Here is a 48335-nt window from a genome sequence, read left to right as displayed (position 1 = left end):
CCCCCCGGCCGGGCCCCCCCCCCGGGGGGGGGGGCCCCGGCACGGGAGGCGGGGGCGGGAAACACTTGCGACGGTGGAGCCGGGTCCGGCACGGGGGTTTTAACCCGCCCGGACCCGGCTCCGCGTGCCGACTAGCTCGAGGGCCAGCCGTTCTCGATCTGGCTGAGCACCGTCTCGGAATCCGAGCCGTTGATCCAGTCGACCATGCCCTTGAAGAAGGTGCCGGTGCCCACGGAACCGGGCATCAGGTCGGAGGCGTCAAAGCGGAACGTCGTCGCCGGGTCCTGCAGGATCTTCACCGCTTCCTCAAGCAGCGGGTCCGCGGCGTTCGCCGGGTCCAGTCCCTTGTTGGCCGAGAGCACCCCGCCCAGCTTCACCCGGGAGTTGGCCCAATCGGGGCTGGAGAGGTACTCCTGCACCTTCACCACCGACGGGTCGTCGTTGAAGGCGCCGACGATCTCGCCGCCGCCGGTGACGGCGTTGCCCGTCCCGTCGATGGACGGGGTGACGAAGCCCCAGACATCGGCATCCGGTCCGACCTCGCCGCCGGCGTCGGTGATGAATCCGCTGAAGAAGGACGCCTGGTGCGTCAGCGAGCAGTCGCCGCTGACCATCACGTCCGCCAGGTCGCCGAATGCCGTCGCGTTGATCGAGGAGACGTCGCCGTAGCCGGCGTTGACGTACTTCTTGTTCTTCAGGATCTTTCCGACCTCATCGAGTGCGGACTTGATCTGCGGATCGGTGAACTTCACCTCGTTGGCCACCCACTGGTCGTATACGTCCTTGCCGGACTGGCGCAGCACCAGGTCCTCGACCCAGTCGGTTCCGGGCCAGCCGGTGGCATCGCCCGAGCCGAAGCCGGCGCACCAAGGCGCCTCGCCCTTGTCCTTCTCGATCTGCGCGGTCAAATCCAACAAGCCCTGCCAGGTGGTGGGGACCTCCCAGCCTTTTTCCTTGAACTCGGCCGGTGAATACCAGACCCAGCCCTTGACACTGGCCATCAGCGGCGCCCCGTACAGGGTTCCGTCGACGGTTCCGTAGTTGGCCCAGTCCTCGGACCAGCCCGAGGCGACGTTCGCCTTGACGCCCTCGGATGCCGGCTTGAGGAAGCCTCGGGTGGCCAGGTCGGCCAACAGCCCCGGCTGCGGGAAGATCGCCAGGTCCGGGGCGTTGCCACCCTGGGCGCGCACGGCGATCTGGGTCTCAAATTCCTTGGACGACTCGTATTTGATCTTGATGTTGTTTTCCTTGGACCAATCGGCCCAGGACTGCTCGAGCAACTTGGCCTCGGCGTCGGCGATGGTGCCGTACAAGGTGACCTCCGCCTTGCCGGCCGCCGTGGTGCCCCCGGTGCCGGCCGGACTGGTTTCCGGTGCGCCCGGGCCCCCGCCGCAGCTGGTGAGAACCAGGGCCGCTACGCCAAGGGACGCCAGAGAGGCGTACGCCTTTCCCCGTCGTGATGTTTTCATCATTCCTCCTGCTCGGTCGGGCGGCATTCGCCGCCCGCTACATATTGGGACGGGGAAGGGCTTGATCCACCGGCCGCGAGCTCCGCGGCGGCACCTGCGGGCGAGACATGCGTCCCGACCCGGCAGAATCACCGTGAAGTCCCCCGTGAAGGTAAAGCGCCCCGCAGTCATGAAGGTTTCGAGGCTCTTCTACTGCTCATCTTGTAGAGCCGGAGGGTGGTTTTCAAGGGTTGGGAGCATAAAACCTGCGTAACAATTGCGAATTGACTAGAAGTTTTGGACCGAAACGCCGCGGTGCCGGCTTTGTCCAACCCAAGTCCCGCACGATGCCGGTCGCGGCGGGGCCGCCGTGCCCTGCGGAAGCGGGCAACCCGCGGCGCGCGCGGCGGGTTCGACACGTCCTAATTGCCCTGCCCGCTTCACGCGCGAGTTGATCGGTGACTAGGCTGGGCAGTGCAGGGCCCGCCGGCGCGACACGGGGGCGCACGTATGCCCCCCGATGCGTGGCCGCGGGAAAAGCCGTTGAGGCGGTTCCGCACCCGAACGCCCGCGATGTTCCGCGGGTCCGGGAGCCGCCGCGAGACAGAGATGGGAATTCAACACCATGCGTGAAGCCCTCCCCGCCAGCGCCACCTATCGGCGCCGCGATTTCAAGGCCGTGCTTTTTGACCTCGACGGGGTGCTGACCCCCACCGCAGAGGTCCACCGGGACGCCTGGACCCAGCTTTTCGAAGGGTTCTTCGCCGAGGCCGGGATCGAGAAACCCTACACCGAGGACGACTACTTTGCCCTGGTCGACGGCCGGCCCCGCTACGAAGGGGTCGCGGCGGTGTTGGCCGACCGCGGGATCGAGCTGCCATGGGGCTCCGGCTCGGATGCGCCCGGCACCACGAGCGTATGCGCCCTGGGAAACCGCAAGAACGTCGTCTTCCGTTCAATCCTGCACGAGACGGGCATCAAGCCCTACCCCGGCTCGCTGGCCTACCTGCGCCAGCTCCAGGCCGCCGGGCTTGAAGTGGCCGTTGTCTCCTCCTCGCGCAACGCCGAGGAGGTGCTGGAGGCCGCCGGGCTGCGCGGCGAATTCTCCGTCGTGATCGGCGGGCTGCAGGCCGCCGCGCGAAACCTGCAGGGCAAGCCGGCCCCCGACACCTTCCTGGCCGCGGCCAGCGACCTGGGCTGGTCGGTCAACGAGTGCATTGTCATCGAGGACGCGATCTCCGGGATCCAGGCCGCCGCTGCCGGGGAATTCGGCCTGGTGGTGGGCGTGGCCCGTGACCAGCCGGAGGAGGCGCTGCGGGCGGCCGGGGCCGACATCGTGGTCGCCGACCTGGACGACCTGGTCAACCAACAGGCCCGCGACGACTGGGAACTGGACACCTGGTCCTACACCCGGGGGCACCCACGTCCGATCGACCCCGGCGTGGAACAGACGATCTTCTCCCTGGGCAACGGCTTCCTGGGGCTGCGCGGGGACTCGCTGGGCATCGGGGAATGCACCGAGGGGATGTTCATCAACGGGTTGCACGAGACCTGGAAGATCCGGCACGCCGAATCGGCCTTCGGGCTCGCGGAAGCCGGCCAGACCATGGTCGCCGCCCCGGACGCCCGCACCGTGCGCGTCTACATCAACGACGAAGCCCTGGAGATCGGGCGCACCGAGATCCTCAAGGACGAGCTGCGGCTGGACTTCAAGGACGGAACCCTGATCTCCGACACCCTGTGGCGCACCGCCGAGGGGCACCGCGTGATGGTGCGGACCCGGTCCATGGTCTCCTTCTCCGAACGCCACCTGGCCCTGTTCCGCGTCACCGTGCGGCTGCTCGATGCCCCAGCGCACGTCTTCGTGCAGTCGGCGCTGATCGGCCAGTCGCGCGCCCGCCCCGTCCCCACCCCGGCCGAGTCCGATGCCGGAGAGGTGCCCTTCGACCCGCGCAAGTCCGAGGGCAGCGGCGAGGAGTCAATGATTCCGGGCGGGACCCTGGAGCAGGACGGGATCAGCGCGCTGAGCTACTACGTGCGCGGTTCCAACATGTCGGTTGCCGCCGCCATCAAGCATGTCACCCGCATCGCCGGGGAGACCAGCGACTTCGTCGAGCAGTCAACGATCACGCCCGAGCGCGTCGAGCACACCGTGTCCGCCTACCTGGAGAAGGACGAGGCGCTGCACATCGACAAGTTCGCCTCCTTCCACTCCTCGCGGCGGCACGACACCGCGGAGATGACCAGCCGTTGCGTGCGCGCGCTGAACCACCTGGTGCCGCGTGGCGCCGACGCGCTGTTCTGGGCCCAGCGCGAGTTCCTGACCGAGTTCTGGGGACACTCGGATGTGCGGGTGCAATCCCACCCGCTGCTGCAGCGGTCGATCCGCTGGAACCTCTACGCCCTGGCGCAGGCCTCGGCCCGATCCGACGGGCTGGGGATCTCCGCCAAGGGCGTCTCCGGGAACGGGTACTCCGGGCACTACTTCTGGGACACCGAGATCTACGTCCTGCCGTTCCTGACCTATACCAACCCGCAGTGGGCCCGCAATGCGCTGCGCGCGCGCGTGTCCATGGTCCCGGCCGCCAGGCGCCGGGCGGCGACGCTGAACGAGCACGGCATCCTCTTCCCGTGGCGCACCATCAACGGCGAGGAGGCCAGCGCCTACTACCCGGCCGGCACCGCGCAGTACCACATCAACGCGGACGTGGTGTATTCGCTGGCCCGCTACGTGGGCGCCAGCGGGGACACCGGGCTGCTGCTCGGCGGCGGTGCGGAGGTCGTGGTGGAGACCGCCAGGCTCTGGAACTCGCTGGGCTTCTGGCGCGAGACCAAGACCGGGCGCAGCTTCCACATCCACGGGGTCACCGGCCCGGACGAGTACACCGCGGTGGTGAACGACAACACCTTCACCAACGTGATGGCGCGCTTCAACCTGAACTACGCGGTGAACCTCATGGGTTACCTGGCCGAGGAATTCCCCGAGGAGCACGCGCGCATCGTCGAGGAGCTGGCCATCGGGCCGCGGGAGGTCCGCGACTGGAGGGACGCCGCCCTGGCGATGTACATCCCGTTCTCCGAGAAGGTGGGGATCCACCCGCAGGACGCCGGCTTCCTGAACCGGGAGGTGTGGGACATGCGTGGCACCGGCCCGGAGAACCGCCCGCTGCTGCTGCACTACCACCCGCTGGTGATCTACCGCTTCCAGGTGCTCAAGCAGGCCGACACGGTGCTGGCGCTGTGGCTGCGGTCCTCGGACTTCTCCCCGGAACAAAAACGTGCCGACTTCGACTACTACGACCCGCTGACCACCGGGGACTCCACGCTCTCGGCCACGGTGCAGGCGATCCTCGCCGCGGAGGTCGGCTACCAGGACCTGGCCTACGACTACTTCGAGCATGCGCTGAACGTGGATTTGCTGAACCTGCACGGAAATGCCGCGGACGGCGTGCACGTGGCCTCCACCGGCGGGGTGTGGGCGGCGCTGGTGTACGGCTTTGCCGGGTTGCGCGACGACACCGGGGAGTGGCTCTTCGACCCGCGGCTGCCGGCGGAGTGGGAGGGGCTGGAGTTCAACCTGCGCCGCAACGACTCCTCGGTGCACTTCCGCCTCGAGGCGCAGTCGTTGACCGCATCGCTGGCCGAGGGCGAGGACGAGGTGTCGTTCGGCGTGCGCGGGGTGCAATACACGTTGTCCCCGGCAAACCCCGAGGTCTCCGTCGAGCTTCACGGGCAGGGCCCGGTGCTTGAGGGCGAGCCGTCCATCGACGCGGTCTTTGCGCTGCAGCGCGAGGACGGCTCCCCGCTGACCTCCAGCATGAAGAAGCTCACGCGCGAGGAGGAGCTGGTGGCCGAGCCGCCGATCACCATTATCGGATAGCGGCAGGGGTCCGCCCGGCACGGGCAGTTGCCCGGTTACGAGAGTCCCCTGAAGGAGCAGGCGGATCAACCTCTCGCCCTGGACAATGCGGCCCCGAAGCCAGTACTTCTTTCTGCGGGCACTTTTCGGATTCGCGGGGTGACCTCATGACTGAAACCAGGCCCGGGCTGCCGCCGGACCTCAGTGGGTGGGGGCCCCGCGGATTCCATACCGGCCCCCAAGGCCAAAAGCCGCAGTGCCCATGTCGAATCCCACTGCAACGGCAACCGGAGGGGAGGAAGGCTGATGCCGCCTTCTACTTTCCGGGTGGGGAGATGGACTATTTCTTGTAGTTCCGCTCACGCGTCAAAAACTTGTCGGCACGTTCAAGAACCCGTGCCCGTGCTGGATCCGAAACATAGATGATTCGTCCTCCATCGGAGGCCAGCGTTACCTTGATGTTCCGTACCGGGCTGGGCTCCTCAAGGGCCTTGTTGCGCTCCGACTTAGCTTGCCTGGCCGTCCTGGCCTCGCCTTTGGACATCACTGTCGCCTCCTTCCGTTCCATTCTCGCCCCCGGATCGCCGGCAGTGGCCAGATCGTATTCCTGGTCCAGCTTCTCTTCCAGGACGGAAAGGGCCACCTCGCTGAAAAGGGCGGCGTCCTCGCGCGTGGCCAAGCCGCTGCGGTCCAGGTTGTCCAGGACAATCACCCCGACTTCCTGCCGGGCGGGGTCGTTGGACAGCGCACTTTCGATCCCCCATTGGGCGCGCTTCCACCATTGGTCGCGCTTGTCGGCCCTGGCTCTCTGCAAATAGGCCAGGTAGGCCACCAGAACCACCAGCAGGGTGATGATGGGAGCCAATGCCGCGATGACCACTGCCCAGTCGAGAGCCCACGCGGGTGGTCCTTGCATCGGTAAGCGCAAAATCACGGGTCCTCCAGTGCAGCTCGTTGGTCGCCAGCTTATCCGCCCGAGCGTGGACTATCGAGCTAGTTCCGCGCTGGGGAACCCAGGCCCATTCGATGAGTGCGGTGTGGCGAATGACCTTGCACCACTTGGGGTCGGCGCAGGTGGCGTGCTCCTGGCCCAGCCTGGAGCGCGGATTTCCCGGGCCCGGCCTTCCCGTTCCCGCAGGGTGGGCCGGGCAGGGCTCATCCGAGAATTCCTTCCCCTGCGCGTCTGACTTTCTGTGTACCGGCAGCGACTGTCCAGGACGCCGTCCGCTGCGCGGGCGAGGCGGCATCCGTACGGTCAGTCAACCGATACCAGTCCATCCGAACTTCGGCCGGCGTCACCTCGAGTACCGAGAAGCCGTGCGAATCAAAATCCAGGTACTTGATGTGGGGGTTCAGCGCCTTGATGGCGGATTCGACGGCCAGGGAGGCCGTGCGCTCCGGAACCCGGAGGATGTCGTCCATGTTGTCGCTGGTGACGGAAGTGCACACCAGTTCCGTGCCGAGGGAACGGCCGTTGAGCGGGTAGGTCAGCGGGTCGGCCGGCAGATCGCAGGCCCAGCCCGAGTGGATGTCACCCGTCAGGAAGACGGTGTCTGTCACCGCGTTGTCCCGCAAATGCCTCAGGACCCGGTTCCGGTCTGCGACATAGCCGTCCCATTGGTCCACGTTGTAGGGAACGCCGTCGATATTGCCGTCCCCCATCAGTTCGCCCAAGGCATGCAGCTCCTGCGCGTTCAGGGTGGACGGAATGCGGACCGGGGTCATCATGACCGGGTTGCCTACCAGCTTCCATTGCTGCTGGTCATTGCCGAGACCGGCCAGCAGCCAGTCCATCTGCTCCGCGCCCGTCATGGTCCGGTCGGGATCGTCGATGGCGGGCTCTGCCTGGCTGTCGACCTGCTTGCTCCGGTACGAGCGCAGGTCCAGCATCGATAGGCTCGCCAACGCCCCGAACTCCAGCCTGCGGTATAGCTGCCCGTCGGTTTCGTAGCGAACCGGCATCCACTCCGCGTAAGCCTGCCTTGCGTGCCCCGAACGCGCTGCCCAGCTTCCTTCGGCACCCTCGGTGTGGTTCGCGGCGCCTGACGAGAACGCATCGTCGGCGAATTCATGGTCGTCCCAGGTCACCACGAACGGCGCCGCGGCATGCAGCGCCTGCAATTGAAGGTCCGTCTTGTACTGGGCGTGGCGCCGGCGGTAGTGCTCCAACGTGGTCATCTCCACGGCCGGGTCGTGGGGACGGACAACGATGTCACGCGCCTGGTATTCGCCGGGCGCGTACTCGTAGACGTAATCGCCCAGATGGAGCACCAGGTCCAGGTCGCCGCGGTCTGCCAGGTGCCGGTAGGCGGCGAAATGGCCGGCCTGGTAATTGGCGCACGAGACCACGCCCATCCGGAGCCGGTCCACGGCCGCACCGGCCGCCGGAGCGGTGCGTGTCCGGCCCACCGGGGAATAGTCCTGGCCGAACTTGAACCGATACCAGTAGGTCGTTCCCGGTGACAGCCCGGCAGCCACAACCTTGAGGGTGTGGTCGCGCCAGGCACCCGTCTGTGCCCATCCGCCTGCCACCACCCGCCGGAAATCGGAATCGGCGGCTACCTCCCAGCGGATCCGGGCATCGCCGCCGAGTCCCGAGCCGGGCGTCGCGTCTGCCTCCGGAGTCAGCCGCGTCCACAGCAGCACCGAATCCTCAAAGGGATCGCCCGAGGCAATCCCGTGCCGGAAGAAGCCACCGGCGCCATGCGCCGGCGGAGAGGTGGAAAGAATGCCTGTGAAGGTGGCGGCGGCGGCAATAATGCCGGCCGACCGAAGCACTTGACGGCGCGGAAGCACCTTGGCTGCTGACTGGGACGGCACGAAGGATCCGGTGGATGAAGTCACCTTGCCCATTCAACCTCATCGCTGCGCCCATGGGTACGGATCGCGGGCCGGTCCTGGGCTCGGGGGTGCCATGCCGCCGCGTGGTCCACGCCGCCCAGGCAGCCGGCCACCGGACGATCGACGTACGGCACCCGGCGGGCGTCGCCCCCGAAGATGGAGGCAGCCCTCCGCCTCGCCGGTCCTGGGGACGCGGCGATGCGAAGGGCTGCCTCCGTGACGTCCTCCGGCTCGGCCCGAACGCCCCTGGCGGTCATGCCCACGGACATGAAATCAACAGGATGACGCGCCGGTTGAAGGAGTCCGACCGAAAACGTCCTTAGCCAAGCTTGGAGTGCGTGGCCCCGCTGATTTCCCCGGCGTCGGTCGGCTCGGTGCCCCGCGCCCGGGCAATGTTGCGCATCAGGTGGAAGATCACCAAGGTCGCGATGGTGCCCAGGGCAATGCCGCCGAGCTTCACCTCGCCGAAGGCCAGGTCCTCGGTGACCGCAATGGCGATGATCAGTCCGGTGCCGGCGGTCATCAGGTTGATCGGGTTGGCGAAGTCGACCTTGTTCTGCACCCACAGGCGTGCGCCGATGATCCCGATCATGCCGTAGAGCACGATGCCCGCGCCCCCGGAGACCCCGGCGGGGATGGTGTTGATGACGGCGCCGAACTTCGGGAAGAACGCCACCAGGATCGCCACGATGCCCGCGATCCAGTAGGCGGCGGTGGAATACACGCGCGAGGAGGCCATCACGCCGATGTTCTCCGCGTAGGTGGTGGTGCCCGAGCCTCCGCCGAAGCCGGCCAGCAGCGTCGCGGCGCCGTCGGCCATCAGCGCGCGGCCGTTGACCGCGTCCAGGTCCCGTCCGGTCATCAGGCCCACGGTCTTCACATGTCCGATGTTCTCGGCGATCAGCACGAACACCACCGGCAGGAACACCAGCATGGTGTCCAGGTGGAAGGTGGGGGCGGTGAATGCCGGCAGCCCCAGCCATGCCGCCTTCTCGATGGGCTCGAAATTGACCTGCCCCTGCGCGAGCGCCACCAGGTAACCGGCAACCAGGCCCAGCAGGATCGACAAGCGGCCCAGCAGGCCCTTGAACAGCACCGCGGACACCACGATGGCCAGCACCGTGGCGAAGGTGGTCAGCGGGAAGTCCTGCATCGGCTTCAGCGTCGCCGAGGCCAGATTGAGCCCGATCAGCGCGACGATGGTGCCCATGACCACCGGCGGCATCAGCGCGTGGATCCACCCGGTGCCCGATTTCTGCACGATCAGCCCGACGACGAACAGCGCCGCACCGGAGACCACGATGCCGCCCAGCGCGCCGGCCATCCCGTGCCCGGCCATGGCCGCGGAAACCGGGGCGATGAACGCGAAGGAGGAACCCAGGTAGCTGGGCACCCGGCCCGCGGTGATCAGCAGGAACAACAGGGTCCCCACGCCGGAGAAGAACAGGGTGGTGGTGGCCGGGAACCCGGTGATCGCCGGGACCAGCACCGTGGCCCCGAACATCGCCATGACGTGCTGCACGCCGATGGAGATGGTCTGCGGCCAGTGCAGGCGCTCGTTCGGGGCCACCACCGTTCCGGGGGAGATGGACTTGCCGTCGCCGTGCAGGTTCCAGCCAATGCCGAATCGGTTGCTCATGGGTGCCTTCCGGGCGCAGGGTGGGAAAAATGCCGGGGGAGCGCACGCGCGGCGCGCCAAACCCCCTGTGGCATTTTACTCACCCCACGGGCAGTGCGACACCTCGGGTGATGCGGCCCACCCCGTCCCCGGCGCCGGGCGCATCGGCGGCGGTCTGCGCGAAGAAGTCCAGCTCGTGCACGGACGAGGCCTCGAACGCGCGCCACATGGCCGCCCGCGTGGCTTCGTCGGCCCGTGCGTGAACGCCCCGGACCAGCTCGATGGCCCGCGCCGTGACGTCGTCGAACTCCTGGGAGGAGTAGGTGGCGAGCCAGTCCGCGTAGGGGTGCGCCAGGTGGTTGGCCGCCGCCAGCCGCTTGCCCACGTCCTGGTAGATCCAGAAGCAGGGCAGCAGCGCGGCGGCGAGCACCGGGTAGTCGTCGCTGCCGGACCGCAGGTGGTTGAGGTACGCGGTGGTGGCGTTCGAGGGCTCCGGGACCTGATCGGCGAGCCGGCCGCGGTGCAGCGTCATTTCCTCCTCCAGGCAGCTGGCGGCGCTTCCCGCCCAGAAGCGCTGCTCCTGAGTGGTGGGGGCGAGTTCCGAGGCCCGCGACATGACCCGAGCATAGCTGCGCAGGTACAGGGCGTCCTGGCCCAGGTACTCCTCGAAGTCGCTCGTCTGAAGGGACCCGTTCTTGAGCTGGCGGATGAACGCGAGCTCGTCGATGCCTGCGCGGATGCCGGCGATCGCCTCCCACCAGTGCGCCAGCGGGTCCCGGGCCGGCGCGGGGCGCACCCCGTCCCAGAGCGCTGCCAGGTGGTTGACCGGGCCGTGTCCGCCGCCGACCGCCAGCTCGTCGGCCCGGGCAATCGCCTCGGACAGCCAGGCCTTGGCGTGGCGCAGCGCCTGGGCCCAGTCACCGCCGCGGGCGTAGAAGGTCGCCAGGGCGGAGGAGAGCGAGCAGCCGGTGCCGTGCGTGTTGGCCGTGGCCAGCCGCGGCGAGGCGACCTCGAAGAGCACACCGTCGGGACCGATGAGCGCGTCCCGGCAGGTTTCCCCTTCCAGGTGCCCGCCCTTGGCCAGCACCAGGACCTGGTACTCGGCGGCGACGGCGCGCGCCTGGGCCACCGCCTGTTCCCAGTTCCCGGCGACCTCGGCGCGCGCCAGCACGGCAAGTTCCGGGATGTTGGGGGTGATGACGTCGACGTGGGCAAAGAGGCGCCGCAGCGCGGTGGTTGCCTCGGCATCCAGCAGCGAATCCCCGCTGGTGGCGACCATGACCGGGTCCAGCACCACCGCCGGGGCGTCGGAGCCCGCGGCGGTCCGGATCCCGGCCAGCCAGCAGCCGAGCTCGTCGATGACCGCCGCGTTGGCGAGCATCCCGATCTTGATCGCGTCGATGGCGATGTCCTCGGAAACGGCGCGCAGCTGCGCCAGCAGGAAGCCTGCCGGCGGCACGTGCACGGCACTGACGCCGCGGGTGTTCTGCGCGGTCAGCGCGCTGATGGCGGCCATGCCGTAGCCGCCGGCCGCGGCAATGGACTTGAGGTCGGCCTGGATGCCGGCCCCTCCGGAGGGGTCGGATCCGGCGATGGACAGGATGTTCTTCACGGTGCTGGTGTTGGGGGTGTTCATGGCTTCGTGCCCTCCCAGAGGTTCAGTAGGTTCGTGGCCGCGGCGCGCGGATCCCCGGCGGCGCAGATGGCGCGGACCACCGCGACGCCGGCGGCACCGGAGCGGGCCAGCGGGGCCACGTCGTCCGCGTCGATGCCGCCGATGGCGATGACGGGCAGGTCGCTGAGCCCCACGGCGCGCGCCAGGCCCGCATGGCCCAGCGGCTCGGGGTGGTCCCTCTTGGTGGGGGTGGCATGCACGGCGCCGACCCCCAGGTAGTCGATGGTGCCCGGGGAGCGGAGCTGCAGCTTGTTTGCGGCGTCGATCTGCGCATCGCTGGCGGCGCTGAGGCCCAGCACGGCGTCGGGGCCGATAAGTTCGCGCACCAGGGCCGCGGGCAGGTCGGACTGGCCGATGTGCACCCCCTGCACGTCGGCGCCGGAGGCGCGGGCGGCCAGGAACACGTCGACGCGGTCGTTGACCAGCAGTGCCGCGCGCCCGGCGGTGTGGTGGGCGCATTCCATCACGACGTCCGCGAATTCGCCGGCCGGCATGTCCTTGCAGCGCAACTGCACCGTCCTGATCCCTCCGTCCACCGCGGCCTTCACGATGTCGGCCAGCGGACGTCCGGCGGTGGAGGCGGAGTCCGCGACCAGGTACACGCCGTAGACGCTCATGAGAGCACCGCCGTGGCGCCCAGCTCCGCGGGGGAGACAGCGGCCAGCGCGTCGAGGAAGAGCGGGGCGAAGGTGCCTGGGCCCGCGGCCGTGGCGGCCGCGCGTTCGGCCGCCGCCGAGTAGAAGGCGTGCGCGGCAACCGTGGCGACCAGCGGGTCCCCGCCGGTGGACAGGAAGGCGGCGCAGAGAGCGCCCAGCGCGCACCCGCCGCCGGTGATGCGGGTCAGCAGCGCGCTGCCGCCGTGCACGAACACGGTGCGCACCCCGTCGGTGACGAGGTCCGCTTCCCCGGAGACGGCGACGACGGCGCCGCTTTCCCTGGCCAGCGTCCCGGCGGCGTCGGTCGCGGCGGCAACCGAGTCGGTGGACTCGACCCCGCGCCCGCCGACGGCCTGACCGGCCAGCGCCAGGATCTCCGAGGCGTTGCCGCGGATCACCGTGGGCCGCGCGGCCACGAGCTCGCGGGCGAGCGCGGTGCGCACGCGCAGCGAACCGACGGCCACAGGGTCCAGCACCCAGGGGGTCGAGGCCGCTGAGGCGCCGGCAACCGCCTCGCGCATGGCGGCCGCCTGCTCGGAGTTCGGGGTGCCCAGGTTCACCAGCAGGGCTGCCGCCACCGCGGCGAAGTCGCCGGCCTCCCCGGGCACGTCCACCATGGCAGGGGACCCGCCGGAGGCCAGCAGCACGTTGGCGGTGAAGTTGGTGACCACGGTGTTGGTCAGGCACTGGACCAGGGGCGTGGAGGAGCGCAGTGCGCCCAGGGCATCGGCGAGCTCGCCGGGTGTTACGAGTTTTGAAGGCGCCATGGATTCCATGAGCAACATCCCTCCGCTAGTACGAACTAGATCAGGTTCTACGGGTTTCATCTCAGCCGGCCGCAAGTGCCGACACCCCGTGTCACTATGCGCGAGCCTATCCCACCGGGCGCCGGGTCCGGCACTCCATGTCACCGCGCACCGAGCACGCCAAGCGTGGCGGCCTGTTGCCGATGCCACAGTGGCCGTAGGCTCAAGAGATGGGCACTTCCGACACCTCACACAAATCCGCAACGCCACGCGAAGCGACGGCGCTGAACGAGCTCGAGCTGCCCGAAGTGGTGCCCGAACTGCCGGAGAACATCGTGGAGATCGTCGCCTCGATGCACGACGTGGTGTCCACCCGGCTGGCGCACCCGCGCCGATTCCGGGCCTCGCAGCTCAAGGCCCTCGAGCGCATGCTGGAGGCGCACGAACAGGACTTCATCGACGCGCTGGCCGACGACCTGGGCAAGGGCGCGGTCGAGGCGAAGATGACCGAGATCGACATGGTGCGCGCGGAAATAGACCACGCGCAACTGCACCTTTCCGAGTGGATGGAATCCAAGCCGGTGAAGATCCCGCTGGTCCTGCATCCGGCGGCGGCCAAGATCGAGCCGCAGCCGCTGGGGGTGGTGCTGGTCATCGGCGCCTGGAACTACCCGCTGCAGCTGATCCTCGCCCCGCTGGTCGCCTCCATCGCCGCGGGCAACGTCACCGTGCTCAAGCCCTCGGAGCTGGCCCCGACCACCTCCACGCTGCTGGGCCGGCTGATCCCGAAGTTCCTGGACCACCGGGCGTGCGCCGTGGTCCAGGGCGGGGCCTCAACCAGCAAGATCCTGCTCGAACAGCACTTTGACCACATCTTTTACACCGGCGGAGAGCGTGTGGGAAAGATCGTGGCCCGCGCCGCGGCCGAGCACCTGACACCCGTGACCCTGGAGCTGGGCGGGAAGTCCCCGGCCGTGGTGATGGACGGGTCCTCCGCCACGGTGGCGCGCCGGCTGGCCTTCGGGAAGTTCATGAACGCCGGACAGACCTGCGTGGCGCCGGACTACGTGCTGGCCGTGGGCGACGCCGCCATGAACCTGGAAAAGCAGCTGGCCAAGGCGATCACCGGGTTCTACGGCAAGAACCCGCTGGCCAGCCGCGACTACGGCCGCATCGTCAACAAGGCCCACTTCGACAGGCTGGTTTCCTACCTGGAGCACGGCGAGGTCCTCATCGGCGGCGGGTACGACGCGGACACCCTGAAGATCGAGCCGACAGTGATGGCCAACGTTGATCCGGGCTCGGAGCTGATGCGCGAGGAGATCTTCGGCCCGATCCTGCCGATCGTCGCGGTGGAAAGCTTCGACGCGGCGGTGCGCTTCATCAACGCGCGCCCCAACCCGCTGGTCGCCTACCTCTTCAGCGAGAACCCGCGGCTGCAATCTGCCTTCGGGGACCAGGTGCGGGCCGGGGCCATCGTGCACAACGCGCCAAGCCTGCACCTGGCCGTCCCGGGCCTGCCCTTCGGAGGCGTGGGCGCCTCCGGCATGGGTTCATACCACGGGCGGCATGGCTTCGAGCGGCTCTCGCAGATGCGCTCCGTGATGGGCAAGACCACCGTGGTGGACACGCTCAAGGCGATCTACCCGCCCTACACCTGGGCGAAGTCCAAGCTCATCGACAGGCTCATGTAGAAATTCCCGGCCCGGCATATACCCATGCAGGAGTTGGATATTACGGCTTGCCCGCGGAATGGCCGAAGGCCGGGTGGTTCCCGCATGCGGGGACCCACCCGGCCTTCGGCCAAGGCGTGCGCCTACGCGAGCACAGCGGAGACGATGTCCTTCGCCTCGTCCTGCACCCGGACCAGGTGCTCCTCGCCGAGGAAGGACTCGGCGTAGATCTTGTACTTGTCCTCGGTTCCCGAGGGGCGTGCGGCAAACCAGGCGTTGGCCGTGGTGACCTTCAGCCCGCCGATCTTCGCCCCGTTTCCCGGCGCCTCGGTCAGCCGTGCGGTGATCTTCTCGCCCGCGAGCACCTCGGCGGCCACGTCCGAAGCCGCCAGGTTCCCCAGCCGGGCCCGCTGCTCGCGGTCGGCCGGGGCATCGATGCGTGCATAGCTCGGTGAGCCGTGCTCCGCGGCCAGCGCGGCATAGTGCTTCGAGGGGGAGGAGCCGGTGACGGCGGTGATCTCGCTGGCCAGCAGCGCCATCAGGATCCCGTCCTTGTCGGTGGTCCAGGTGCGCCCGTCGCGGCGCAGGAAGGAGGCGCCGGCGGATTCCTCGCCGCCGAAGGCGCCGGAGCCGTCCAGCAGGCCGGGCACGAACCACTTGAAGCCCACCGGAACTTCGACCAGGGTGCGGCCCAGCGAGGCCGCGACCCGGTCGATCATCGAGGAAGAGACCAGCGTCTTGCCGATCCCGGCGTCCTTGGACCAGCCGGTGCGGTGGGTGTACAGGTAGTCGATGGCCACGGCCAGGTAGTGGTTGGGGTTCATCAGCCCGGCATCGGGGGTGACGATGCCGTGGCGGTCGGCGTCCGCGTCGTTGCCCGTGGCGATGTCATAGGTGTTGCGGGCGGCGATCAGCGAGGCCATCGCATCGGCCGAGGAGCAGTCCATGCGGATCTTCCCGTCGGTGTCCAGGGACATGAACGCAAAGCGCGGGTCAACCCCCGGGTTCACCACGGTGAGGTCCAGCTTGTGCTTCTCGGCGATCGCGCCCCAATAGTCCACCGCGGCCCCGCCCATGGGGTCGGCGCCGATGCGCAGCCCGGCGGAGCGGATGGCGTCGAGGTCCAGCACCGAGGGCAGGTCGTCGACGTAGGAGGACAGGAAGTCGAAGGCGCCGATCTTCCCGCCCAGGCGCGCGGCACCCAGCGGGATCCGCTTGACCCCGGCCAGCTTGGCCTCGAGCAGTTCATTGGCGCGGTTGGCGATCCATGAGGTGGCGTCGGTGTCCGCGGGGCCGCCGTGCGGCGGGTTGTACTTCAGGCCGCCGTCGGCCGGCGGGTTGTGCGACGGGGTGATGATGATGCCGTCGGCGCGCGGTGCGTCCCCGTTCGCGTTGTGCGCCAGGATGGCGTGGCTCAGGGCCGGGGTCGGGGTCCACCCGGTGCGGGCATCGGCCAGGATCGACACGTCGTTGCCGGCCAGCACCTCCAGCACGGTGTCCTGTGCCGGGTCCGAAAGCGCGTGGGTGTCCTTGCCGACGAAGAGCGGCCCGGTGATGCCCTGCCCGCGCCGGTATTCGACGATGCCCTGGGTGATGGCGGCGATGTGGTCCTCGTTGAAGGAGCCGTTCAGCGAGGTGCCGCGGTGCCCGGAGGTGCCGAAGGCCACGCGCTGGGCGGGGTCGGCCGGGTCCGGGTGGATGTCAAAGTACGCGTCGCGCACCGCGGAGAGATCGATCAGGTCTTGGGACTGTGCCGGGGTGCCGGCGCGTGGGTGGGCCATGGGACCAGTTTCTCATTGATTGCACTCGCGCGGCCGGAGAAGTCGCCCCGCGTGGCCCAGGGCTCCGCAGCGCGGTCCGGGCGTGGTGGACGGGTCCTCGGAAGATGCCATGGAACCGGACGCCGCGGGGCTATTGCCCCGCGGTGTCCAGGACACGCGGTTCCACGCCGACGGCGTCCCAGGCCTTGGCCAGGGCGAGCTCCACGTCTGAGCCGGCGCCGTGGTCGCGGCGGGCCTGGAGCAGGGTCTGCTCGGCAAAGGTGCCGAAGTCCGCGTCCTCGGGCAGCGCGCGGGTGGCGATGACGTTGAACCACAGGTCCCCGGCGGTTTCCCAGGCGTTGCCGCCCAGGGCCGTGGCAAATAGGTAGAAGGCATGGTTGGGGATGCCGGAGTTCAGGTGCACCCCGCCGTTGTCCTCTTCCGTGTCCACATAGCCGGCCATGGTCGCCGGTTGCGGGTCCTTGCCCAGGATGGGGTCGTCGTAGGCGGTGCCCGGGGCGGCCAGTGAGCGCATGGCCCGGCCGCGGACCTTGTCGGTGAACAGCCCCTCGCCGATCAGCCAGCTGGCGTCCGCCGCGTCCTGCCCGGCCACGAACTGCTCCACCAGCACGCCCAGGATGTCGGCCATTGATTCGTTCAGGGCCCCTGACTGGCCTCGGTATTCCAGGTTGGTGGTGAACTGCAACAGGCCGTGGCCCAACTCGTGGGCGATCACGGACAGCGAGGAGGCGAAGGACCCGAAAATCTCACCGTCTCCGTCGCCCATCACCATCTGCGTGCCGTCCCAGAAGGCGTTGGCATAGTGCAGCCCGTAGTGCACGGTGCCGCCCAGGTCCAGGCCGGCCCCGTCGAGCGCATTGCGCCCGAGCATCGCGACCAGGAACCGGTGGACCGCGCCCAGACCCGCGTAGGCGCGGTTCGCGTCCTCGTCTTCCACGGGTTCCCGGCCCTCGGTGCGTGCGACGGCTCCGGGCGTGGTCTCTACGCCCTGCGCGTCGGAGATGGTCCGAGTCAGCCTGCCGGCGGGCCCGACCAGTCGGCCGATGTCCCTGGGCACGGTGGCCCGCCCGTGGAGCAGGGCCTGGTCCAGCAACAGGGTCCGGCGTGCCCGGGTGGCGATGCGGGTACGGGCCTCGGGTCCGGGGCTGGGGGACTCGCGCCCGCCGCGGTCGGACGGCCGCGCCATGAAGTCGCGCATGCCCACGGGTGCTTCCCAGGCGCCGTCGCAGGCAGCCATCGACATCAGCAGGTACGGGGGAACGGCATGGTGCCGGGGGTGGGGTTCCGCCGTCGGCGGGTGTGTTGCCTTGCGCATGGTGCCAACTCTCCCACCGGTTCCTGAGCAGTGAATGTGAGCACGCTGTGCCCGAGGATCGTGGCTAAACTGGGGGCCAGAGATGCTGCCGCGCAGGCGCATGAGCGTGCCCGTACTGCCGGGCACAGGTGAGGAAAAGGAATCATGGGGAATCCAGAAGACAAGGCGCACGAGCCCGAGAACGGACCGTCGTTTGACGATCCGAAGGACCCGCGCTGGTCGCATAATCCGCAGGCGGCCCCGCCGCGCAACCCCTATCTGGATATGCCGCTGGATGCCCCGCCCGTCGGCCTGGGCAACGGCGGTGCCGGCCAGTCGGGACAAAACCCCTACCCGCGGCCCGGATACCCGCAACAAGGCCAAGCGCAGGCCGGCTACCCGCAGACCGGCTACCCGCAACCCGGCTACCCGGTACAGGCCCAGCGCCCGAGCGGAGTGTTGTCCATCGTGTCGCTGGTGACCGGAATCATCGGGTTGTTCAGCATCGGGCTGTTGTTCTTTCCCCAACTGGCGGCGATCATCTGCGGACACCTGGCCTTGCGCCGCGAACCGCACATGCGCGGCGTCGCCATTGCCGGGCTCGTCACCGGCTACCTGGGAGCAGTGGCCTTCGTGCTGTGGATGGTCGCGGTCATCATCCTGGGCAGCACCATGGCATCGTACGACTACTAGCGCAGGATCCACGGGCGCAAAGACAGCGGCCACACCCGGCAAGGATGCCGGGTGTGGCCGCTGTCTTCGTACGGGCCAAACGGGAAGGCGCCTAGCGGACCTCGCCCATCAGCTTCTTCAGGGAAGGGGCGGCCAGCAGCAGGGCAACGCCCAGCACGATGGCGGTGCCGCCGAGGGCCAGGAAGTAGGTGACCTCGTTGCCCTCGGTGTAGAAGCCGGCGAGGATGCCGGCCAGCGTGGTGCCCAGTGACACCGAGAGGAAGAACAGGGCGATCATCTGCGTGCCGAAGGCGGCCGGGGCCAGCTTGGTGGTGACCGACTGCCCGATGGGGCTGAGCAGCAACTCGGCGAGGGTGCACAGCAACAGGATGCCGACCAGCACCAGCAGCGGGGTCTTCTCCAGGGAGTTCATCGGGATGAAGACCAGGAATGCCAGGCCCACAAGGACCAGCGACGCGGAGAACTTGACCACGGTGCCCGGCTGGCGGGTGCCCAGCCTGGTCCACAGGGCGGCGAAGACGCCGGCCAGGACGATGATGAAGACCGGGTTGATCGACTGGACCCACGAGGCGGGCATCTCCCAGCCGAAGAGCGAGCGGTCCAGGCGTTCCTCCGAGTACACGGCGATGAACGTGAACTGCTGCTGGAACAGTGCCCAGAACGCGGCCGAGGCGATGTACAGCGGGATGAAGGCGAGCACGTGCTTGCGCTCCACTGCGGTCACGCGCTTGGAACGCAGCATCAGGGTGAAGTAGATGACCGAGGCCAGGATGACCGCGTACGCAATGGTGCGGGCCAGGGACTCGGCGGTGACGAGCTTCAACGCGAAGGCCGCCACGACCACGGCGACGAAGGCCAGGAAGCCGATCAGGTACTTCTTGCGCTCGCCGGCGGGCAAGGGGTTGCCGACCACCTTGACCGAATCGGGAAGGTTCTTCCGTCCGCTGAGGTAGATCCCGACGCCGATGGCCATGCCGATCGCGGCGGCGGCGAAGCCGACGTGGAAGCCCCAGCGCTGCTGCAGGAAGCCGGTGAGCAGCGGCCCCAGCAGGCCGCCGATGTTCACACCCATGTAGAAGATGGAGAAGCCGGCGTCGCGGCGGGTGTCTTCCTTGGAATACAGCGAACCGACCAGGGCGGTGGCGTTGGCCTTCAGGCCGCCGGAACCCACGGCAACCAGGACCAGGCCGACGGCCAGGCCGGTGGCGCCGGGCAGCGCGGCCAGGGCAATGTGTCCGCCCATGATCAGGAAGGCCGAGCAGAGCAGGACCTTCTCGGATCCGAGCAGGCGGTCGGCGAGCCAGGCACCGAGGATGGTGCTCAGGTAGACGGCGCCGCCGTAGGCGCCGACCAGCGAGAGCGCCAGGTCCTTCGGGATCCCGAGTCCGCCCTCGGCGACGGAGAAGTACATGTAGTACGCGAGGATCGCTTGCATCCCGTAGAACGAGAAGCGTTCCCACATCTCGATGCTGAACAGGTTCGAAAGCGTTTTGGGGTGGCCAAAGAAACCGGTCGAGGACTGATCCTTCAGCGAGGTGGATATAGACATGTCATCAATTTTTCGCCCGTGACGCGCGTCATGCCCACTTTGTAGACCAATCTCACATTTCGGACAACTGCCCCGCCAGTGCCAGGAGCTGGATTTCCGAACCGGCCCGGCCGATCAATTGCACGCCCATCGACAGGCCGTCGGCGGTGGTCAACGTCGGAACCGTGACCGCCGGCAGGCCGGAGACGTTCACCATTGAGGTGTACGGGGTGTACTGGCACTGGCGCATGTAGTCGGTGTCGGCGTCCTGCGAGGTGTAGAAGCCGATTTCCGGGGGAGCGAACGCCATCGCCGGGGTCAGCACCACGTCGTAGCGGCCCCACTGCGTGCGGAAGTCCGCGGCGATTTCCGTCAGGCGGCGGGCAGCATCCACGGAGGTCTTCAGGTCGCGGGCGGTGGCGCGCGCGCGGAAGGAACGTGCCAGGGTGCCGAGCCTTGCCTCGTTGCCGGCCGGGATGGGGGCGGCGGCCAGGCCGCTGGTCCATACCGTGGAGAACGTCTCGGGATAGGCGGCGTCGTAGAAGATCTCGGCCTCCTCGACATGGTGGCCACGGGCGACGAGCCCCTTGATCCCCCGGTTGAGCGCCGCATGGGCCTGGGCCGCGAGCGTGATCTCGTAGACCGAGGCAAAGGGGCTGGCCGTGCTGACCCCGATCCGCAGGCCGCGCAGGGCATCGACCGCACCGTCGCGCAGGGCGTCAAGGTAGGTCTCGCGGGTCCGGTCGACCATGGCATCCATGAGCAGGGCGGCATCCAGGGCGGTGCGGGCCAGCGGGCCGGAGACCGTGAGCCGCGGTGCCCCGAAACCGTCGAGCGTGCCGTCAAGGACGTCGCTGGGGATGGTTCCCAGGCCGGGCTTGAGCCCGATCAGGCCGCAGGCCGAGGCGGGGATACGGACCGAGCCGCCGCCGTCGTTGCCCGGTCCGAAGGGCAGCATCCCGGCCGCTACGGCCGCCGCCTCCCCTCCGCTGGAACCGCCGGCGGACAATGCCGGGTTCAGCGGGTTCCGGGCCGGGGGAGCCACATCGTTTTCCGAGTGGCAGCTCAGCCCGAATTCCGGCACCGAGGTCTTGCCCAGCGAAATCGCACCTGCCCGCGACAGTGTGGCCACCAGGGGTGAATCCTTCTCGGCGACAACGGGTTCGAAGGCGGCGGTCCCGTAGCCGGTCGGCACGCCCGCCACGTCCAGCAGGTCCTTGTAGGCCAGTGGCATGCCGTGGAGCATGCCCGGCGCGTCTCCGGCGGCCAGCCGCTCATCGGCGCGCGCGGCCGCTGCCATCGCCAGCTCGGCGGTGACGGTGATGAACGAGCCCAGGGTGGGGTTGAGCTCCTCGATCCGCCCCAGGAAGTGCCCGGCGGCCTCGCGTGCGCCCAGTTCCCCGCGGCGCAGCGCATCGCGAAGTTCCAGCGCGGTCAACCTGGCTATTTCGGACATCGACGACTCCTTCTGTTGTGACGGGGGTACGCAGCCTGTCGGCAGCGATCCCCACCCCTCGAGCGTAGTACGGGTCGCCCCTCCGCCGGCCCCAGGCTGCGCCCGCGGGATTCGCTCCCCAAGCGCAGGTGCGGGCGCAACATCCGCTTCACCGACCCCACGGCCAAACACCCCCGGGGACTAGGCTGGTGGGCAACAGAACAATTGGTGAGCCAAAGGAGAGCCATGAGTGATTTTGAAACGGTTTCGGTCGACCAGGTTCCCGCCGGCGCGCTGATCCTGGACGTCCGCGAGGAATACGAATGGGTCGAGGGGCACGCCGCCGGCGCCGTCCACATCCCCCTGGCCGAGCTGCCGCTGCGCCTCGAGGAACTCGACCCGGACACCGACGCCTACATCATTTGCCGCACCGGCGGCCGTTCGGCCCAGGCCGCGGCATGGCTGGTCGCCCAGGGATACAGCGCCTTCAACATCGCGGGCGGATCCGGGGCCTGGCTTGAAGCCGGGCTGAAGCTCGAGAGCGAAAACGGGCAGGAGCCCAACGTCCGATGATCTACACCTATTTGGGCCCCGCGGGCACGTTCACCGAGGCCGCCCTTCTGCAGGTGCCCGACGCCCGGGACTCCGAACGCATCCCTGCGGCCAATGTCAACGCCGCCCTGGAAATGGTTCGCACCGGCGAAGCCGACGCGGCCATGGTCCCGATCGAGAACTCCGTCGAGGGTGGGGTCACCACCACGCTCGATGCCATTGCCACCGGCGACGCGCTGCAGATCATGCGCGAGGCGCTGGTGACGATCACCTTCGTGCTGGCCGTGCGCCAGAACATCGACTCGATCGACCAGATCCGCACCGTTTCCACCCACGGCCACGCCTGGGCGCAATGCCGCGGCTGGGCCGAATCGAATATTCCCGCGGCGGAATTCATCCCCGCTTCCTCCACGGCGGCCGGCGCGCTGGGGCTGTTGGACGACGAGACCACCCACGACGCGGCCATTTGCTCGCCGTTGGTCGCCGAGGAGCGTGGGTTGAAGATCCTGCGCACGGGCATCGAGGACAACGCCGGCGCCGTGACCCGGTTTGTGCTGGTCACCCGCCCGGGCCCGATCCCGGCGCCCACCGGAGTCGACAAAAGCACCGTCATCCTGCCGCTGGCCGAGGACCGCCCCGGCGCCCTGATGGACATCCTGGAGCAATTCGTGGTGCGCGGGGTCAACCTCAGCCGCATCGAGTCGCGTCCCACCGGCGAGGGCATGGGCAAGTACTTCTTCTCCGTGGACGTCGACGGGCACCTGGCCCAGGAACGCGTTGCCGACGCCCTGGCCGGCCTGCACCGGGTCTGCCCCGACCTGCGCTTCCTGGGGTCCTATCCGGCGGCCGAGGGCCTTTCCTCGTCCGTGGATGCACACAACTCCGACGACGCGTTTTCCAAGGCGCACGACTGGGTCAACGGACTCAAGACCCGCCTGGCCTGAGCGGCTTCGACGGCTGCCGGGCCGGGCGATGCCCGCCCCGGCAGCCGCGGACGCCTAGCCCAGGCGGATCTTCAGCGAGGCGGGCTTCACCGATACCTGGAGCCCGTTCACCAGCCCGGTGCCGTCGCCATCGATCTGGGTGTTCATGGGTTCATGGCACCGGATGCTCAAGGTTGCGCTCGGGTAGAAGCCCATCACCGGGATCGCCCCTCGGGCCCGGAACGCGGTCTTGAGGAAGATCCAGCCCCAGCCGGCGGCGCTGCGCGGGCTGAGCACCACCACATCCAGCACGCCGTCGTCGATCTTTGCCTCCGGAACCAGGTCCAGTCCCTGCAGCTTCCCGCAATTGGCGAAGAGCACCGAGCGCACGCTGCGGGTCTGCTCGTTTCCGCCGTCCAGGGCGATCGAGATCTTCTTGCGCTTGCCCGGCAGGTGCCGGAAGCCTGCCTCCGAATAGGCCAGCCAGCCGACCTTGGCCTTGAGTTCCTCGTTGGTGTCGTCCATGACGTCGGCATCCGTGCCCACCCCGGCGATCACCAGGAATGCGTGTTCGCTGGAGCTTCCGTCGACGTGGTCCAGCGTGATCGACCCGGTGTCGATGGTGCGCACCGGGCCGCGGACGGCCCCGAATGCGGCCGTGGAAATGTCCTCGAGCGGCACATCGATGTTGCGGGCCAGCAGGTTCCCGGTGCCCAGCGGGACCAATCCGAGGGTGGCATCGGTGTCGCGCAGGACCTCGGCCACGGCGCGCACGGTGCCGTCGCCGCCTGCCGCAATGACCACGTCGCAGCCGGCCTCCAGCGCCTTTCGGGCCGCGCCCTGTCCCGGATCCTCAACCGTGGATTCCAGGACCAACGGCTCCACCAGGCCCGCCTCGGCACACACATGCTTCACCGCGGATATCGCTTCATCCGTTCCTGACTTGGACGGATTCACCACCAGCGCCACCTTGAGGGCGGACGTGGAAGTGCCCACGACGGGAGTCCGCGAGGTCGGGCGATTGCGGTCCACGAGGCGGCGCACGGAGAGCCAGCTAATCGTTGCCGCCGTGCCCGCGGCACCCGCGCTGATAAGGGCAATGAGTCGGTTGCGTTGCATAGTCCCCCCAGACTAACGGGGATTGCTAGGCTTAGGACGTGATCGACGTAAAAGTACTCAGTGAAAATCCAGATACCTTCCGCGCTTCGCAGCGCGCCCGCGGGGCGGATGAGTCCCTGATTGATGCGATCCTGGCCGCCGATTCGGCGCGCCGCGAGTCGATTTCATCCTTTGAGGCGCTGCGTGCCCAACAGAACGCCTTCAGCAAGAAGGTCGGTGCGGCCAAGGGCGAGGAAAAGCAGGCCCTGCTCGCCGAGGTCAAGGAGCTCTCGCAGAACGTCAAGGCCGCGCAAGCCGCCTCCGACGCCGCGTCCGAGGCCTACACGAAGCTGCAGCGCTCCATTCCGAACCTGATCCTGGACGGGGTGCCCTCCGGCGGCGAGGACGACTTCACGGTCGTCAAGCACGTGGGAACCCCCCGTGACTTCGCCGCCGAGGGCTTCGAGCCACGCGACCACCTCGAACTCGGCGAGCTGCTCGGCGCAATCGACATGGAACGCGGCGCGAAGGTCTCCGGTTCCCGCTTCTACTTCCTCAAGGGCATCGGCGCCCGCCTGGAAATCGCGCTCATGAACATGGCGCTGGACCAGGCCGTGCAAAACGGCTTCATCCCGATGATCACCCCGACGCTGGTGCGCCCCGAGACCATGCAAGGCACCGGCTTCGACGTCGAGCACGACGACGAGATCTACAAGCTCGAACGCGACGACCTTTACCTGGTGGGCACCTCCGAGGTCGCCCTGGCCGGGTACCACGCCAACGAGATCCTTGACCTGTCCGACGGTCCGACGCGCTACGCCGGCTGGTCCTCCTGCTACCGCCGCGAGGCGGGCTCGGCGGGCAAGGACACCCGTGGCATCATCCGCGTGCACCAGTTCAACAAGCTGGAAATGTTCGTCTACTGCTCCCCGGAGCAGTCCGAGGCCGAGCACGCCAAGCTCCTGGCCTGGGAAGAGGAAATGCTGGCCAAGGTCGAGCTGCCCTACCGCGTCATCGACACCGCGGCCGGGGACCTGGGCATGAGCGCGGCCCGGAAGTTCGACTGCGAGGCCTGGGTCCCGACCCAGGACGCCTACCGCGAGCTGACCTCCACCTCGAACTGCACCACTTTCCAGGCCCGCCGCCTGAACATCCGCGAACGCGAGATCGGCGCCGACGGCAAGCCGGGCAAGACCCGCGCGGTCTCGACGCTCAACGGCACCCTGGCGACCACCCGCTGGATCGTGGCCATCCTGGAGCACCACCAGAACGCCGACGGCTCGGTCAACGTGCCGGTGGCGCTGCGCCCGTACCTCGGTGGCATGGAAGTACTTCCCGTCCTGTAGCTTGCGGGACCGCACGGGGACAGCACCAAGCGCTGGGAGGAGGCATGTGCCTCCTCCCAGCGGCGCTTAACCACCGGCTTCCTGGTGCGGAAAGTCGACGGTTCGGGAGACATTCACCCATCGTTCATGACACATTGTGGGTTGGGTCATGCCCAGAAAGCGGATTTGGTGCTTCACTGGATAAATGACAGTTATGACAAGAACCGGCATCGAAGACCGGTCAGAAGCAACCGATACCCACATGATCTGCCTTGACGTCGACGGCACACTGGTCAACCACGTCGGCGAAATGAGCCCGGCGGTCAAGGACGCGGCGCGCGCCATCGTCGCGGCCGGTCACGAGGTCGTCATTTCCACCGGGCGCTCGCTCGGTGCAACACTGCCGGTCATCCAGACGCTCGGCATCGAGAACGGCTATGCCGTCTGCTGCAACGGCGGCGTCACCGTGCGCATCGACACAACCCTCGAGGACGGCTACGAAGTCATCGAGCGCAAGACCTTCGACCCGGCTCCCGCCCTGCGCGCACTTCTCAAGGCGCTGCCCACCGCGAAGTACGCGCTGGAAGACGACAAGGGCCAGTTCCTTTCCACCGAGCGATTCGAGGACGCCAGCTTCGGCGTCGTCGCCACCCCGGTGACGCTGGACAAGATGCTCGAGGCCACGGCCGTTCGCCTGGTGGTCTTCTCCACCGACGCCACCGCCGAGGAATTCGGCGAGGCGGTCGGCACCCTGGGCCTGTCCGGAGTCACCTACTCGGTGGGCTGGACGGCCTGGCTGGACATCGCCGCCGAGGGCGTCACCAAGGCCAGCGGCCTGGAGTCGTTGCGCGCGGGTCTCGGATTCGACATCGAGCAGACCCTCGCCGTGGGCGATGGCCGCAACGACATCGAAATGCTGTCCTGGGCAGGGCGCGGCGTGGCCATGGGCCAGGCGCCCGACGAGGTCAAGGCCGTGGCGGACGAGATCGCCGCGGGTGTTGACGACGACGGACTGGCGGTGGTCCTGCAGGACCTCCTGCTGCGCAAGGCTGCCTGAGCCGCGCACACACGACCCTGAATGTCCGCCACGGCACCAATGCCGTGGCGGACCTTCGTCTTGGGCCGCAGGAATGCCGCGGGCGTGGCGGCACAGGCCATCCGCGCGGATTCCCGGTCCCCGGGGCTCGGCCCTTCGGCCGGGTCCCGAGCGCGTGCCGTCGATTCGCTGGCCTATGCTTAAAACCATGAAACGCGCCGGAATCCTTGCCCTGTCCTTGTTCGGCGCCGGCGTGCTGGTGACCGGGTGCACGTCCCCGGACGTCATCTGCAACACCGGCGAGCCCGGCATTGAACAGGCCATGGACCACTTGGTGGAATCGACGCTCGCCGGGGACCAGGTCGAGGTGTGCAGGGTGACCACCACGGGCGGGACCGACACCGTGGGGGAACAATTCGACAGGTTGTCTGCCGAGTTCAACCGGCTCGGCGTCGCCGCCGGGTTCACGGTGGAACCCGTGAAGGATTCGACCATGGGCCACTGGTCCCAACTGGAACTGAGCACCCCCAGCCACCCCGAGGGCGAGCGCTTCGACGTGTTCGAGCGCGGCGGGAAGTACACGATCGGGTGGCTCGAGTTCGAGCAGGAACCGCTGCCGTCCCCGTCCCCGGCCAAGTAGGGCCGCAACCCGGGGTGCCGGCTAGACCCCGAACAACCCGATGACCAGGCCCATCACCATGAATGTCACCAGCTCGTGGAGGCAGTTCAGCGCGGTGAGTCCGAGCGGGCGGCCCTCGAAGGCGTCGTGCGTGATGAAACGTGCCGCCGTGAAACCGCCCCACAGGATCAGGGCCGTCAACAGCGCGTTGGTGAGGTAGGAACCGCCGTAGAAGTCGAAGGACAGGTACGTCGCACCGGCCAGGACCCAGGCGCTGATGAAGCTGACAACGAGGGTCACCAGGATCGGCACGACGGCGTCCTTGGCCTCGCCCGGGGTCACCTTGGCCACCCGCATCCAGTAGTTGCCAAACACCTTCGGGGTGTACCAGAGACTGCCGACGACCATGGTCGAAAGCGTGGCGACCACAACCGCGATCCAATTGATTTCCGGAACCATCGTTTGCTCCTCGTGTCATCGTGCGGGGCTGACTCCCGGTCCCCGGGAACGGGGGACGGTAACGCCGATACTACGGACAAAACCGCAGGTTGACTAGGGAACCGGAACTTTTTGACGCGGCCTAGAGGTCGGACGCGGCGTGGGGGGATTCGATCCAGCGCAGGAGCCTGGCGGCCGCCGGGCGCGCGGCCCATTCCTCGACCCATGCGGAGCGGACCACGGCCTTGGAGACGGCCTGGGCGCTGATTCCCAGCTCCGCCGCGACGTGCTTTTGCTGTCCGCGCACCCCCGGGGTGAGCAGATCGAGCACTGCCCACTCGGCGGCGCTGCGGGTGCTGACAATCTGCCCGAGCAGGCGCAGCACCGCCTCGGCTTCCCCGGCGACGGCGGAATCGGGGCCGATGACACTCAGCGGTATGCGTTCCCCGGTGTGCTCGGAGCGCTCGACGGCGGTGTGGGCGTAGCCCAGCGCGGTGCCCTGGAGGAATTGCGCCTCCCGCGGCACCGGTTCGTACAGGGTGCCGACGCCGAGGCCGACCAGCCAATGGTGGCTGCGCAGCGCGCGGAGCGTCGCGTCGACGGCGTCTTCGGCCCGCTCGGGGACACCGATCAGCAGGGACGGCCCGGAGCGCTGGAACGGGGCCAGCGTGGCAATGCCGGAGAGGGAGCGAAGCATTTCGTCGCCGAGGTCGCCGTCGCCGCGCCGATCACGTTGTTTGAGGGTTACGAGGTACACATTCCCAATTATGCAGCGAAACGCCGACTTCGTCTGGCTAAACGCCGGCTTGGAGTTCCGTTGCCGGAGGGCGGCCGGACCCTACGGGGCGGTCGCGGGCGCTTCCTCGGGGTTTCGCGCGGGCCGGAGCTCGATGATGCAGAAGCGCAGGAACAGCTGGGTGACCGGGCCGATGGCCAGCGCGTACAGGATGGTGCCGAAGCCGACGATGCCGCCCAGGAACCAGCCGATCGCCAGCACGAGGACCTCCACGCCCGTGCGTGCCAGGCGCAGGCTGATTCCGGTGCGTGCATGCAGCCCGGTCATCAGGCCGTCGCGCGGGCCCGGGCCCAGCTGGCTGCCGATGTAGAGTCCGCCGCCGAGTCCGTTCACCAGCAGGGAGCCGGCGAACAGGGCCAGCTGCGCCGGCAGGCCGTTCGCTTCGGGGATGATGACCAATCCGATGTCCGCGGCCACGCCGATCCAGATGACGTTGGCAATGGTGCCTAGTCCGGGCATTTGCCGCAGGGGGATCCAGAGCAACAGGACCAGGAAGCCGAAGATGATAACCACGGTGCCGAGGCTGAGCCCGGTGTGCAGGGTGACGCCGTAGTGGAGCACGTCCCACGGGGCCAGCCCGAGGCCCGAACGGACAAAGCCGGCCATGGCCAGGCCAAAGAGGCTCAGGCCCACGAACAATTGCACGATGCGGAGGGGAAAGCGGCCGGCCCGCAATTGCGCGAGCGGTGTCAGGCGGGCCAATTCGGGGGAGCGGGACTTTGTCATGGATCAATCATCCCGGTAAATGGCCTTCAAAAAAAGTGCCAATTGGTGCACACTGGACTCATGCCAGTGATCCAGCGCCATCTTCCCGCCCGCCGACTCAGCGGGATGCTGGGCAAACGCGCGGGGGAACAGCGCGCGTACACCTGGCTTTCGGAGGGAATCCGGCAGCTCGTGGCCAACGGACGGGTGCTGCACGGAACCATGCTGCCCAGCGAAAGGGAACTGGTGGCCGAGCTCGGAATGAGCCGCACCACCGTCACGCGGGCCTACCAGGAGCTGCGCGAACGCGGCTTTGCGGAGGCCAGGCAGGGCTCCGGGACAAGGATCCGGATTCCCGGCGGGGAAATCGGGGGCGGGACCGAGCCGCTGGCCGTGGGGGTCCAGGAAACGCTTCCGCCCGGCGGAATCGACCTCACCTGCGGTGCACCCACGGCCCCGTTGGGCCTGGCCAGCTACTACGAGCGCGCCCTTGACCAGCTGCCCGGCTACATCGGCGGGATGGGCTACTACCCGATGGGCCTGCCCGTTCTGCGCGAGGCCATCGCCGAGGACTACACCCGCCGCGGCCTGCCCACGGGTCCCGAGCAGGTCATCGTCACCGCCGGCGCGCTGTCGGGGGTCGCCACCGCGGCCCGGGCGGTGCTTGCACGCGGTGCCCGGGTGTTGGCCGAAAGCCCCAGCTACCCCAACTCCGTGACATCGCTGCGACAGCATGGCGCCCGCATGACGGCCCTGCCCATCGGGCCCGAGGGCAGCGACGTCGCGGGCATCGAAGCGGCGCTGGCCCGTGGCGGCATCGGCGCGATGCTCTGCCTGCCCGATTTCCACAACCCGACCGGGACCTTGCTGGACAACGAGGGACGCGAGCGCTGGGCGCGGGCACTGGTGCGCAATGGCGTGCAGGGGATCGTTGACGAGACGAACGCCGAGTTGTGGCTTGACGAGCGGCCGCCGGTCTTCCCCATGGCGAAGTATGCCGAGGGGCTGATCACCGTGGGCAGTGCCAGCAAGACCTATTGGGGAGGGCTCCGGCTGGGCTGGATCAGGGCGCCGCGGGCCCTGGTCGGGGCCATCAACCAGGTGCGGGCGACCGTCGACCTCGGCGCGCCGGTGCTCGAGCAGCTGGTGCTGAACCTGCTCATCAGGGAACGGTCGGGCCTGGACGAGCCGACGCGCGCCTCGTTGCGCAAGAGCCGCGACTGGCTCCATGCGGCCTTGGGCACCCAACTGCCCGAGTGGAAGGTCGCCAAGCCGGGCGGGGGCATGTCGCTGTGGTGCAACCTGCCGGCACCCCGGTCCATGGCCTTGGTGGCGCAGGCCAGGAAGGCCAGCCTGGTGCTGAGCCCCGGTTCCACCTTCGCCGTAGATGACCACGGCCTGGACCACTGGCTGCGCGTGCCCTATGCCCTCGATCGTGAACAACTGGGACAGGCACTGCCCCTGCTCGTGCGGGCCTGGAACGCAGTGGCCTGAAGCCCGCCCCATGGCAATGGTTCCCGGACCCGCTCCTTAAAGTAGTTACGTTAGACCGTGCGCCGGATTCCCCGGGTCCAAATGCGGAAGTGTCACCGATGACTTGAGACATCAGATCCGCCAATTCCCCCGACTCCACGACGCTGCCTGGGAGCGGTGCCGACCCGTGGTCCACGGTCACGGCATTCTCCTGCGCCGGAGTGGGCGTACTGGCCGTCGCCGGCTGTGCACAGTTGCCTGGCACCGCTGTGGAATCTCCGCAGGTTTCCCCGAGAGTGGAGGCCTCGGCTCCGGTAACGAAGAGTGCGGAAGAGGTTGCGGTGAAGGTCATGAACCTGTTTGCCCGGCCCGATGAACCGGAACAACGTTGGCACGCCGAGCTGCGCCCCCTACCTGGAGAAGGGGCATGCCATCGAGGCCGAGTAAATCGACCCGGCACGTCTCCCGTTCGACAAGATCCTTTCCGGACCGGTGATGGAGGGTGACGCCCTCAACCCGCAAATACTTACGGCCGATTTCAAGCACCAACGCCGGCACCTGGTATGTGGAGCTGCACCAAAAAAGCCCCTGGCGGCGAATGGTTGGTTGGCAGCCTTTATCAGGCCCCCTAAACTCCGGAACGTCGATGGCCACCGGCCGAATTATTATTAGCTGGTGGCCATCCCGTTCGTAATTTGAGGGCGGAACTGCGATGTGTCAGTTGCCTACAGGATGGGCGCGCGGACATAAGCGGCTATTCCAGGGCGAGAGAAATGACTAGAAGATAGCCCATACCCCAGTTGAAAAGCCTCTGTTCACGTAGGACAAAAGCCCCACTATCAAGAGCAATGAAGCGGACCCGTACAGAACAAATGTGAAGCTCCTTGACCTTCTCGCCAATTGTAGAAGTATCCAAGCTCCAAAAGCTGACCATATCCCCGCGAAGAAGGCGTAGATACCTAAGATGCCTTCAAAGCCGGGGTTCCATCCAAAAACGGCGTCGAGGATCGTAATTGGAACGGCTGTTAAGGCTCCGGCCGCGAGGACCACCAGCAGCTGAATCCATGGAGAAAATCTCGTGGATGCCCATCTTAGTGCGGGGATACATAGCAGCAATCCGGCCAGCAGCCCAATCAAGGAACCACGGAAACCTGCGGATGCGGTTTCGCCTAGAAGCTCAACCCAGCTCATCTCGTTCTCTTGGAACTGTACAGATCCAAAAACGATGAGTGCAGCCCCCGCAAAAACGGATACAACCACGCCCGAGAGAAACGCTGATTCTCGCGATTTCCATGTATTTTCATTCACTACGGTGTCCTCGCTCATCATGGCCTCACTCTAGTAGGAAACGGATGATTTGATATTTTGTGGAAGGCACAGCCCCACCAGCAGGCAATTGAAGCTCACGTGGTTGAGTTTGAACACTGATACCCACTTTTCTCCACCCGAGGCAGTGTTGAATCTCGCCCACCCTTCGTGAGCTGGTGCCTTCCTTCTGCTTCCAATGACATCGACTACACCGGAACGGTAGAAACGGACCATGACGTTGTATCGGATAGCTCCGCCGTAGCTTGCATTAAAGAGCTGGCAGTGTGGATTGGTGGCGGTGTGGTTGAAGCGAACTTGTGCGAAAGAATCGGTTGCTTTGAGTTGCTGGAATTGCATGCCATCAAGAGATGTATATGATGCGTGCGTCTGCACGCCGTTCTTCAACGTAATGCTCTTTCCAACCCTCTTGGTGGTAACGATTTTCCATGCAAGGGCCGGGCGGGACCGCCCATCCCTTTTGCTAGCTCCAATGCAGGGGTACTTTACCGGCCTAGGTCAATACAGCGGTTATGGGCCCAGAATATTCCGGGCCAATAACCATTTAAGAGACACCTCCACTGAAACATGTGATGCCCGGAACCGTTCCTAACGGCTGTAGCGGGGGCCGCGTTCGTCCCCCTAACTTCGGCCCGTCGTCCGTGTCGCTTCGCAGCTGCCGTTTCCGTTCGGTCGCTTCCTGGTAGGCGCGCAACTTGCGACGGGTCTCCGTTGCCCGGTTCATCGGCTCTCGCTCCTGCCCATCGGTCGTGTGTTCCAGGCCATCGTCATTGCGGGCTTTCTTGTGCGCCGCCACGGCTACCCGATATGCCTGGGACTTTTCAATCGACGCTTCCCCGGGGCGCTGGCGTTAGGCCTTGAGGGGGCGGGAGAATTCGGGCCTGTTCGGCGGTTAGGGTGGATTCCTGGGCGCGTTGGGTCCGCAGGTGGTCGATGACATGTTCGGCCGAAGCCTGTTCCTCCACCAGCCGGGTCTCCACCTCGGCGGCCTTGTACGTCAACCGTAGATCGTCGCCCGAGAGGGGTTCCCGGGCGGTCTGCTGGGTGAAGTTGAGCATGGTGGTGACCCTCGCGTTCAGGTCGGCACCCAGAAGCTCCCCATGACCTGCGGGAACGCTCCAGCACGCCGATCACGTACTGGGCTGCCTGCGCTGGATCGATTTCCTCGGCGGTGGTGACCATCCATCTCGGGGCTTCCTGAGGCCGCCTTGATACTTGCATCAAGGCGGTGCTCCCGGGCGACGGCCAACGCCGTCGGCCCCACAAGCCACCCTTTAAACCACGACGGGGCCCAAACACCGCATGAATGCGATGGCTCGGGCCCCGTCGCCGGGATGCGGCCAGGCCGCGAAAAACCTTAGGCCTGGGCCTTGTAGCGCTCGATCGAGCGCTCCAACTCGGCCTCGGCCTCGGCGCGGCCCATCCAGCCCTCGGCCTTGACCCACTTGCCCGGCTCCAGGTCCTTGTAGCGCAGGAAGAAGTGCTCGATTTCCTTGATGAGCCACCCGTCGAGGTCCTCGAACTCCTGGATGTGGTCGAAGCGCTTGTCGGCCGGAACGCACACCAGCTTGGCGTCTCCGCCGCCGTCGTCGGTCATGTTGAACACGGCGATCGGGCGAGACTCCACCACGACGCCCGGGAACAGGTCGACGCCCGGGATGAAGACCAGCGCGTCCAACGGGTCGCCGTCTTCGCCCAGGGTGTCATCGAAGAAGCCGTAGTGGGTCGGGTACTGCATGGAGGTGAACAACACGCGGTCCAGACGCAGACGGTGGGTCTCGTGGTCGATCTCGTACTTCACGCGCGATCCGGCAGGGATCTCGATGGTGACGTCGTGGCTCATGAAAAGTCTCCTCGACTCTCGTGACCAGCGGCATGTGCGGACGCGGGCGCGTCCGATTGCCGTCTAGTCTTATGGGTGCTGCGCTTAAGGGTATATGGCGCACACGGACTACGACGATTTCGAAGGATGCCGCATGAAACAAGCGCACCGCCTCCGGCGCCTGGGGACAACGGTGCTGCTGGCCGGCCTGGTCCTGGGCCTGCTGGCCTTCTTCCTCATCCCGGTCGTGGCCGGGTCCGGCACCCCGAAGGCGGACGGGGACGCGCCCGCGCCCGCCGTGCTGGCCGCGGCCAGTGCCACGGCGCTCGCGCACCTTGACCCCGCGGCCCCGGCACCCGACGCGGCCGTGCTGAAATCGACACTTGATCCGATCCTGACATCCGCGCAGGGGGCGAGCATCTCTGCAAGCGTCATCGACGTGGCCACCGGCGAGGAACTCTATTCACGCTCCGGCGCGACGCCGGGGATCCCCGCTTCGAGCCTCAAGGTTCTCACCGCGATCGCCGCCACCCACGCAATCGGCGAGGACACCCGCTTCACCACCCGGGCCGTGCTCAAGGACGCCAACACCGTCGTGCTGGTGGGCGGCGGCGACGTGTTGCTCGGATCGGGCAGCGATTCGGCGGCCGTCAGCGGTCGCGCCGGGCTGGGCACGCTGGCGAGCCGGACGGCCGCGGCGCTGGTGGAAGCCCGCGCGGCCTCCCTGGTGGCCGATACCGTGGCCATCCAGCTGGATGACTCGCTCTTCACCGGCGAGCCGCTGAACCCCGCCTGGGACCCCTCCTTGCTGGCCTCCAACGACATTTCCCCGATCTCACCCATTGCCATGTACGGGGCCAGGGCCAATGCCGGCGCCAAGGCCGAGCGCGTCGGGGACCCGGGCATGTACGCGGCCAAGACGTTTGCCGCGGCGCTGGGCACCGCCCTGGAAGCTGCCGGCGGCCCCGCCCTCGGCACCGCTGTCACGCGGGCCGAGGCGCCCGCGCAGGGGACGGAGCTGGCGTCCGTCGACTCCGCCACCCTGGGCGAGCAGGTCCGGTTCATGCTGGAGGTCTCGGACAACTACGTGGCCGAGGCGCTCGGTCGCATGGTGGCCGTGTCCGGCCAGGCGCCGGGGGACCACGCCAACGGCGCCCGGGCAGTGGCACGGATCGTGGGGGAGCTGGGCATCGACACCACCGGGATGGACCTGGTGGACACCTCCGGGCTGGCCGCGGCCGACCGCGTCTCCCCGCTGACCCTGGCCTCGGCCATGGCCCATGCCGCCACGTCCGAGCACGCCGCGCTGCGGAACATCGGATATTGGCTTCCCGTTGCGGGGGCCACTGGCACCATGAGCGCCCGGCTGGGCTCGGGCGACACCCGCGGTGTGGTGCGCGCCAAGACCGGATCGCTCATGGAGGTCTCCAGCCTCACCGGGCAGACGGTGAGCCGGGACGGACGGTCGCTGGCCTTCTCCATCCTCGTGCACACCGGCGACCGGACGATCGCCCCGAACAAGCCGGTACTTGACGCCGCGGCCGCGGCGCTGACCCGGTGCGGCTGCCGCTAGGGCGGCAGGAAAGCCACCGTTTGCCGACGGCTTCGAAAAGGGGCGGAAAGTTTTTGCCCAGCGCGCAATCCCGTCGCGCGGGTGAAAAGCGTGATGGGATGGAAGGCATGGACACCACCGACTTCCGGCTGATCAATTGGGACCTCGCCGCCACCACCGCGGCCAAGCTGGTCGGCGCAGGCCCGAGCCTCACCGGCACCGAGATCGCTGCGGTCGTCGACGACCTGCGTGCCAAGGCCGAGGCCTCTGTCGAGCACGTGCACCGCATCACCGGGCTGGCTGCCGCACGCGACCTGCGCGATTCCCAGGTGCTCATCGTCGATCGGCCCGGCTGGGCCAAGGCCAACACCCAGAGCTTCGAGGCGATGCTGGGCCCGGCCATGGAGAACCTGGCCAAGACCCGCGGCGAAAAGATTTCCGAGGCCACCCAGGTGCTTTCCTCCACCGCCACCGGCGTGGAAATGGGCGCCATCCTGGCGTTCATGTCCTCCAAGGTGCTGGGCCAGTACGACCCCTTCGCCGGCCTGCTGCGCGCGGACCTGCCCGCCGGCGGCCGGCTGATGCTGGTGGCACCGAACATCGTGGCCATCGAGCGGGAACTGAAAGTCGACACCGACGACTTCCGGCTCTGGGTCACCCTGCACGAGCAGACCCACCGCGTGCAATTCGCCGCCGCCCCGTGGCTGCGCGAGCACCTGCAATCAAAGATCGCCGAACTGCTGGCCTCGCTGCTGGCCGAGCCCGAGGCGCTGGGCGAGAGGCTGCGCGCCGCCGCGTCCGAGGTCATGCGCGGCAAGAAGGACCTGAAGGCGGCCGGCGCCGAGAGCGGCGGGACCGGGGCGGCAACCGCGGAGACCGGGCTGCTGGCCTCGCTGCGCACCGGGGAGCAAAAGCAGATCCTCTCCCACATCACCGCGGTGATGTCCCTGTTGGAGGGGCACGCCAACGTGGTGATGGACGCCGTGGACTCCTCGATCGTGCCCAGCGTGCGCACCATCCGCCAGCGCTTCGGCGCCCGCGGCAAGGACCGGGGCATGGTGGAGAAGTGGCTGCGCAAGCTGCTGGGCCTGGACGCGAAGATGCGCCAATACGCCGACGGGCAGCGCTTCGTCTCCCGGGCGGTGAAGCTCATGGGCATGGAGGGCTTCAACCGGGTCTGGGAGGGGCCGGAAAACCTCCCCACCGAGCACGAGCTGCACCACCCGGAGCAATGGGTGGCCCGCATGGGCGCGAACCCGGCCGGGCCGCAGGCACCGGCAAACGACTAGACACCCCCCCAGCGGGGCGAAGGGACATCAATGGGCGGGAAGCTGCCGCACGTTTTGGCCGAGGCCCGCAACGCGATCCGTGCCATGGTGCCGCCGGGCGGCAAGGTGCTGGTGGCCTGCAGCGGCGGCGCCGACTCGCTGGCCCTGGCGGCCGCCGCGGCGTTCCTGCACCGCAAGAAGGAGATCGACGCCGGGGCCGTCATCGTGGACCACGGGATGCAGCCGGGCAGCACCGAGGTGGCGCACCGGGCCGCGGCCCAATGCCGGGACCTGGGCCTCGACGAGGTGCTGGTGCTCCAGGTCCGGGTGGACGGCGGCAGCGAACAGGCCGCCCGCACCGCGCGCTATGCGGCCCTGGGGCAGGCCATGGAGCAAACCGGCGCTGACCACGTGCTGCTCGGACACACCCGGGACGACCAGGCCGAACAGGTTTTGCTGGGGCTGGCCCGCGGCTCCGGGACGCTCTCGTTGGCCGGGATGCCTGCCGCGCGCGGGCCCTACCTTCGCCCGCTGCTGGGCCTGGGGCGGGCCGATGTCGAATCGATCTGCCGCCACGAGGGGCTTGAGTACTGGAGCGACCCGACCAACACCGATCCGCGCTACCTGCGCAACCGGGTGCGCCATGAACTCATGCCGGTGCTGCGGAACGTGCTGGGGGACCACGTCCCCGCCGCGCTGGCCCGTACCGCCGCGCTGGCCCGCGCCGACGCCGAATACCTCGACGAGCTGGCCGCGGGCGCGCTGCACGCGGCCATCCTCGCCGCACCGGCGGCCGCCGAAGGGCCGGGTCCCGGGACCGCGCCCACAGTGTGCACCCTGGACCTTGCCCGCCTGCGTGCCATGCCCGAACCGATGCGCTCCCGCGCGCTGCGCCTGGCCGTGGCGCGTTTGGGAGCACCGGCACCGGACTTCGAACGCCTGGCGGCCCTCGGCGCCCTGGTGCTCGACTCCAAGTCCGCTGGCCCGATCCAGCTCGAGGGCCCGGTGTTTGCCACCCGCATCGCCGGGGCCCGGCTGCCGGCCGGTGCGGTTCCGGCCCTGCGGCTGGACGCCACGGCCCTGCGGCACGGCGGGGCGTGAGAATTGCCTCACAGTTGCGGGGCCGCTTGCCGCCAAGTCGCGGCAACATGGGAGTGCCATGCTCCCCACCGCAGGCAAGACTGTGGCACTCTAGTTCGTGGGTAGAAAGCCCCCTTCGACCGGTATATCGCCGACCCCAGAACCAGGAGCCCTCGTGGATTCGAAAGATGTCAGCGCCGATTTGGCGCATGTCCTCTACACCAAGGAAGAAATCCAGGCCAAGATCAATGAGCTTGCCGCCCGGATCGACGCCGACTACGAAGGCCGGGACATCCTGGTTGTCGGCGTCCTCAAGGGCGCCGTGATGGTCATGGCGGACCTCGTCCGCGCGCTGCACTCCCACGTGACCATGGACTGGATGGCCGTCTCCTCCTACGGTTCGGGCACCCAGTCCTCCGGCGTCGTGCGCATCCTCAAGGACCTCGACACCGACCTTTTGGGCAAGGACGTGCTGATCGTCGAGGACATCATCGACTCCGGCCTGACCCTGTCCTGGCTGCTGGCCAACCTGCACTCCCGCGGCCCGGCCTCGGTGGAAATCTGCACCCTGCTGCGCAAGCCCGAGGCCGCGAAGGTGGAAATCGACGTGAAGTACGTCGGCATGGAGATCCCCAACGAATTCGTCGTCGGCTACGGCCTGGACTTCGATGAGAAGTACCGCAACCTGGACTTCATCGGCACCCTGGCGCCGCACGTCTACCAGTAGCGCGCGGCACCCGCCGCAGCCGCATCCTTCGGGGTGCGCCATGGCCGTTTCCGGTTCCCCGGGGGCGGCCATCGGCGTTCTTACGCCCAAAGGGGAACTTACCGCCAAGCCCATCCGTGGGTACACATGAGGGCGTTTACTTAATTAACGTGTAGCAAGATGCCGGCGTCGCCCAGGCGCCCGGGCCGACAAGGGCCTGAAAGCAGGAGGGATGGGGCGGGACCCCCAATCAATGAACGCGAAAAAGATCTTTAACAGCTGGATCGTCTGGGTGCTCCTGGGCGCCGCGGTGCTGCTGATTTTCCTGCCGACGCTTTTGAACGGCAATTCCGGGCGCATCGACACTTCCGTTGGCATGCAATTGCTCAAGGACGACAAGGTCTCCGAGGCGAAGATCTTCGACGGCGAGCAGCGCGTCGACCTGACGCTGAAGAACCCGCTGAACATCGACGGTGCGGACAAGGGCAAGAACGTCTCGTTCTTCTACTCCCAGCCGCGCGGCACCCAGGTGGTGGACGCGGTGAACGAGGCCAACCTCTCCGGCTACACCGACCAGCCCGTGCAAAGCAACTGGTTCACCTCCATGCTCGGCTTCATGATCCCGATGATCCTGATCGTGGGCCTGTTCTGGTTCATCCTTTCCCGTTCGCAGGGCGGCGGATCCAAGGTCATGCAGTTCGGCAAGTCCAAGGCCAAGCTGATCACCAAGGACATGCCGCAGGTGACCTTCGCCGACGTTGCAGGTGCCGAGGAGGCCGTGGAGGAGCTCCACGAAATCAAGGAATTCCTGCGCGAACCGGGCAAGTTCCAGGCCGTCGGCGCCAAGATCCCCAAGGGCGTGCTGCTCTACGGCCCTCCGGGCACCGGCAAGACGCTGCTGGCCAAGGCCGTGGCCGGCGAGGCAGGCGTCCCCTTCTACTCGATCTCCGGCTCGGACTTCGTGGAAATGTTCGTCGGCGTGGGCGCCTCGCGCGTCCGTGACCTCTTCGAGCAGGCCAAGACCAATTCCCCCGCCATCATCTTCGTCGATGAGATCGACGCCGTGGGACGCCACCGCGGCGCCGGCATCGGCGGCGGCAACGATGAGCGCGAACAGACCCTGAACCAGCTGCTGGTCGAGATGGACGGCTTCGACGCGACCACCAACGTCATCCTGATCGCCGCGACCAACCGCGCGGACGTGCTTGACCCGGCGCTGCTGCGCCCGGGCCGCTTTGACCGCCAGATCCCGGTGGAGGCACCGGACATGATCGGACGCGAACATATCCTCAAGGTCCACGCCCAGGGCAAGCCGATGGCCACCAACGTGGACCTGAAGGCAGTGGCCAAGAAGACCCCCGGCTACACCGGCGCCGATTTGGCCAACGTGCTCAACGAGGCCGCGCTGCTCACCGCGCGCTCCAACGCCCAGCTGATCGACGACCGCGCCCTGGACGAGGCCATCGACCGCGTCATGGCCGGCCCGCAGAAGCGCAGCCGGTTGATGAAGGAACACGAACGCAAGATCACCGCGTACCACGAGGGCGGACACGCCCTGGTGGCAGCGGCCATGCGCCAGACCGCCCCGGTCACCAAGGTCACCATCCTGCCGCGCGGCCGGGCCCTGGGCTACACCATGGTGGTGCCCGACGACGACAAGTACTCGGTGACCCGCAACGAGCTGCTGGACCAGATGGCCTACGCCATGGGCGGGCGCGTGGCCGAGGAAATCGTCTTCCACGACCCCTCCACCGGTGCCTCCAACGACATCGAGAAGGCCACCGCCACGGCGCGCAAGATGGTCACCGACTACGGCATGTCCGAGCGCGTGGGCGCCGTGAAGCTGGGTTCCTCCTCCGGGGACGCCATGTACGGGCAGGCCTCCAGCCGCGACTACTCCGAGACCATGGCCAACGTGGTCGACGAAGAGGTCCGCGCGCTGATCGACACCGCGCACGACGAGGCCTACGCAGCGCTGACCGAGAACCGCCACGTGCTTGACCGCCTGGCCCTCGCGCTGCTCGAGCACGAGACGCTGAACCAGAAGGAGATCGAGGAGATCTTCCACGACCTCACCAAGCGCCCCGAGCGCGAGGTCTGGCTGAGCAAGGACACCCGCCCGGTGCACACCGCCGGACCGGTCCTCTCCGCGAAGGAAATCGCCGCCGATGCCGCCGCCGCCACTTCAAGCGACGTCACCGGCGAGTAACCCATCGCACGCACACGCTAGGATCTGAAGGGTGAACGAGATCGATCAGTTTGAAGATGACAACGCCCAGGGCGTCGGCGGCGTGGACCTGCTCCGCATCGAAAACGCGGTGCGCGAGATCCTCCACGCCATCGGCGAGGACCCTTTCCGCGACGGGTTGGTGGAGACGCCCAAGCGCGTGGCCAAGGCCTACGCGGAGTTCTTTGCCGGGCTCCACCAGGACCCGGCCGACCACCTGAGCACGACCTTCGACATCGAACATGACGAGCTGGTCCTGGTCAAGGACATCCCGTTCTACTCCACCTGCGAACACCACCTGGTGCCGTTCCACGGCACCGCACACGTCGGCTACATCCCCGGCCCCGAAGGCAAGGTCACGGGCCTGAGCAAGCTGGCCCGCCTGGTGGAGGTGTTCGCCCGCCGCCCGCAGGTCCAGGAGCGGTTGACCACCCAGATCGTCGATTCGCTCATGGAGCACCTGAGCCCGCGCGGCGCCATCGTCGTGGTCGAATGCGAACACATGTGCATGTCCATGCGGGGCGTCCGCAAGCCGGGCGCCAAGACCGTCACCAGCGCCGTGCGTGGCCAGCTCCGCGAGCCGGCCACCCGCGCAGAGGCCATGAGCCTTATCCTCGGAAAGTAGGTAACCCCCATGTCACTTGGAGCAATCCCCGGAACCGGCCCGGCCACCAGCCCGCTGCCGGTCATCAAGAAGATCACGGCCCGCACCCTGGCCGACCTGCCCGCCGACCGCACGCTGGTCATGGGCATCCTGAACATCACCGAGGATTCCTTTTCGGACGGCGGGAAGTACACCAACACCGACGACGCCATCTCCCACGGCCTGCGCATGTACTACGGCGGGGCGGACATCATCGACGTCGGCGGGGAATCCACCCGCCCCGGGGCCGCCTCCGTGGACCCCGCCGAGGAGCAGGCCCGCATCCTTCCGGTCATCAAGGCGCTGGCCAAGGCCGGGGCGATCATCTCGGTCGACACCATGCACACCTCCACGGCCCGCGCGGCCCTGGAGGCGGGCGCCCACATCATCAACGACGTCTCCGGGCTGACCCACGAGCCGGACATGCCCGCGCTCATGGCCGAGACCGGCGCCCCCTACGTGCTGATGCACCGTCGCGGGGACGCCTCCACCATGGTCACCGAGGCCAACTACACCGACGTGGTCTCCGAGGTCATCGAGGAGATGCTCGCGCTGCGCGAGACGTTCGTGGCCGCCGGGGTCGCCCCCGAGCAGCTGATCCTGGACCCGGGACTGGGCTTCGCCAAGGACCACGAGCACAACTGGGAGCTGCTCAACGCGCTTGGGCGCTTCACCGCGCTGGGCCACCGCGTCCTGGTGGGCACCAGCCGCAAGCGCTTCCTGGGCGCCCTGCTGACCGTCGATTCCAAGCCCGCGGACCCGACCCAGCGCGACGCCGCCACCGCGGCGACCAGCGCGCTGGCCGCGGCCAACGGCGCCTGGGGCGTGCGAGTGCACGACGTGCCCTCGAACCTGGACGCCATCAAGGTCGCCCACGCCTGGTCCGCGGCCCGCGTCCCGGCTCTCTAGGAAGCGGGGCGGGACCATGCGCAGCGACACCATCACCCTGGCGGGCATCACCGCGATCGGGCACCACGGCGTCTTCGAGCATGAGAAGCGCGATGGGCAGCCCTTCACCCTCGACGTCGTCCTGCACACCGACATCCGCAAGGCCGCGGCCAGCGACAACGTCGCGGACACCGCGCACTACGGGGAACTCGGCGAACTGGTGGTGGCCCAGATCCAGGACGGGCCCTGGGACCTGATCGAGACGCTGGCGGAGAAGACCGCCGCGGCGATCCTGGCGTCCTTCGGCACCGTCACCGGGGTGGAGGTCATCGTGCACAAGCCCAAGGCCCCGATCACCGTGACTTTCTCCGACGTCACCATCCACATTTACCGCGAACGGGAGTGAGCCGAATGGTTTCCTGCATCCTTGCCCTGGGGTCGAACCTGGGCGAACGTGCCGGAACGCTGCAGGCCGCCGTCACCGCCCTGGCCGCCACCGCGGGCATCACGGTGGAGCGCGTCTCGGACACCGCGGTGACCAAGCCCGTGGGCGGGCCCGCCGGGCAGCCCGACTTCCTGAACCTGGTGCTGCGTGTCACCACCACCCTGGCACCGCTTGAACTGCTGGCGGCGTGCCAGGAGATCGAGGCGGCGCACCACCGCACCCGTGAGGTGCGCTGGGGGCCGCGCACCCTTGACATCGACGTGATCACCTACGGGGATGAAACCAGCGAAGACCCGGTGCTGACCCTGCCGCACCCGCGGGCCGCGGAACGTGGCTTCGTGTTGCTGCCGTGGTCCTGGATGGAACCGGAGGCCGAGCTGGCGGGGAAGCCGGTGGCAGAGCTGGCCGCCGCCGCGTCCGACACCCCGGGCATCAAACGTGCCGAAGCGGGGGCCTAGGTCGATGAACTCGCTGCGTCCCCTCTGGGTCTTCACGGTGCTGGTGGTTGGCGTCGTCGCCGGCTACGCCCTGCAGATCATTGCGGCCAACCGCGGCTACCCGGTGCCCGTGCTGCACTGGACCTCGCTGGTGTCCATGGGGGCGGCCTGCGTGATCACCCTGGTCATGGGCATCCGCATCAAGCTGTTCACCTCCGGGCGGAGCAAGAAGCGCGTAAACGGAATCGCCGCGGCCCGCACCCTGGTGCTGGCCCAGGCCAGCGTGTATGCCGGCTCCACTATCGCCGGATGGCACGGCGGGATCCTTCTGGGCCTGCTCACGGCCGGCGCAATGGGCAGTGCGGCGGTGAAATCATCCTTGGTGATGATCGGCGGGGCGCTGGTGATGGTTATCGTGGGATGGGTTGTGGAACAGTTCTGCAAGCTGCCCCCGGAAGATCCCTCGGATCCGGCGGCCAAGAGCGAGGGCAAGGACGATCAAGGCTATGCCGCAGGAACCAATTGACCCGGCAGGAATCCACTGGAGCAGGGTGTCCCCGAGCTACGCGAAGGTCCGCATGGTGGGTTGGGCAGTCGGCGCGCTGGTGACGCTGGCGGTGCTGTGCGTGCCGTTGGTGCTTGTGCTGGCCGAGGTGTGGAGCGGATTTCCGCTCTGGCTGGCCATCGCCGCCCCCGCGCTCGTCCTGGTGATCGAGATCCTGCGCCTGGTGCTGATCCCGCGGCAGGTTGCCGCGATCGGCTACGCCGAACGCGAGGACGACCTGCTGGTGCGCCAGGGACTGATGTTCCAAAGGGTCCTGGTGGTTCCCTACGGCCGGATGCAATTCGTCGACGTGGCGGTGGGCCCGATCGACCGGATGCTGGGGTTGTGCAAGGTCAAGCTGCACACCGCCGCCGCGGACGCCACCGCGGAGATCCCCGGCCTGCCGATGGCCGAGGGCACGCGCCTGCGCGAGCAGCTTGCGGCCCGCGGCGAATCGCGTTTGGCCGGGCTGTGAACCCCGAACCGGCGCCGGCACCGGGACCCATCGGCCCGGAGGCGCCGTGGCACCGCGTCCACCCGGTCTCGCCCCTGGTGCGCGGCTGGCTCGCGGTCATCGCCATCGCCTTCGTCTACGGACAAAACACCCTTTCCTCCTTCTTCGGCGACGAGGAACCCGGCCGCGGGCCCGACTTCGTCTCCGGTGCCTCGCTGCTGGTCTCGCTGCTCATCGGCGGCGGCATCCTGGCGCTGATCCTGCTGGGCTTCTTCGGCTCCTGGTGGTTCACCAAGTACCAGATCACCGACCGCCACGTGAACGTGAATTCCGGCATGGTCTTCCGCCAGCAGCGCCAGGCCCGCATCGACAGGGTCCAGTCGATCGACATCGTCCAGCCGCTGGTCGCCCGCATCTTCGGGCTCGCCGAGCTGCGCTTCGACGTCGCCGACTCGGGCTCCGCCGCGATGAACCTGGCCTTCGTGAAGCTTTCCGAGGCCCACGAGCTGCGCAACGCCATCCTGGCCCGCGCCGCCGGGCTGCAGGCGGCACCCGTGCCCCCTGCACCCGCCGCCGCACCGGCCGGAGAGGCGGGCCCGGCGGACGCGCAGGTCCAGGATTCCGCTCCGGCCGCGGACGCCCCGCCGGCGCCGGGCGCCGCGGTGCCGCCCGCCTCCCTGGCAGCCAGCGAGCGCGTGGTCGCCAGCGTCCCGCTGGGCCGGCTCGTCGGCTCCATCCTGCTGCGCCCCTCCACCGTGTTCATGGTGCTGGGCGTCGTGGGGCTGGCCATCGGCATGTCGACCATCGACGGCTTCGCGCCGTTCTACCTGCTGCCGGCGCTGCTGGGCATGGCCGGCGCGCTGTGGAACAACCTCAACACCGGCTACAACTTCAAGGCGGCCACGAGCGCCGACGGGTTGCGCCTGGGTTACGGGCTGCTGGACACCCGCCACCAGACGGTGCCCCCGGGGCGGGTGCAGGCCATCAAGGTCTCCGCGCCCTTCCTCTGGCGGCGGCTGGGCTGGTACAAGGTCGCGGTGAACGTCGCGGGCATCGGGGGCGGGGCCGCCAACGACGCCGAGCAGCGCAGCGTGCTGCTGCCGGTGGGCACCTTCGAGGACGTGCTGGCGGTGCTCTCGGTGGTGCTGCCGGCCCCCGGCGTCGAGGCGCCGCGCGAATTCTTTGCCGCCGCCCTCAACGGCAGCGGCACCGAACACGGCTTCGTGGTTTCCCCGGCGAGGGTCCGCCCGCTCTCGCCCCTGGCGTACCGCCGACAGGGATACGCGCTGACCGACACCGCGCTGGTGGCACGCAACGGGGCGCTGCACCGCACCATCGCCATCGTTCCGCACGCCCGCACCCAGGGCCTTTCCCTGCGGCAGGGCCCGCTGGCGCGGCGCCTGGACGTGGTGGACCTGGCCCTGGCCACGATCCCGGGGCCCGTGGTGCCAATGGTGCGCCAGCTCGACATCGGCTCGGGCCGCGCATTGTTCCTGGAACAGGCAGACCGTGCCGCCGCGGCACGCAGGCAAACAGATTCAAACCACTGGCTGGGGGACGCATGAGGAACACGGGCAAGCCGGGACGGCTGGGGGTGGGCGTCATCGGCGCCGGCAAGGTCGGGGCCGTGTTGGGTGCCGCGTTGCGCGCCGCCGAGCACCAAGTCGTGGGCGTCCACGCCGTCTCCGAGGCCTCGCGCGAACGCGCCGAGCTGCTCCTGCCCGACGTGCCGGTGCTGGAAATCCCCGAGATCCTGCGCCGCGCCGAACTGGTCATCTTGGCGGTTCCCGACGACGCGTTGGCGGAGCTGGTCTCCGGGCTGGCCGCGGCCGGGCACTGGCAGGCCGGGCAGCTGGTGGTCCACACCGCCGGACGCTACGGCACCGAGGTGCTGGCCCCGGCAATGGCCGCAGGCGCCATCGGGCTGGCCATCCACCCGGCCATGACCTTCACCGGGATGAGCATGGACCTGGAGCGGCTCGGCGACTGCGTCTTCGGGGTTAGCGCCTCGAACATGGTCCTTCCCATCGCCCAGGCCCTCGTGGTGGAGATGGGCGGCGAGCCGGTTGTCATCGCCGAGGAGGACCGGGTGAAGTACCACGCGGCGCTGTCGCACGCCTCCAACCACCTGGTGACGATTGCCGGGCAGGCCGCCGGAATCCTGGCGGGCATCGGCGTCGAGCACCCCGAGCGGGTGCTCTCGGCACTCATGCGTGCCTCGCTGGAAAACGCGCTGGCTTCCGGGGAGGGAGCGTTGACCGGGCCGGTGGCCCGCGGGGACGTGCAGACCGTTGTGGCGCATCGGGCCGCCCTGGCCGGAGCGGACATCGGCGAGGACACCCGGGAGGGCTACCTGGCCATGAGCCGCGCGACCGCGTTGCGTGCCCATGCCCGAGGGTTGATCGACCGGCAGACCCTCGACGGGATCCTGGCCGCGCTGGACGCCCCGACACGGTAGGGCCGGCGGCGGAGCCCTGCGGATAAACTGGGCCGGTGAGCACATCAGCAGATTCCGCCGGCCGCACCCCCAGCATTGCCCGCACCGCGGCCGAGCTTTCGGCGGCGATTGCCCGGGCCCTCGAGACGGCGGCACCGGCGCAGGGCGCCGCGACCCTGGGGCTGGTGCCCACCATGGGGGCCCTGCACTCGGGACACGAGTCCCTGGTCTCCACCGCGCGGGGGCAAAACGACGTGCTGGTGGTCAGCGTCTTCGTCAATGAGCTGCAATTCAACGACGCGCAGGATTTCGCCAGGTACCCGCGAACCCTCGAGGCGGACGTGGCGATCCTGGCCCGGGCCGGCGCCGACATCGTCTTCGCCCCGGAGGCCGCAGAGGTCTACCCCGACGGCCGCCCGCTGATCAAGATCGATTCCGGTTTCCTGGGCTCGAAGTTCGAAGGGGCCTCGCGCCCCGGGCACTTCGACGGGATGCTCGCCGTCGTGGCCAAGCTGCTCCACTTTGCCATGCCGCCGGCAACGCTCGGGGTCCCCGTCTCCTACCGCGCCTACTTCGGACAGAAGGATGCGCAGCAGCTGGTGCTGATCAACCGCATGGTGGCGGATCTGAATTATCCGGTCGAGGTCCGTTCGGTGCCCATTATCCGCAGCGCCGAGGGCTTGGCCCTTTCCAGCCGGAACCAATTCCTCACCAAAGAGCAGGCCACGGCCGCGCTGGTGATCCACCGGGCACTGAGCCTGGTCAAGGAGCGGGCCGACCGCCACGAACCGCTGTACCTGGAGGACGCCGCGGGGCTCTTCGAGATGGAACCGCTGGTGGAGCTCGACTACTTCGAGCTGGTGGACCCGCGCACCTTGCAGGAGCTGGCCTTCAATTGCCAGGACACCCCGTTCACCGGCGAGGGCTTGCTGCTGGTGGCCGCGAAGGTCGGCGAGGTCCGGCTGATCGACAACATGACACTGGGCTACTGAGCCAACGGGTCCGATCCGCTCAGGAGGTGGACCAACGCCGGGCGGCCTGCTCGAGCACCGAACGGAAGCCGGCAAGGTCCGCAACGATCTCGGCGGCGCTTTGTCCGGCGGCCGAGAGGCCCGCCGACTGGCCGGCATAGATCGGCGCCAGGGAAGTATCGCCCTTAGCTCGGGCGTCGTCGACTTGCTTGGTCAGTGTGTCGTCCGCCCCCACGGCTGCCGCCAGTGCTTCGATGTCTTCGGCCCAGGTGTCGCTGAACTCGTTGCGCAGGGCGCGGCCGCCGTATTGAACCGGCCAGTCGATGCGCTGGGCGATGTCGAAGGCGCGGGTGTAAACGGTGTCGTCGATGTCGGCCGCCCCAATGGCCGCCTTGATATTTTGATGGCTCATGGATTCGGTGGCCGCAGCGAAGCGCGTGCCGATCCATGCGGCCGAAGCGCCCGCACCCAGGACGGCGGCGACCCCGGCTGCCGTGGCAAGGCCCCCGGCGGCAATGACCGGTTTGCCGGCCCTTTCCAAGGCCAGCTGGAGCAGGGGAAGCGTGGAGACTTCGTTGCGCCCGTGGCCCCCGCCTTCGTTCCCGCGGCAGATCACCACGTCGATGTCGTCCTCAAGGGCGCGGGAAAGTTCTGCTGCGTTCCCGACCTGCATTCCCACCAAGGACCCGGACTCATGTGCCAGGGCGGCGGCGGGGCCGGGATCGCCAAAGCTGATGCAGACAAAGGAAGGGCCATGAGCAAGCACGTGCTCGAGCGGTTCCAGGTTCTTCGCCAGGACCCAGGCCATGAGGCCGGCACCCCAGCCTCGACCAGAGGACGCGGCCAGTGGTGCTTCCCTGTCCATCCATTCCTTGGTGACATTGCCGCCGATCCCCAACATGCCGAAGCCGCCGGCTGCCGAAACTGCAGCGGCGAGCTCGCCACCGGCTGCCCCGGCCATCGGGGCATTGAAGATGGGCTCGGTGAAGCCGAGTATCTGCTGCAATGCGTTGACGGGCTGGTCACTGGACGATGCGTTTACTGGATGTGCAGGCATGTTTTCAGTCTATGACCGGCCCCGTGATGTTGCTGTGATGCAGCGCTCAATTGATGTTTCCCGCCGAATGGCCGGAAATTCAGCCCCCAACCAGGTTCCAGCCCCGTGTTCACGGGGTTCCTTGCCCCTCGGGTGCGCAGGTGGCAGCGGTTTGGACTTTCCGGCGGGATGCGCGTAGAGTTGTTTCTCGCACCGAGCACCGCAACGTAGCCCGAAAGGGTGAAACGCGAAGCCGATTGCAAAGAATTCCAAATGAACTTCGGAAG

General features: G+C 68.0%; 43 protein-coding genes and 1 riboswitch. Of the genes, 23 read left to right on the top strand and 20 right to left on the bottom strand.

Annotated features, from left to right (window positions below; translation table 11 throughout):
- Positions 1-131: 131 nt before the first annotated feature.
- The gene (locus ACIPVK_RS16665; RefSeq protein WP_407613098.1) at positions 132-1469 is read right to left on the bottom strand and encodes an ABC transporter substrate-binding protein; all 1338 of its coding nucleotides are present in this window, start codon (positions 1467-1469) and stop codon (positions 132-134) included.
- 604 nt (positions 1470-2073) lie between these two features.
- Here ACIPVK_RS16665 and ACIPVK_RS16660 point away from each other — a divergent pair.
- On the top strand, positions 2074-5328 hold the full coding sequence (locus ACIPVK_RS16660; protein WP_407613097.1) for an HAD-IA family hydrolase: 3255 nt from the start codon (positions 2074-2076) through the stop codon (positions 5326-5328).
- 319 nt (positions 5329-5647) lie between these two features.
- Here ACIPVK_RS16660 and ACIPVK_RS16655 read toward each other — a convergent pair whose 3' ends face one another.
- The 6 genes from ACIPVK_RS16655 to thiM form a co-directional block, all read right to left on the bottom strand.
- Positions 5648-6241: a hypothetical protein gene (locus ACIPVK_RS16655; RefSeq protein ID WP_407613096.1), complete on the bottom strand. Its 594-nt coding sequence runs from the start codon at positions 6239-6241 to the stop codon at positions 5648-5650.
- 221 nt (positions 6242-6462) lie between these two features.
- Complete coding sequence (locus ACIPVK_RS16650; protein ID WP_407613095.1) at positions 6463-8160, bottom strand: alkaline phosphatase D family protein; 1698 nt, start codon at positions 8158-8160, stop codon at positions 6463-6465.
- 307 nt (positions 8161-8467) lie between these two features.
- A complete protein-coding gene (locus tag ACIPVK_RS16645) occupies positions 8468-9787 on the bottom strand; it encodes a uracil-xanthine permease family protein (protein WP_407613094.1) in 1320 nt (439 codons plus the stop codon).
- Between the two features lie 79 nt (positions 9788-9866).
- Entirely contained in the window at positions 9867-11402 is a 1536-nt protein-coding gene (thiD, locus tag ACIPVK_RS16640; RefSeq protein ID WP_407613093.1) for a bifunctional hydroxymethylpyrimidine kinase/phosphomethylpyrimidine kinase, read from the bottom strand.
- Positions 11399-12058, bottom strand: coding sequence for a thiamine phosphate synthase (gene thiE / locus ACIPVK_RS16635; RefSeq protein WP_407613092.1), 660 nt, complete (start codon positions 12056-12058; stop codon positions 11399-11401). Before thiE ends, thiD begins: the two co-directional genes overlap by 4 nt.
- Positions 12055-12873 (bottom strand): hydroxyethylthiazole kinase, encoded by an 819-nt coding sequence (gene thiM / locus ACIPVK_RS16630; protein WP_407613091.1) that lies wholly within the window; start codon positions 12871-12873, stop codon positions 12055-12057. Before thiM ends, thiE begins: the two co-directional genes overlap by 4 nt.
- Positions 12865-12963: riboswitch (TPP riboswitch) on the bottom strand. (Overlaps the previous gene by 9 nt.)
- 110 nt (positions 12964-13073) lie before the next feature.
- On the opposite strand from thiM, the gene ACIPVK_RS16625 reads away from it, so the two are divergent.
- Positions 13074-14537, top strand: a complete 1464-nt coding sequence (locus ACIPVK_RS16625) for an aldehyde dehydrogenase family protein (protein WP_407613090.1) — start codon at positions 13074-13076, stop codon at positions 14535-14537.
- 122 nt (positions 14538-14659) lie between these two features.
- On the opposite strand, the gene pgm is transcribed toward ACIPVK_RS16625, so the two are convergent.
- The gene (pgm, locus tag ACIPVK_RS16620; protein WP_407613089.1) at positions 14660-16297 is read right to left on the bottom strand and encodes a phosphoglucomutase (alpha-D-glucose-1,6-bisphosphate-dependent); all 1638 of its coding nucleotides are present in this window, start codon (positions 16295-16297) and stop codon (positions 14660-14662) included.
- Between the two features lie 130 nt (positions 16298-16427).
- On the bottom strand, positions 16428-17612 hold the full coding sequence (locus tag ACIPVK_RS16615) for a M4 family metallopeptidase (RefSeq protein ID WP_407613088.1): 1185 nt from the start codon (positions 17610-17612) through the stop codon (positions 16428-16430).
- A 144-nt stretch (positions 17613-17756) separates the two neighbouring features.
- On the opposite strand from ACIPVK_RS16615, the gene ACIPVK_RS16610 reads away from it, so the two are divergent.
- Positions 17757-18284 (top strand): DUF4190 domain-containing protein, encoded by a 528-nt coding sequence (locus ACIPVK_RS16610; protein ID WP_407613087.1) that lies wholly within the window; start codon positions 17757-17759, stop codon positions 18282-18284.
- A gap of 91 nt (positions 18285-18375) precedes the next feature.
- Here ACIPVK_RS16610 and ACIPVK_RS16605 read toward each other — a convergent pair whose 3' ends face one another.
- Complete coding sequence (locus ACIPVK_RS16605) at positions 18376-19833, bottom strand: peptide MFS transporter (protein ID WP_407613086.1); 1458 nt, start codon at positions 19831-19833, stop codon at positions 18376-18378.
- 52 nt (positions 19834-19885) lie between these two features.
- Entirely contained in the window at positions 19886-21268 is a 1383-nt protein-coding gene (locus ACIPVK_RS16600) for an amidase (protein WP_407613085.1), read from the bottom strand.
- Positions 21269-21493: 225 nt separating this feature from the next.
- On the opposite strand from ACIPVK_RS16600, the gene ACIPVK_RS16595 reads away from it, so the two are divergent.
- Both ACIPVK_RS16595 and pheA read left to right on the top strand, forming a co-directional pair.
- Positions 21494-21820, top strand: a complete 327-nt coding sequence (locus tag ACIPVK_RS16595) for a rhodanese-like domain-containing protein (protein ID WP_407613084.1) — start codon at positions 21494-21496, stop codon at positions 21818-21820.
- Positions 21817-22743 carry a prephenate dehydratase gene (gene pheA, locus ACIPVK_RS16590; RefSeq protein WP_407613083.1) on the top strand — a complete coding sequence of 309 codons (927 nt, stop codon included), beginning with the start codon at positions 21817-21819 and terminating at the stop codon, positions 22741-22743. The genes ACIPVK_RS16595 and pheA overlap by 4 nt, the downstream gene beginning before the upstream one ends.
- A 54-nt stretch (positions 22744-22797) precedes the next feature.
- Here the strand turns inward: pheA and ACIPVK_RS16585 are convergent, their stop codons facing one another.
- Entirely contained in the window at positions 22798-23841 is a 1044-nt protein-coding gene (locus ACIPVK_RS16585) for a diacylglycerol/lipid kinase family protein (protein ID WP_407613082.1), read from the bottom strand.
- Between the two features lie 38 nt (positions 23842-23879).
- Between ACIPVK_RS16585 and serS the strand changes: the two genes are divergently transcribed.
- The 3 genes from serS to ACIPVK_RS16570 all read left to right on the top strand — a co-directional run bounded on the left by serS (position 23880) and on the right by ACIPVK_RS16570 (position 26821).
- Positions 23880-25166: a serine--tRNA ligase gene (serS, locus tag ACIPVK_RS16580; protein WP_407613081.1), complete on the top strand. Its 1287-nt coding sequence runs from the start codon at positions 23880-23882 to the stop codon at positions 25164-25166.
- 184 nt (positions 25167-25350) lie between these two features.
- A complete protein-coding gene (locus ACIPVK_RS16575; protein WP_407613080.1) occupies positions 25351-26202 on the top strand; it encodes an HAD family hydrolase in 852 nt (283 codons plus the stop codon).
- 187 nt (positions 26203-26389) lie between these two features.
- On the top strand, positions 26390-26821 hold the full coding sequence (locus ACIPVK_RS16570) for a hypothetical protein (protein ID WP_407613079.1): 432 nt from the start codon (positions 26390-26392) through the stop codon (positions 26819-26821).
- A 21-nt stretch (positions 26822-26842) separates the two neighbouring features.
- On the opposite strand, the gene ACIPVK_RS16565 is transcribed toward ACIPVK_RS16570, so the two are convergent.
- The 3 genes from ACIPVK_RS16565 to ACIPVK_RS16555 all read right to left on the bottom strand — a co-directional run bounded on the left by ACIPVK_RS16565 (position 26843) and on the right by ACIPVK_RS16555 (position 28760).
- Positions 26843-27259 carry a DUF1761 domain-containing protein gene (locus ACIPVK_RS16565; RefSeq protein WP_407613078.1) on the bottom strand — a complete coding sequence of 139 codons (417 nt, stop codon included), beginning with the start codon at positions 27257-27259 and terminating at the stop codon, positions 26843-26845.
- 121 nt (positions 27260-27380) lie between these two features.
- The gene (locus ACIPVK_RS16560; protein ID WP_407613077.1) at positions 27381-27995 is read right to left on the bottom strand and encodes a hypothetical protein; all 615 of its coding nucleotides are present in this window, start codon (positions 27993-27995) and stop codon (positions 27381-27383) included.
- Positions 27996-28076: 81 nt separating this feature from the next.
- Positions 28077-28760, bottom strand: coding sequence for a YczE/YyaS/YitT family protein (locus tag ACIPVK_RS16555; protein ID WP_407613076.1), 684 nt, complete (start codon positions 28758-28760; stop codon positions 28077-28079).
- A 60-nt stretch (positions 28761-28820) separates the two neighbouring features.
- Here ACIPVK_RS16555 and ACIPVK_RS16550 point away from each other — a divergent pair, with 60 nt between their 5' ends.
- Positions 28821-30233, top strand: coding sequence for a PLP-dependent aminotransferase family protein (locus ACIPVK_RS16550; RefSeq protein ID WP_407613075.1), 1413 nt, complete (start codon positions 28821-28823; stop codon positions 30231-30233).
- A 756-nt stretch (positions 30234-30989) separates the two neighbouring features.
- On the opposite strand, the gene ACIPVK_RS16545 is transcribed toward ACIPVK_RS16550, so the two are convergent.
- The 4 genes from ACIPVK_RS16545 to ACIPVK_RS16530 all read right to left on the bottom strand — a co-directional run bounded on the left by ACIPVK_RS16545 (position 30990) and on the right by ACIPVK_RS16530 (position 33381).
- Entirely contained in the window at positions 30990-31541 is a 552-nt protein-coding gene (locus tag ACIPVK_RS16545; protein WP_407613074.1) for a hypothetical protein, read from the bottom strand.
- 9 nt (positions 31542-31550) lie between these two features.
- Entirely contained in the window at positions 31551-31925 is a 375-nt protein-coding gene (locus tag ACIPVK_RS16540; RefSeq protein ID WP_407613073.1) for a hypothetical protein, read from the bottom strand.
- A gap of 434 nt (positions 31926-32359) precedes the next feature.
- On the bottom strand, positions 32360-32596 hold the full coding sequence (locus tag ACIPVK_RS16535; protein WP_407613072.1) for a hypothetical protein: 237 nt from the start codon (positions 32594-32596) through the stop codon (positions 32360-32362).
- A gap of 299 nt (positions 32597-32895) precedes the next feature.
- A complete protein-coding gene (locus tag ACIPVK_RS16530; protein ID WP_217390818.1) occupies positions 32896-33381 on the bottom strand; it encodes an inorganic diphosphatase in 486 nt (161 codons plus the stop codon).
- A gap of 133 nt (positions 33382-33514) precedes the next feature.
- Between ACIPVK_RS16530 and dacB the strand changes: the two genes are divergently transcribed.
- The 14 genes from dacB (at position 33515) to panC (ending at position 47033) form a co-directional block, all read left to right on the top strand.
- Entirely contained in the window at positions 33515-34933 is a 1419-nt protein-coding gene (gene dacB, locus ACIPVK_RS16525; protein WP_407613071.1) for a D-alanyl-D-alanine carboxypeptidase/D-alanyl-D-alanine-endopeptidase, read from the top strand.
- A gap of 107 nt (positions 34934-35040) precedes the next feature.
- Entirely contained in the window at positions 35041-36201 is a 1161-nt protein-coding gene (locus tag ACIPVK_RS16520; protein ID WP_407613070.1) for a zinc-dependent metalloprotease, read from the top strand.
- 30 nt (positions 36202-36231) lie between these two features.
- Positions 36232-37281 carry a tRNA lysidine(34) synthetase TilS gene (gene tilS, locus ACIPVK_RS16515; protein WP_407613069.1) on the top strand — a complete coding sequence of 350 codons (1050 nt, stop codon included), beginning with the start codon at positions 36232-36234 and terminating at the stop codon, positions 37279-37281.
- Positions 37282-37435: 154 nt separating this feature from the next.
- Positions 37436-37987 carry a hypoxanthine phosphoribosyltransferase gene (hpt, locus tag ACIPVK_RS16510; RefSeq protein ID WP_264270984.1) on the top strand — a complete coding sequence of 184 codons (552 nt, stop codon included), beginning with the start codon at positions 37436-37438 and terminating at the stop codon, positions 37985-37987.
- A gap of 232 nt (positions 37988-38219) precedes the next feature.
- Positions 38220-40175, top strand: coding sequence for an ATP-dependent zinc metalloprotease FtsH (gene ftsH / locus ACIPVK_RS16505; protein ID WP_407613068.1), 1956 nt, complete (start codon positions 38220-38222; stop codon positions 40173-40175).
- A gap of 31 nt (positions 40176-40206) precedes the next feature.
- Positions 40207-40818, top strand: a complete 612-nt coding sequence (gene folE / locus ACIPVK_RS16500; RefSeq protein WP_407613067.1) for a GTP cyclohydrolase I FolE — start codon at positions 40207-40209, stop codon at positions 40816-40818.
- 9 nt (positions 40819-40827) lie between these two features.
- Positions 40828-41745 (top strand): dihydropteroate synthase, encoded by a 918-nt coding sequence (folP, locus tag ACIPVK_RS16495; RefSeq protein ID WP_407613066.1) that lies wholly within the window; start codon positions 40828-40830, stop codon positions 41743-41745.
- Between the two features lie 16 nt (positions 41746-41761).
- A complete protein-coding gene (gene folB / locus ACIPVK_RS16490; protein WP_407613065.1) occupies positions 41762-42130 on the top strand; it encodes a dihydroneopterin aldolase in 369 nt (122 codons plus the stop codon).
- A 5-nt stretch (positions 42131-42135) separates the two neighbouring features.
- Positions 42136-42627 (top strand): 2-amino-4-hydroxy-6-hydroxymethyldihydropteridine diphosphokinase, encoded by a 492-nt coding sequence (gene folK, locus ACIPVK_RS16485; RefSeq protein ID WP_407613064.1) that lies wholly within the window; start codon positions 42136-42138, stop codon positions 42625-42627.
- Between the two features lie 4 nt (positions 42628-42631).
- The gene (locus tag ACIPVK_RS16480) at positions 42632-43132 is read left to right on the top strand and encodes a DUF3180 domain-containing protein (protein WP_407613063.1); all 501 of its coding nucleotides are present in this window, start codon (positions 42632-42634) and stop codon (positions 43130-43132) included.
- A complete protein-coding gene (locus ACIPVK_RS16475; protein ID WP_407613062.1) occupies positions 43113-43625 on the top strand; it encodes a PH domain-containing protein in 513 nt (170 codons plus the stop codon). The genes ACIPVK_RS16480 and ACIPVK_RS16475 overlap by 20 nt, the downstream gene beginning before the upstream one ends.
- Positions 43622-45169 (top strand): PH domain-containing protein, encoded by a 1548-nt coding sequence (locus ACIPVK_RS16470; protein WP_407613061.1) that lies wholly within the window; start codon positions 43622-43624, stop codon positions 45167-45169. The genes ACIPVK_RS16475 and ACIPVK_RS16470 overlap by 4 nt, the downstream gene beginning before the upstream one ends.
- Positions 45166-46062, top strand: a complete 897-nt coding sequence (locus tag ACIPVK_RS16465) for a Rossmann-like and DUF2520 domain-containing protein (protein WP_407613060.1) — start codon at positions 45166-45168, stop codon at positions 46060-46062. The genes ACIPVK_RS16470 and ACIPVK_RS16465 overlap by 4 nt, the downstream gene beginning before the upstream one ends.
- A 35-nt stretch (positions 46063-46097) precedes the next feature.
- Positions 46098-47033, top strand: coding sequence for a pantoate--beta-alanine ligase (panC, locus tag ACIPVK_RS16460; RefSeq protein ID WP_407613059.1), 936 nt, complete (start codon positions 46098-46100; stop codon positions 47031-47033).
- Between the two features lie 19 nt (positions 47034-47052).
- On the opposite strand, the gene ACIPVK_RS16455 is transcribed toward panC, so the two are convergent.
- Positions 47053-48069 (bottom strand): NAD(P)H-dependent flavin oxidoreductase, encoded by a 1017-nt coding sequence (locus ACIPVK_RS16455; protein WP_407613058.1) that lies wholly within the window; start codon positions 48067-48069, stop codon positions 47053-47055.
- Positions 48070-48335: the final 266 nt, after the last annotated feature.

It is taken from the genome of Paeniglutamicibacter sp. MACA_103 (assembly GCF_045798555.1).
GTDB lineage: Bacteria > Actinomycetota > Actinomycetes > Actinomycetales > Micrococcaceae > Paeniglutamicibacter.
The sequence above is the reverse complement of the archived record's forward strand: the minus strand, read 5'-3'. Positions and strand labels throughout refer to the sequence as shown.

Coding starts and splice junctions, on each gene's coding strand:
- ACIPVK_RS16650 (WP_407613095.1), bottom strand. CDS start 8,160: ATGGGCAAGGTGACTTCATCCACCGGATCCTTCGTGCCGTCCCAGTCA.
- ACIPVK_RS16595 (WP_407613084.1), top strand. CDS start 21,494: ATGAGTGATTTTGAAACGGTTTCGGTCGACCAGGTTCCCGCCGGCGCG.
- pheA (WP_407613083.1), top strand. CDS start 21,817: ATGATCTACACCTATTTGGGCCCCGCGGGCACGTTCACCGAGGCCGCC.
- thiD (WP_407613093.1), bottom strand. CDS start 11,402: ATGAACACCCCCAACACCAGCACCGTGAAGAACATCCTGTCCATCGCC.
- thiM (WP_407613091.1), bottom strand. CDS start 12,873: ATGGAATCCATGGCGCCTTCAAAACTCGTAACACCCGGCGAGCTCGCC.
- ACIPVK_RS16555 (WP_407613076.1), bottom strand. CDS start 28,760: ATGACAAAGTCCCGCTCCCCCGAATTGGCCCGCCTGACACCGCTCGCG.
- ACIPVK_RS16535 (WP_407613072.1), bottom strand. CDS start 32,596: ATGCTCAACTTCACCCAGCAGACCGCCCGGGAACCCCTCTCGGGCGAC.
- ACIPVK_RS16475 (WP_407613062.1), top strand. CDS start 43,113: ATGCCGCAGGAACCAATTGACCCGGCAGGAATCCACTGGAGCAGGGTG.
- ACIPVK_RS16615 (WP_407613088.1), bottom strand. CDS start 17,612: ATGCGCAAGGCAACACACCCGCCGACGGCGGAACCCCACCCCCGGCAC.
- folP (WP_407613066.1), top strand. CDS start 40,828: ATGTCACTTGGAGCAATCCCCGGAACCGGCCCGGCCACCAGCCCGCTG.
- ACIPVK_RS16665 (WP_407613098.1), bottom strand. CDS start 1,469: ATGAAAACATCACGACGGGGAAAGGCGTACGCCTCTCTGGCGTCCCTT.
- ACIPVK_RS16610 (WP_407613087.1), top strand. CDS start 17,757: ATGGGGAATCCAGAAGACAAGGCGCACGAGCCCGAGAACGGACCGTCG.
- pgm (WP_407613089.1), bottom strand. CDS start 16,297: ATGGCCCACCCACGCGCCGGCACCCCGGCACAGTCCCAAGACCTGATC.
- ACIPVK_RS16550 (WP_407613075.1), top strand. CDS start 28,821: ATGCCAGTGATCCAGCGCCATCTTCCCGCCCGCCGACTCAGCGGGATG.
- ACIPVK_RS16625 (WP_407613090.1), top strand. CDS start 13,074: ATGGGCACTTCCGACACCTCACACAAATCCGCAACGCCACGCGAAGCG.
- ftsH (WP_407613068.1), top strand. CDS start 38,220: ATGAACGCGAAAAAGATCTTTAACAGCTGGATCGTCTGGGTGCTCCTG.
- dacB (WP_407613071.1), top strand. CDS start 33,515: ATGAAACAAGCGCACCGCCTCCGGCGCCTGGGGACAACGGTGCTGCTG.
- tilS (WP_407613069.1), top strand. CDS start 36,232: ATGGGCGGGAAGCTGCCGCACGTTTTGGCCGAGGCCCGCAACGCGATC.
- ACIPVK_RS16520 (WP_407613070.1), top strand. CDS start 35,041: ATGGACACCACCGACTTCCGGCTGATCAATTGGGACCTCGCCGCCACC.
- folB (WP_407613065.1), top strand. CDS start 41,762: ATGCGCAGCGACACCATCACCCTGGCGGGCATCACCGCGATCGGGCAC.
- ACIPVK_RS16570 (WP_407613079.1), top strand. CDS start 26,390: ATGAAACGCGCCGGAATCCTTGCCCTGTCCTTGTTCGGCGCCGGCGTG.
- ACIPVK_RS16455 (WP_407613058.1), bottom strand. CDS start 48,069: ATGCCTGCACATCCAGTAAACGCATCGTCCAGTGACCAGCCCGTCAAC.
- ACIPVK_RS16585 (WP_407613082.1), bottom strand. CDS start 23,841: ATGCAACGCAACCGACTCATTGCCCTTATCAGCGCGGGTGCCGCGGGC.
- ACIPVK_RS16600 (WP_407613085.1), bottom strand. CDS start 21,268: ATGTCCGAAATAGCCAGGTTGACCGCGCTGGAACTTCGCGATGCGCTG.
- folK (WP_407613064.1), top strand. CDS start 42,136: ATGGTTTCCTGCATCCTTGCCCTGGGGTCGAACCTGGGCGAACGTGCC.
- ACIPVK_RS16480 (WP_407613063.1), top strand. CDS start 42,632: ATGAACTCGCTGCGTCCCCTCTGGGTCTTCACGGTGCTGGTGGTTGGC.
- ACIPVK_RS16645 (WP_407613094.1), bottom strand. CDS start 9,787: ATGAGCAACCGATTCGGCATTGGCTGGAACCTGCACGGCGACGGCAAG.
- ACIPVK_RS16565 (WP_407613078.1), bottom strand. CDS start 27,259: ATGGTTCCGGAAATCAATTGGATCGCGGTTGTGGTCGCCACGCTTTCG.
- ACIPVK_RS16530 (WP_217390818.1), bottom strand. CDS start 33,381: ATGAGCCACGACGTCACCATCGAGATCCCTGCCGGATCGCGCGTGAAG.
- ACIPVK_RS16660 (WP_407613097.1), top strand. CDS start 2,074: ATGCGTGAAGCCCTCCCCGCCAGCGCCACCTATCGGCGCCGCGATTTC.
- ACIPVK_RS16465 (WP_407613060.1), top strand. CDS start 45,166: ATGAGGAACACGGGCAAGCCGGGACGGCTGGGGGTGGGCGTCATCGGC.
- thiE (WP_407613092.1), bottom strand. CDS start 12,058: ATGAGCGTCTACGGCGTGTACCTGGTCGCGGACTCCGCCTCCACCGCC.
- ACIPVK_RS16575 (WP_407613080.1), top strand. CDS start 25,351: ATGACAGTTATGACAAGAACCGGCATCGAAGACCGGTCAGAAGCAACC.
- ACIPVK_RS16545 (WP_407613074.1), bottom strand. CDS start 31,541: ATGATGAGCGAGGACACCGTAGTGAATGAAAATACATGGAAATCGCGA.
- ACIPVK_RS16605 (WP_407613086.1), bottom strand. CDS start 19,833: ATGTCTATATCCACCTCGCTGAAGGATCAGTCCTCGACCGGTTTCTTT.